Genomic DNA, 42591 nt, shown 5'->3' on the forward strand with positions numbered 1-42591 from the left:
TGTTGTCATTACCCCACATTACCCTACATTGTAATTCTTCTACTTTTCGGATAGGCTCTTAGAGTGGTTAAGTCATGCCCAGACCCGGATTTGAACCAGGGACATCTGCGTCTTCAGCGCAGCGCTCTCCCAGGCTGAGCTATCTGGGCATACAAGATGCTAATTGTTGACATAGTATATTTATCTTACGGGGTCAGGGGGTAAAGAAGACTTCGCTCGCAAGGGCGTGGTAGTTCACATTGGTACAACCTGAATACTTCTCACTGGTATCGTGAAGTAGAATGTCGAGCCTTTTCCAGGTTCAGATTCGGCCCATATCCTGCCACCGTGTCGCTCAACAATCCTCCTGCAGATCGCAAGACCTACACCTGTGCCAGGATATTTTGCTACATACTCTCGCTGGAATATCTTGAAAAGCTGCCCCATAAATTCAGGGGATATGCCTATCCCATTATCTTTTACCGAAAAAATCCATTCACTCTCCTGTTTCTTAGCCAGGACATGTATACGCGGCAGCTCTTCTCTTCTGAACTTTATGGCGTTGCTGATCAGGTTCTGGAACAACTCGATCATTTGCGAAGTATCGACTATAACAGTGGGCAGAGGATCGTGCGTAACTTCCGCTCTATTTTCCTCAATAGCCATCTTAAGATTAGCCACTGCCTGATAAAATACAGCCTCGCAGTTTGTAGGTTTGAATGGCTTACCGCTTGTGCCAACTCGTGAGTACGTTAGCAGATCCTCGATCATCTGCTGCATATGCCTGGCCCCGTCCACGACATATGTAATGAACTCATCAGCATCTTTATCTAACCTGCCTTTATAGTGCTTTGCGAGAAGCTGGGTGAAGATTGATATCATGCGCAGGGGTTCCTGGAGATCGTGGGCAGCGATATAGGCAAACTGCTCTAATTCAGCATTAGCGCGGGCTAAATCCTCAGTCCGCCGCCTCAGTTCCTCCTCAGCACGCCGCCGCTCTTTGATCTCAGCCTGCAGTGATTCGTTTGCCCTTGCCAGTTCTCTGGTTCGCTCCTGAACACGTAGTTCTAACTCATCTCTGGCTCTGTGAAGCGCTTCCTCAGCCTGCTTGCGTTCAGTGATATCGCGGACTATGCCAGTATAAAATATTCCTTCTTCTGTTTTCCAGGATGCAATTGAGAGCTCTAATGGAAACTCACCGCCATCTTTCCTCAGTCCATGAGATTCAAACGTTCTTCCAATAATTTTAGATTCTCTGGTTGATCTTGCTTGCTCCAGTTTTCTCAGATAGGCATCTCTGTATCTCTCAGGCATCAGGATAATGAGTGACTTTCCCAGCACTTCTTCTTCAGAATAGCCAAAGACGACCTGCGCACCTCTATTCCATGATATAATATTGCCACTGCTATCTGTTGAAATAATAGCATCACTTGCAGCCTGCACTACAGAGCGGAATCTCTTCTCTGATCTCTCAAGAGCCATGTTCAGGTCGCGCAATTTAGCAATGGATTCCTGAAAGCCCCGAAATGTCATCTCAAACGGCGCAATGCTCTCAGCAAAGAACTCTGCTGCTCTCTTTGTTATATGTGCGCTCTCCGGTGACGCATACTGTAGAAGCCCGGTCATGGCATCATGATGTACAGAGGCTATATCCAGGACACCCAGCCCCTCAGCGATTGCTTTGCGCCCGAGTTCATACGCATGCTCCAGAGCAGCCTCTCCCCCTCCTTCAAGATAATCCTGCAGTGTAGATGTATATTGTATTCTCAGCTCGTTTAAGGGATCATTCATGAAGTGAATTCAATAAAGTGTAATACTCTCATCCAAATCAGTTGCTGGTTCTATCTTTGTTGTCCTGTAACCCAGCAATTTATCTGCTGCTTCTATACCCCCCTGCAGGTCGCCTGCTGTGTCCATCTTGCTCAGGTCAACACCAAGGGTAACAAGCGTCTGGGCTATTTCAGGTGACACACCAGTGACAACTACCATAGCGCCCATGAGCTGTGAAGAGTCTATGGTCTGCACCAGATAGTTGGCAACATTGGAATCAATTGTCGGGACGCCTGTTATGTCCATGACAACTACCTTTGCACGATTATAGTGAATGGAACGCAGCAGATGATCGGTCAACTGGCGGGCACGGAAGGAGTCTATCATGCCGATTATCGGCAGGATGAGCATTTGCTCCCTGACCTGCAGCACTGGAGTTGAGAGCTCACGTATGGTCTTCTCCTGCCGCTGCCTGAGTTCTTCCTCCATCCGCCTTCGCTCGGTGATATCCCGCGCAATCGTTGAAGCGCCTATAATCCTTCCAGTTTTATCCTTAATTGGAGAAATAGTAAGAGATATATCGATTCGTTTGCCATCTTTCCTCACACGTGTGGTTTCGTAGTGCTCAATGCGCTCACCCTTCCCTATTCTTTCAAGAAGCTGAGGGATTTCATCCGGGTGATCTGGCGGGACCAGGATAGAGATATGTTTGCCTATGACCTCATCTGCTGAGTAGCCGTATATCTTCTCTGCGCCGGGGTTCCAGCTCAGAATGATACCATCCAGGGTCTTACCGGTAATGGCATCATCTGAAGACTCCACAATGGATGCCAAAAATAAGAGTTTTTCTTCTTCTATTCTCTCTGTCATCTTTATTATAACCTTTATGTGCTCTATTTCAGCTCTTTAAGTCTAAAAACTAACAACCCTTTATTTTATTTTTAGTTGGAGCTACACCCAATATGAGTTCCAACAATATATATCTTTCTTTATAACTAAAATCAGCGCACCTGTAGCATCAATAAGCCGTTGGATTTTGAATATTGTTAATCATCTTTTTCATTGTTATCTATTGCTGAAATATCTGGAAGATCAGTTGCTGGTTCTATCTTTGTTATCCTGTAGCCCAACAATTTATCTGCTGCTTCTATACCCCCCTGCAGGTCGCCTGCTGTGTTCATCTTGCTTGTGTCCACGCCAAGGGTAACAAGCGTCTGGGCTATTTCAGGTGACACACCAGTGACAACTACCGTAGCGCCCATGAGCCGCGAAGCGTCTATGGTCTGCACCAGATGGTTGGCAACCCTGGAGTCAACGGTCGGGACGCCTGTTATGTCCATGACAACCACTTTTGCGCTGTTATAGTAAATGGCATGCAGCAGCTGCTCGGTCAACTGGCGGGCACGGAAGGAATCGATCACGCCGATTATCGGTAGAATGAATATTTGCTCCCTGACCTGTAGCACTGGAGTTGAGAGTTCACGTATGGCCTCCTGATGCCGCCTGAGTCTTTCCTCCATCCGCTTTCGTTCGGTGATATCCCGCGCAACCGTTGATGCGGCTATAATTTTTCCAGTTGCATCCTTGATCGGGGAAATGGTTAAAGAGACATCAATATGTTTACCGTCCTTTCTCATGCGCACTGTTTCGAAATGTTCGATGTGCTCCCCCTTTCTTAATCTTTCAAGAAGTTGAGGCATCTCATCAGGGCGATCTGGCGGAACAAGGATAGAGACAGGTTTGCCCGTGATCTCATCGGCTGAGTAGCCGTACATCTTCTCTGCGCCGGGGTTCCAGCTCAGAATGATGCCATCCAGAGTCTTGCCTGTAATTGCATCATCTGATGATTCCACAATAGATGCCTGGAAAGAAAGTTTTTCCTCCATCCCCTTTCGTTCTGTGATGTCGCGGAAGAAAATATTTATGCCGTCCTTTGAAGGGAAGCCCCTGACATCGAACCATGTATCGAGAGGCGGGTAGAACTGCTCGTACTCGACAGTGGTATTCTCAGCCACAGCCCTGTGAAGCTCCCTGTAGCCTATCGTATCTACGGTATCAGGGAATACCTCCCAGTATATCTTGCCTATAAGTTCACTCCACCTCTTATGAAGGAGCTGCTCAGCCTTTTGATTCATGTAGATTACTCTCCACTGATTATCAAAAGACAGGAACGCATCTGTTATGCTCTTGAGGATCGTAGTGACACGTTCACGCGCAGCCTGAGCCTCACGGTACAGTCTGTCCCTCTCCTCCTCTGCCCGTTTGTAGTGCAGGAGAAGAATCACTGTTGTCCATAGCACTCCTGCTGCCAGGAAGCGGTTGGATAATGCTATCTCGGTCTGGATGCCCGGGGGAGAGTATACAAAGCCCAGTGCGATAAGTAATGTGAAGACCGCTGTAATAGCATAGATGTACTGTCGCTGCAACTCCCGATATATGATTGTAAGCGGGAGAATATATCCCAGCCATACTCCCGTGCCCAATGGCGTCAACAAATCAAGGATGAATATCCCCACGGTTATTACGATAGATAACGCATAAATCGTAATAGTTCTCTCTGTCGCTCTCATTCTAATCTTAATGTGCTCCATTTCAGTTCCAGTTCTTTAAGTGAACTAATAACCCTTTATCTTATTTTTTAGTTGGAGCTATACTCCTTATGTTCTTGATAGAGGTTCTAACCATATATATATTTTTTATAGCGAGACCGTTAAATTATGTGTTTATGTATTTTTTTTAACCTTTAGCCTTATATCTGTAGAAAGCATTCCATGAGGATATAATACAGATATCCAGGAGTGATTGGTTCTGTGGACAAGTGTTCTCTCCGACGAAGGGCGAAATATTGCAAAAAGGGCAGAAAGAGCCCAGGATGCAGAGGATTATATCCTTGCCAGAGAACTTTACCTTAAAGCTGTAGCAAAATTCAGGGAAGCATCTGAGATAAGTGAGAATTTTAATGAAATTAGTATCCTGAGGAGCCTTGCTGGTTATTATTATAACCGGGCGCTTAAACTTGAGAAAGAGTTACGCACAGAGACCTGTGGAGTATTACAGCCCAAAAAAAAAGAGACCCCTGCATTTGATATACCTGATCTGGTCAGAGGAACGGGAGTGCAGGAATCGGTTTTTGAAGAGGTACTCAACATTGCCATTGAGATCAGCCGCGAGGGAAGGGAAGGCCATGCTATAGGCACAGCCTTTATTGTCGGGGATGTAGCAAGCGTGAAGGCTAAATCCAGACAGCTTGTATTGAACCCTTTTGAGGGGCACAGCAGAGAAAAAAGGCTTATCACCGATCCTGAAACACGGGATAATATCAAGGAGTTCGCGCAATTGGACGGCGTTTTCATAGTCACTGCCGATGGTGCGGTTGAGGCTGCAGGGCGGTATATTACCATTGATACAGGAATGGTAAAACTACAAAGAGGACTTGGAACAAGACATTCCTCAGTTGCAGCCATTACCCTGGTTACACGTGCAATCGGTATAGTGGTTTCCCAGAGCGGTGGAGTAATAAGGATATTCAGGGACGGGAGGATAGCTGCAATAGTAAAACCCTAGAGCTGTTGTTCTGCATTCGAAACATTCATGTCCCTTATTGACCTTTGAGTACAAAATTTATTCAAATACGTTTCAGGATGCTAACAATGGTAGATATTCGACCTTTTAAAGCCACTGTGCTCAACCCGGAACTGGATATAGATAAGCTCATCTGTCCGGTTTACGACACTATAGATGCTACTAATTACCAGAGATTCGCACGGGAGAGAAATAACATCATCCATGTAACAACCAGGAGAAAAGACATGGACAGGGATGAGTTCATTGGTTATGCTAAAGAGAACCTTGACCGTCTCATAGATTCTAAAGTCCTTGTAGAGAGAGAAAAACCGGCCCTTTATATTTACGGGATCAAGTACACCGTGCAGCCCGAGATACTCATCCAGATTCCTGAGGAGGATAGAGAAAGCCAGTACTTTGCTCTCGGGCTTGTCTGTCTTGTCAGGGTAGAAGAGCTCGGGGCGAGAAACATAGCAGGACATGAGAACGTCTTTGAGATCAATACAAAGGAGCGCTACAGGTTGATGAAAGCCTGCATGATGAACTTCTCACCCATTGCTGTTGAGTATAGCATGTCAGATCATGGGTTGAATAACATTCTAAAAGAATACCTGGGATTTAAAAGATCAGCATCCGGTGCTCCAGATAAGCCTCCTCTGGTTGATGCAGCACTCAACGGCAGCCGCCACTTACTGTGGGAGATCGCAGATGAAAACCTGATTGAGAAAATAATGAATATGGTATCGGATTTAAAGATCCTCATCCTTGACGGGCACCACAGGTACACAGCTTCCTGTCTCATGAAAGAGACCGACGGCATTGAGTATACAGTGATGATGCTGATGGAGAGTGATGATAGGGCTCTTTTGCTTTTACCATGGCACAGAGCGATCAGAAATTTCAGTATCCAGAATCTTGAACATAAGATCAAAGAAAAGTTCTCAATCGAGTGGCAGAGCGAGGAATACAGTGAAGAGTTCTATGCACAACTGCGAGAACGCAAGAGCGAGTACGACATCAGAATAGGCATGTATGATGGAAAGAGATTCAGTGTTCTCAGAGCTGATGAAAAAGCAGTGCAGGAGCTCTTAAAACAACATCGCGAGGGTGTGGGTATTGACCTTATGGTTCTTCATAACTGGCTTATCAACCCGGTAATTAAAAAACCTGAAGAGGACGTATCGTTTAATGCAAGTCCGGCAGAAGCGATTTCCAGAGTGAGAAGCAGGGAATTTGATGTTGCTTTTTTTCTAAACCCGCTCTCTATCAGGGATGTTGAGAGGAAGGCATTTGTGGAGCGCAACAATTTTCCCCAGAAATCCACCCTTTTCCTGCCCAAGGTTGCGGAAGGGATTGTGATGAGAAGTATAAAGTGATTTCGAAAGGCTTATACATTATCAAAACATTTTAGGGCTAATAGTAACTTCAAATCTAAGCGGGAGTTTGAGTGGGAATGCCCTGAAACAAATCAATAGGGCTATACTTCCAACAATCAGGTTGCTAACACAGGGAGGAGAATATGAACATAATGCAAGGAGCAACTAAATTTAAAAGATTGAATTCAACAGAGGAGATGAACAGAAACAGCTTATATTTATTTTATATAAGTAATAGCCGTAAGGGTATGTTTGTTGATGTTGATTGCACTACATGATAAAATAATTGGTATGAAATTTTATCAAAAGACCGAGCCATCCGATAACGTTTTATAAACCTTAGTAGTAACTGAAAAGGTAAGAATATGGAAAGGCAGAAACAATTGAAAAGGCAAGACCATGGAAAATCAAGAAACTGTAAAAGAGCTTAAAGAAGTCTTATACCTTGGCGACGATGTGATCAGAATAGACCCTGATGAATTTGAACAAAAGGAAATGAGTCTGGACGATTTTCTAACGATGTTCGAGGAACATCCATCACTGGGCTTTAATGCGTTTCAACGGCTGTATGCTGCACTTAGAATGTTTGGAACAGAGGAATCCAGAAAACACTGGAAACACAGGAGATGGAGATTCTTAGATGACAGGATAGAGAGCCCTTGGAAAAGGGCTGGTGCAACAAATCCATTTGAGATATACCTCTATGGCGTAGAGGAGGCGGTAAATGAGATCATGCACCATCTTGAGGAAGCATGTATAAACAGGGATGCCCAGAGCAGGTTTTTTATCCTTATTGGTCCTCCAAGTTCGGCAAAGACAGATTTAATCAACCTTATGGCCTATACTTTAGACGGCTATACGACAAAACCTGAGGGTGAACTATACAGCATTAAATTCGAACTTGATGGTGCTTCGGAGTTCTTTGGCGGATTGACCGAAATCTACTGTCCAACGCATGAGAACCCGCTGAATTTTATTGATAGAAAAAAACTTAAGCCGATCCTGGAGGAACTCAATTCAAGGGTTCATCCAGATTCCAGATGGAGGGAGATCTATCCAGCATTTTCAAGATGTCCGACCTGTCAGCATGTGATCCAGGTGCTTAAGAACAACGGTATAGAGAACTGGAAAGAGAGAATCAAGGTAGTAAATCTGCTTCCGCAGACAGATGTGATGATGGAAGAATTCCGTCCGACTGCTGAGAAGGCCTACGACCCCTCCAAGATCTTTGGAGGCTCTGCGAACATGAAGAGGTTCTCGAAGATCCTGGATAAAGAGCACCCGCTGGTTCTTAATTACGGGATAGGTGGAGCTGTAGATGCCCCCTCTCCCCAGCATCATATAGTGCATTTCTCAGAGATGTACAAGGCGCATGAGGTCGGTCTTCTGGATGAGGTGCTTGACCTTATTACAAGCAGGAACCTGAAAGTCATTGGGAAATACGATGTCAGGATAGATTCAGTCATATTTGCTACAACCAACCTGGAGGAATACGGTAAGATAAGCTCTATACCAAGGCTGGGAGAGTATCTTAAAACAAGGTCAAATAAGATAGTGATGGGGCATCTGGTTGTAATGGACGATCTGGCAGAAGCCCTGAAGAGAAGGATATTTAAAAATTTACCAGAAAAAAGAGGCATCCATGTTCCACCGCATTATGTGGAGCGATTGTTAGCACCGATAGCGGTACTCTCGACCCTGGATGCACCGGACTCAGCGTTGAAGGTAACATTGCTTCAGAAGGCACTGGTCTACAATGGTGAGATCCCGCATGGTTTTGAGAGAAAATTAGAGGAAATGCATCAGGAATTAAAAGATGCTGCCCAGCTAAAACCTATGGAAGAACTGACCGAAGGGATAAAATACGGCATACCTTTCAGATTTTTCCAGGATCTTCCAGCAAGGCTGCTATTAGCCCTGGATAAGATCCCGCAGGAGAGTAAAGCTGAGATCATGGACTCAAATTATAAGGGCTGTCTGTCCATGGTAAACATACTGAGCTTTTATAATGAGGTTGTGAGGACCTATGACGGGATAAACCTGGAGACAAGAAGAAGAATTGTGGATATGAGAACGCCAGGCCAGAAGGGTGAACCAGCCGAGCTATCTCTCTTTGAGGCAAATGAGTTGTACCATCAATCGATTGTTAAGGATGTCAGTAAAGCCATTCTTGGTGAAGAGCGAATAAAGAATATAGCCTTAAGATACCTGTCACAGGTATACGAGGATGAGATTGGAAAACGGGAATATAAAGATAAAACAGGAAAGACACAGTACATAGATTACAGTTTCTTAGAAGCTATAGAAAAGGCTTCCGGGATAGCTAATCCAAAGGATTTCAGAAAAAATTTTGCCAATCACGTAAAGTACAGGCTGCATGATTTTACTTCGGAGAAATATCCAATGGAGAGGCTGACCCAGCAACTCCTGGTAGAGGATAGGACGTTCAGAAAAGCAATTGAAGATTATGCCATAAGGAATGTACTGCCAGGCATGGTTGATGATGTTTCCATAGTATACAGCCCTGCAAATGAACCTGTAATGCAAGAGCTGTACAAGGCAGGATACTGCAAATCATGTGCATCCATAGCACTTCAGATGGCTTCAAAGGTCAGGAAAGAGAAAAAATAGTGGTCTATGTGGTTTCCCATGGCTGAATTAAAAAGAGATATAGACAAATGTCAAAGAGAGATATAAACATATTACATGGCCAGATCCATTCTCCATTCACAGGAATATTATTCTCAGACTACCTGACTCTTATAGAAGAGAATCGTTCTGTTGCTGAAAAAAGTGCCCATAGAATCTACAGGATAATCTCAGCCAATTACAAAAGATCTGGCGAACTCAGGGAATATCCGTTTTTTAAGGAGGGGAAGTATAAGATAGAAGGTCTTTTTGAAGTTCTGGACAGATTTGCCAAGGGTATTTATATTGTATCAAAATCCTATGAGAGAGGATTACTGCCGCTGATCCTGCTCATAGGCCCTACAGGTAGTGGAAAGACGGAGATAGGTAAGATCCTGGATGCGGGACTGACAGAGGACCTGGAAAAAAACCCGAGGTTTACCTTCTATTTCATAGACGGAGAAAAAGAGATATACTGTCCATTCAACGAAGACCCTTTAAATCTTATCACCACTTCGCATTCTTTAATTCCAGAGGAATTGAGGGAGCGGTACTCAAAATATGGCGGAAGTAACCTGTGCCCTGCATGTTCAAAAGTTTATAAAAGGCTGATCAGAAAGGCAGCTAAAAAACACGAGGATGAGATGATCTATATCCTGGATGATATAGTCAGGGTAATAAGGCTTGAGCCTCAGATAGCTTCAGTAGAACTGGTGCATAAAGATTTTCCAGATATTTTTGAAGAGGTACTTAAAAAGGCCAACAGAGGTATACTCAATATAGAGATCGATGATAAGGCCATAAACACGATGCCTGATACAAACTACCAGCTCCTGTTAAGGCTGAGGGACCTGAAAATCTCACTTAAGGACGGTTCCATATTCTCTCCTGATATAGTTGTGTTGATGTACGCAAATACGGATATGAATGAGATAAACAAAGCCGCTCCTTTAAAAGATGCCATTTATCCAGTTTTTATGAGAAGAAATCTGTCCTACATAGCAGAGGAAAGCATACTTAAGAAGGGAGAGCTGCCGTTCAGACATATCTCTCCTGCAGCCCTGGCAGTCCTGGCAAAGTTCGCTGTAGGAAGTAGAATCGATGCAAGTTCTACTGCTGATTTGAAGAAGTATCTTGATATATATGAAAAATACGAGAGCAGTAAGAGACTTTCAGAAGAGGAACTTGAACTGATAAGGAAAAGGATTCCTGAAACATCCGAAAGCAAGGACGGCTGGAAAAAGGGAATCTCATCCAGAACGCTGCTCTTCGATCTGTTTAATATGGCAAAACCTGATGAATGCCTCACTCTGGAGCATATTGAGTGGTATCTTGAGAGGAAAAAGGAGGACCCTAACCTCAGACCAGCAGCGGAAGTCCCGCTTGAAACGCTGAGGAGTACTGCGCTCAGGGATGTTATACTTGCTTATACGGTAAATTCACTCGGGTTTGATAGTACTGTTAATGATACAGAGAAGTTGTTCTCTTACTACATCAGGTTGTTTAAGTCAAAAAAATTCGAAACTAAATCAAAAATACAGGTAGTTGGAGTTGGTGAGGTTTCTATACAGGAGGAGATGGATAGAGTGGCAAAGAAACTCAATATCTACAAAGATGGGGGAAAGGTACTGGATAGTGCGATCGATAAGTACTTCATTGAAAGCAAAGAACCGCCAACATTCTCCCAGCTTCTGGCATTAAGACCTGATATAATAGCAATTGATGAGGAGATGTTAGGCTTCATACCATGGAGGGAGCTTAAGCAGAGCGGGGAACTTAATCCAAAGGATGCCGATAGGCTGGGAAAGATTACCGTAATCTTGAAAAAAGAACTTGGGTACTGTGATGCCTGTGCTGAATCCGTGGTCAGGATGACATCAAAAACGGTGGTTAAATAATGACCGATCCTATAGGTTCTGCAAGAAAGAAATACAGAAAAAGGGTAGAAGAAGCAAAAAAGAAAGCAATCGGTCAGCTAAGATACATTGAACTTGGGACGCTAAAAAGGGGAGAAGTGATAAAGCTCAGGATACCCATTGTTCATCTACCGCATATAAAATACGGCCCCTGGACGCCTGGCATTGGCTCAGGTACAGGAAAGGAAGGTGATAAGGTATTCCCGGCTGGTGAGGGAGGAGCTGGAAGAAAATCAGGAAGAGGCGCGACTGAGGCAATATACGAGGATATCACAGTCAAGGATCTGGTCAACTGGATGAGGAGTGAGCTTGAACTGGAAATAATCAAACCTGCAAAAAGAAAGAAAGAGGTTGATAAAATAATCTATCCAGCAATCTCAAAGAGAGGTTCAGAATCACTTCTGGATCTGGATGAAACCCTGTATGCCATGGTGGATAGGCAGATAGTTTCGGGTGAATTTAAGTCCGGGGACAGCCTCAAGATAAAGATAGATGAAGAGGATCTCAGGTATAGATTTCCAAAGGTAAAATACAGACCATATAAGGATGCGCTTGTGATCTATATCCGCGATGTATCTGAATCGGTAACACATGCTGATCTTGAGGCATCGTATATACTGACTTTTTTGATCGATACTTGGTTGAGGGAATTCTATCCAAAGGTTGAGAGAGTATACATAGCACATAATGATTTTGCCTGGGAGGAGATGGAAGAGAATTATTATAGACTTAAATCAGGTGGCGGAACGAGTTATGGTCCGGCCTATGATATCCTGGATGCAATGATGAATGGCCGGGATTATGAGAGGAAAACACAGGTGAAAAGAAAGATCGATAAGGGCGATGTTGATATCTATGTGGTACAGATGACCGATGGGGAAAACTGGGATCATGAGGGAGCCCTAGTCAGACTCAGGAAACTGATGCCTGATCTGATGAGATTATGTTATCTTGAGACCCATTTCTACGAGGAACAGGATACCAAATACCTGACCGCATTGAAGAATGTGTATGCATCCGAGGTCAAAGAGGGAAAGGTCAGGTTATGCACAATCGATAGAAGGGATGACCTGTGGAAAGCTATGAAAGAATTTTTCGGAAAAAGGTGATATCATGAGAAAACCGGTAATAAAAGTCTGGGACGGGGGGATGGTAAACAACAGGCTGACTGAAATAGCAAATGAGATAGCAGAGTTCTGTGTAGAAAAGTACAGACTTGATCTGACCGATATAAATTTTAATATGGTTAATCTGGAAGAGCTGTGCAGTATTGCCGCAACCGGTGGATGGATAATGTTCCCACAGCACTGGAGCCTTGGCCAGCAGTATTTCATACAAAAGAAAGGACATGTACTGGGATTCTGGCAGATCTATGAGATTGTAGTCCCGAGTGAGGTCTGGGAGCAGGATAGAAAAGAGCCGGCTGAGGCCTATATCTACAGCGGCGACAGTCTTACCGATATTAAACTTGTTATGGCGCACGTATACGGCCATATACATGCATTTGAGAACAACTGGAAATTGAAGGAATTCAAACCTTCTTCACCGCTGGCATTCATGTCAGAACAAAAAGAGAGGACTGCGGAGATCGAAAAGGAAGTAGGTGAAGAGAATGTTGAAAGACTTATGGATATAGGGTATACCCTGTCTACACTTCTTGACCTGTACCCGATGAAAAAAATTGAGGAAGAGCTGTATAACGAACCGCTGCTTGAGAGGTTTGTTATCTCACCGGGAGAGAAGAAAGAAAGGCTGATGGAAGAGATAGAGAAAAAAGCAAAAAGAGAGGGTATTCCAGAGGAACGAGATTATGATGCGTTAAGATTCATAGCAGATAATGCTGATACGCTTGCTGATTGGGAAAAGGAGATCCTTGGGATGGTCAGGGAGCAATACCGATACCTTTCGTCATGGGGACTCTGCAGATATCTGAACGAGGGCTTTGCAGCACTGGTTGACTTAAAATACTGTCTTGATAGCAGGTTGCCTATAGGTGAGACTTTCAGATGGTTAAAACAGAGGACAAGCGGTGCCTATCAGCCAGGTCAGTGTGAGAATGAGGATCCGGAAAGTTGTAATGTAAGAACGGTACAGATCAATCCATACTGGCTGGGTATGAACATGCTCCTGGATGTTATTGAGAAATGGGATACGGGAAGATTTGGTCTCTCCTATGAGCAACTAAACGATGCCAGGGAGAGGGAAGAGTTAAATTTGAGGCTTGATAGAGGGTGGGATAAGGTTCTGGAGGTCGTTGCAACCAATACAGATTATACCTTCATCAACAGGTATTTTACAGAAGACTTCTTTAACAAAGTTGCAAGCGGTTTGTTTGTGTACACCGGTAAAGAGCCAGATAAGGGGAAGAGAGAGGAAGATACCTATACCATAATAAGCAGGAGATATCAGGATATAAAAAACATCCTGCTTTTTGAGACTTATAATAACGGTATGCCCAGGATAGCCGTAGAGAAGGGTGGAGGGAACTATAATAATAGAAAAGAGCTGTATCTGATTCAGGATTTCTCTGGCTATGATAGACTGGGTCTTTCTCCTAAAGAACTAACACTTCAGCCAGCCGAAACCAGCGAAGTACTGTTAAAAGCCCTGTATGAGGCATGGAGAAGACCGATACACCTGGAAACTGTTAACAGGGAAGGAAAACAGATCCTGCTCAGCACCTATGATGGGAAGGAGATAAAGGAAAATCGCCTGGATCTTAAGAGAGCAGATGCTCCCACGACTGCGGGATACTTATGAGCTACCTCACGCTGAAGCTGTGATGCTTCCTGACTCAACAACCAAACTTGGAACCAAATAAAAATAAATGGTATGGATAATTGGAGCATATTCGTACTTCCATATGCATCAAATTTTATAGGCACTAATACCCTTAAACATTAGGGAGTTTAATTTTTAAGTTCATACACCAGCATACATATACGACTTCGAAGATCAAAACTGCTACAATCGTAGACATGGTTATATTTATATATACACAATATGTAGAGAAGAATGGTGCTCATATTTCTAAATAGTTCAAACTAGCTGATAGAACCACATATAGGTAAAACTTGAGCTGAGAGAAAATATGATTAATTAGTAACTTTTACATTTAAGACTGCCCCTCGTGGTGTAGTGAAAGGGAGTAAATAAATGACAAAAATACTTGTGGTAGAAGACATCATCAATAAGAAGCATGTGTTGAGGTTGCTGACAATCGTGGTGTCAATATTCCTTATAGGATATTTTCTTGAAGGAGCAGTAGATATATTAGCAACGGATATCAAAAATTCACTAGAAAATTATCTTGAAATTTCTGCTGAGCTTTTGTCTGTTTTCGTTTCTTTTTCCATCTTCGCGATGACATGGTATGCATATGGTAAAAGCAGAGATAACCATTCTCTTTTCCTAGGCTGTGCGTTTCTCATTATTGGGTTTTTAAGTCTGTTCCATACGTTTTCTTATCCCTTCATGCCTGATTTCGTCACACCCAACTCTTCCAATAAGTCAGCATTTTTCTTTATCGAATCAAGGCTCATTTTAACCCTATTATTTCTTGCAAGCGCGTATATCTATAAAGATACGCTCCCTAATTTGATTAACAAACCGGTTCTTCTTTCTTTTGCAATTTTTTTATCTGTTATTACCCTCTCCTTTCCGCTCCTTTATAACGATTATCTGTTTGCAAGGCATAACTTTAGCACCTTCTCTGATGCAACGGTATTTTTGTTCTCAATAATTACGGCCTTTAGTTTATATGCAAGCTACTTGTATGCAAGAAGAATCAAAGAAACGAGACAGAAGGATCTAATCTTATTAACGTACGGTATTATCATCGTAGTTTTCAGCAATCTGGTATATTTCTCTTTTGAACTTTCAGGACATCTCCTTATAATCGCGGGTTTCTTCTTCATATATCATGCCCTGTATAAGTCTTCTGTAGAATTGCCATATGAAAAGCTAGCTTTGACTGAGGAAAAGCTTCGCCAGGCAGCCGAAGGTAGGTACAAGAACCTGTTTGATAATGCAAATGATGCAATAATTACAGTAGACACTGAAGGTAGAATTACCTCATGGAATAAAGGCGCTGAGCGCCTATATGGCTGGACAGAAGAGAACATCATAGGCAAAAATGCCAATGAGCTTCTGTATAAAGATAAAGAAGAATCACTTCTGCTCGTCGACTCTCAGAAGAGCTTGCTCGAAAAGGGACAGTGGTTGGGCGAGCTGTGCCATGTAACGAAAGAAGGTAAGAAAATCATTGTCGAAAGCCGCTGGACTCTAATGCACGATAGCGAAGGAAAACCAAAATCAATACTTGTCATAAATACTGACATTACTGAGAAAAAGAAGCTCGAAGCTCAGTTCCTCAGAGCTCAAAGAATGGAGAGCATAGGCACGCTTGCCAGCGGCATAGCACATGACATCAATAATGTTCTAACGCCGATAATGCTATCGTTACAACTATTAAAGGAAAAATTCATGGATGATGGAAGCCAGAAATTGATTAACACTCTTGAACGAAGCGCCCAACGAGGAGCCAGCTTGATAAAGCAAGTTCAATCATTTGCGCGTGGCGTGGAATGTGAACGCGTAACTCTTCAAGTGACACACCTTATATCCGAAATAAAGCAAATAGCAAAACAGACATTTCCAAGATCGATCGAAATCAGAACTAATACACCCAAAGACCTCTGGACAATATCTGGAGATGCCACACAACTGCACCAGGTTCTTATGAACCTCTGTGTTAATGCGCGCGATGCGATGCCGGATGGCGGTATCCTGAGCATCTCTGCTGAAAATCTTTTCATCGATGAAGACTTCGCTCGTATTAATATTGAAGCCAGAATTGGTCATCATATTGTAATTTCTATCACGGATACTGGAACCGGTATTCATCCTGAAATCCTGGATAGAATCTTTGAACCGTTTTTTACGACAAAAGAACCTGGAAAAGGCACTGGTCTTGGCCTTTCGACAGCTCTTGCAATTGTGAAAAGTCATGGTGGATTTATAAATGTGTGTAGTGAGGTTGAAAAAGGAACGGTATTTAAGGTCTATTTGCCTACGACTACCATAACTGAAATACAGAAAGCAGACAAGCAACTGCATGAACTCCCCAGAGGACATGGAGAATCAATCCTCGTTGTTGATGACGAATCTCAAATTCGTGAGATCACTAGTTCTATATTGGAAAGATCTGGATATAGAGTGCTCACAGCTAATGACGGGGCTGAGGCAATAGCATTGTACACACAAACCAGAGAAGAAATCAAACTTGTTCTTATGGATATGATGATGCCAGTTATGGATGGGCAAGCATGCATTCGAGAGTTACATAAAGCTAACCCAGAAGTCAAAATCATTGCAGTCAGTGGACTAACTGAGAAGGACAACCTTGAGAGTGTTGCAGATGCTCGTGTAGTGGCTTTTTTGCCAAAGCCTTACACTGCTGATAAACTGTTGAATACCATACACGAGGTTCTAAGCGCGAAATAGTGAAATCCACGCTTGGGAGCATAAGTTGAGTTCATACACGTGTGCAAGTTGTATGAACTGAAAAGGCAAACTCACTGATATCAATAGATTGCATCTTTGCTGGCTTCATGGAGGCTGCAGGGCAAGAGTGGGTTTGAAGAACAGGTCTGCTCAGAAAAGAGTTATGCCTGAGCTAAACAAATACTCAGGAGATTATGCCATGATATGGGGTTAGCACTCGGTGCAGGCGCACATATGCAGGAGTTGCGCCGCACAAAGAGCGGTCCTTTTCGCGAGGATGAAATGATGGTCACACTTCAAGACCTCAAAGACACATATGTTGAGTGGAAGGCAAAAGAATAAGGTAACAAACAAATGAAATTAAAGGGATTAAACATGGAAAATGCAGAATTTAAACATTTGAATTTGTCAAAAGAAATTGAAATGGCGATTACTGATATGGGTTTTGAAGAGGCCACCCCGATCCAGATCCAGTCCATTCCCTATATGTTAGAAGGAAGAGATGTGATCGGACAGGCGCGAACAGGTACAGGGAAGACTGCAGCTTTCGGAATTGCAACTTTAGAGAGTATAGATCCGGAGAATAAGGGATTACAGGCTGTAATTTTATGTCCCACAAGAGAGCTGGCGATTCAGGTAGCAGCAGAAATAAAAAGTATTTCAAAATATAAAAAGGGCATTGAGATTTTACCCATTTACGGTGGACAGCCTATAGAGCGCCAGATTAAGGCGTTAAAAAAAGGTGTACAGATTATTATTGGCACTCCTGGCCGCGTCATGGATCATCTGGACCGCCGTACTTTGAAAATGGATGGCGTAAAAATAATCATACTGGATGAAGCGGATGAAATGCTGGACATGGGATTTAGAGAAGATATTGAAACTATCCTGAGGAAAATCCCAAAGCAAAGACAAACCCTTCTCTTCTCTGCAACTATGCCCAGGGCTATTTTAGATCTGACGAAAAAGTACCAGGATAACCCGCAATTGATAAAACTGGTACATAAGGAGATGACTGTTCCCGAAGTTGAACAATTTTATTTTGAAGTCAAACAGTCGGCAAAACCAGAGGCCCTGTCCCGTTTGATTGATCTTTACAATCTGAAATCATCGCTGGTGTTCTGCAATACAAAAAGACGTGTGGATGAACTGGTAGAAAACCTCAAGACAAGAGGATATCTGGCTGATGGACTGCATGGGGATATGGCGCAGAAGCAAAGAGAAAGCGTCATGTCCAGATTCAGAAGAAGGGAGATTGAAGTTCTAGTGGCGACCGATGTGGCAGCCAGGGGGCTCGATATAGGAGATATAGAGGCTGTGTTCAACTATGATATACCTGTGGATGATGAATATTATGTACACAGGATCGGAAGAACAGCCAGGGCAGGAAAAGCCGGGCGTGCATTTGCATTTGTGACAGGTAAGGAGGTATACAGGATAAGGCAGATACAGCAATTCACAAAGACCAAGATCATAGCCCAGAAAGTTCCTTCTATCAGTGACGTCGAAGAGATCAGGACAAACCTGCTTTTAGAAAAAATTAAAGGGACTGTTGATGCCGGGCACCTGGGAGAATACAGTAACCTGGTTGAAAAACTTATCCAGGAAGATTATACTTATATAGATGTGGCTGCTGCTCTGCTAAAGATGGTGATTGGTGAAGAAGGCAGGGAAGAGGTCAGGCAAAGAAAAGAGTGATATCTTCTTCTGGTTATAGTAACTAACAATAAATTGTAGTCTATACTACAAGTTCAGATTCCAGTAATCTTTTGTAGGGCGTCCATTAATTTATCAACACCGCAAAGCACGCAAAGTTGGCTATGAACTGGTTCATAGATAACAATAAAAAAGACGATCAACAACGAACTCAAAACGAACTTAAACGAACTCATCAGCACGAGTTCGTATCGAGTTCGTACCAGTTCGGTGTTTATATTAGCTGAACCACATCCGAGTCTAAGATTCGATATATATTGAACTTTTTCATACCAGAGCGCAAAGCGAGAGGCGATAATGTTCTTTGCGAACTTTGCGTCCTCTACGGTGAGATATCTATATTACACAAGCGGGTCGTTGGATAATGATTTTAGAACAAAATCTATAGGAGCGAGGGTGATTCTCTCGAAAACTACTTAAGTTCTGTATACATAAATGAATTTAGAATGACAAATGAAGTAGCAGGTGCAAAAGAACGATTTAATATTCCTAAGGAAGTAGGTAATAATTTGGTCATGGTCGATAGAAATTTATTGGAGAGTTTAATTGAGGAAATAGAAGATAAACTAGATGAATTAGAAGCAATTACAGATCCTGAATTCATGAAAGAGGTCAGCATGAGACTCAGTGATATCGAGAGTGGAAAGATCGCAGGGCTGGATGAGGATAAGATTATTAAACTTCTCAAAGGATGAATATGGTATGGGTATTAAAAGCTCATCCACGTTTTGAGAAAAATTTAGAGAAGTTAGGCAAAATCGATAAAGATCACCTGTCTGAACTGATTTTAAGAATAAAAGAGGACCCATATAGATTTAAACCTCTGAGAGGTTTGCCAGGATGTTTTCGTGTAAGATTCAGCAGCTTCAGGCTTGTCTATGCGCTCAAGGACGAAACGATATGGCTCTTAATCGTGGATAAACGCAAACGAGTCTATAGAGAACTGAGAAAAAGACTGAAATAGCTACATAGCTGCCTATTTCATGATATAATCATGAAGCTGAGGCTGATTCTTCCGGTATCAAACTCTTTGGCGAGGGATTCGAGGAGGGGGATTATTTCGATGAGGTTAATGGGTATTTGTTGGCGGCGGGTTTATCCAAGGGTTGGTTTTTAATAAAATATTAGAAAAGTTCATCTATATCAAAAGAAATATACAAGGGTTGTTAAAGCATAAGAGCCGAAATCAGTATATAAAAATTGTAAAAAGCCCACGCTGATTGATTGTATATATCAAAGATATGATATTCAAAAAGGTGTTTGGTGGTTACAAAACAGATGTACATAAAAACAGGTGTATGGTAACATGTTCATCAACCGTACAGATATAGTAATGAAACTTCCAAAAGAAGTGTTAAACTTTAATCAATACAAAGAAGTTTTTGAAACTATCAGAGCGCTAATAGGAAAAGGTGGTGATTCAGAGGAATTCTTGAGGCGCTTACGCATACTCCAATATTTTGAAGAGGGTCATTATGAGCAGAGGTATCATACAAAAAGACAAGTGGCTGAGGCCTTAGGCATCGATGAGATTCACCTAAGAGAGGCGTTTACTGATTTCCAGCATCATGATATACTTGTTACCAACTCAAGCGGTAGCGCTTATAGATTGCATGATAAAACAGCTATGTACCTTATGTACTTGAAAGGATTTTTTGTTGAGCAGAGAGCATCATCCTCTCCTAAAATACAATTTATCAGATTGGATAAGTTGGCCGATACCATTGGAATTCACGATAGTAGTCGAAAACTCCTTTATAGAGTATACTTTGATGCTTTAGACTCTATTCGAGAATTTAACGAAAAAACTCAAACAAAGGCTATTATAAAGAAGAAGGATGAACGCCTGGATTTCTTCTTAGAATTGCAGCCAAGAGTTCATGAAAAGTTGGCCGAGGATTTCGGTTATCACCAAGCAAACATTTTTTTCTTAAACCATATCGCCCTGGACAGTGCAACAGCTATATTAAAAAGCGGAATTGAAACTGCTAAACGCAGCGATTCAAGCAGTATTAAAAGAAATCTTGATCCATTGATAGTTGAAGATTATATAAAGCGTGTACCTTCAGATCTCATACTTGCCCTAGCTCGATTCCCCAATGAACCTGTTGGGATATCATCTGGTAAAGAGCAAGGAGCTGTTAATGCTTACTTACGGTTGTTCCAGGAGATCTCAGAGAAAACTGAACTAGAGGAGCTGCCACCTGCTAGAAGCGAAGAGATAGCCCTTTTGATAGGGGCAAAACCTCCACCGATACCTCCTAATGTTGAAGAGTTAGCTCTTGCTTTTTATAACAGCATTCAAAAATATCTTCCTACTAGTTTATTGTCCCTTATATCAGCATCGAGCTTAGAGGATGCATTATCGAAATGGTATTTCCTTGCTATTCTAGCAAAGAAAAATATGATCACTTTTAAGTCTGGAACTATAAAAGAGATTAAAGGAGAGCCTTATGCCTTTATTGAAGATATGGAGGTGGTACCATTATCGACCTAACTGATGCTGAGCGCGAAATAGTTTATCAAATGCTAACAACACCGCATCACAGTGCGAAAGCTTTGGATTTCAGGCGTAAAGGTCTTGACTTTGATATAAATAAAATAAGAATTGAGGAATTTTTTGGTGAATTGGGTTTTGATGTTAAAACAAGAACCTGGGGAGGCTCAGCAGATCATAGTATCACTGTAGTTCAAAGGCGAAGAGAGGGTAATGAAGCAACAGATTTTGGATTTACAGATCTTGAAAAAGTAATTTATGTAGTTTGTGTTATTTTGAAGGAGCAACAGGGAAGCCCCATCACAGAAGACTTAATTATAGAACATATAGCTCGAAAGAAAGATGAAGTTCATCGCCTTGTTATTAAAAATAAGGATATTGGCCCAACGTTAATCTGTTTAGAAGATCGCGGCATTCTCATAAAAACAGGAGATAGAGAGTATGATAAGGGATGGAACTGGGATGTTTTCTTTGAACCTAATATGATATTAGGTCTTTTGGAAAAATCTATTGAATACGACCAAAAATATCGACCTCAGATACAATCTAAGATATCAGAGTCAAACGAGGAGAATAATACTAATGAAACTATCAAGAGTTGAGATCGATAATTTTTATTCATATCGGTCTTATATAGTTAAAGTTCGTGATGGTCTATTCAATATATGGGGATTAAATGGTCAAGGTAAAACAAGTCTTCAATTAGCTATGAGATTAGGTCTTGGTTGGTCTCCAGCAACCAGTTCAGAGGGACCATTAGAAAATGCGATACATGAAGACGGAGAGCAATCTCGTATTACTCTCGTTTTCGATAACTCAGATAATGCCCTTAGGGGATACCCTGGAGAAGTTATTGTAGAAAGACGTATCATTCGAGGAGAATCAAAACCTCGAATGAAAATATCTAATATGAAGGGCGAATTGATTGCTATAAGACAATCAGAGATTCAAGAAAAATTTTCAAAATTTGGTTATGATCCAGATGATTCAGGCATTTTTATAGAGCAAGGGGATCTACGTTCATTTTATACAATACCCTTTTCTTCACTATTAGAAAGGTGCATAGGGCTAGCAGGTCTTAGAGAAGTTAATGAAAATGTAAAATTGACCGGAAGAGCTTTTAACCAAATTGAAAACACCAAAAAAGAGGGACAACAAAACATTTCAAATATGAAGAGTGAACTTGAACAATATAGGCGGGGTCATGATGTTCATTCGGAGTTCTGCAAGTTTGATGAAGAGTTAAAAAAGATTGAGTTAGAGAATAGAGCTATTCGATATCATAAAAAACGAGTTGAAAGCTTGTTGGCTCAAGAAGATCTGCAAAATAAAAAAGAAATCCTTGAGATACATAAGAACGACTTGGAATTAAGCAAAAAAATAGTTAATGATGCTCAAAATAAGATAGAAGAATTCACAAGAGAACTAAATAAACTTGAAGAACAAAAAAAGAATATACTGAATATATTAAATCCGATATCTTATAAAAATTATCAGAAAGAAGGGAAAGTAAAGGAATTAGAAGATCTAATTCCCCGACTTAAGGATCAAAATATTCCATCTACCGAAAAGGCCAAGGCACAATTTGATAAGACTAAACAAGAATTATTAGTGGTTTATTCAAATCTTAAAAAGAAACAAGAAGAACTTCAATTAATAAAAACTCAATTAGACGATATAGAATCTGGTCTTACTTTGCATATTGTACCACACAACCAAAAGATTTTAAAGCAACGGCTGGTTAATGCCGGAATTCAAACAGAGTTTCTAGTTGATTGTTTGGAGATTAAAAGAGGAACTGAAGAATTTAGAGAGAAGTTAGAAGTTCTCCTCGATCCTTTTAAGTTTTATCTGGTTATTGAAAAAAAGGATCTGCAAAAAGCGATAGAAATTCTTAAGGATGAAGCAGAAGTTAGCGTAATTGTACCTGATGACTGGAATTCCTCAGATAATACTGGTGAATCCGCTAAAGACTATTTAGTAATTAAGGAAGGGGCTCCAAAAAAACTTAGAGATTTTCTAACTTATTTTATTTTGAACCATGATAGCGGATATGGCCCTAAAGATAGAGCTTTTCTTGAGACTTCAATTAGGTTTCATCGCATTCATTTAAATATCAATCCTAAAAATAAGAATCCAAGCATTGGAAAAGAAGGACAAAGAGCCTCTCGCGAATTAGCAGAGAAGCAAAAAAATAATTTGGAAATTAATATAAATAATTTTAACACACAGATTAAGCAACTAGAGCGAGAATTAGAGAATGCTAAAGAAATTATTGACTTGGCGGAAAAGAAGCCCTTTATAGATAATTATGAGAAGGATTTAGAGATTCTTAAAAAAGAAATCCACGACTTAAGTAGAGAACAAGAGAATATATTTTCGAATAATGAAGCTCTTAGAGAAAGAATTATTGAGTTAAACCTGAAGATACGGCAAGAAAACCAACGAATAATTGAGAAAGATTTGCCCACTGCTGAATCTAGGGTCATCAATTGTGAAAGGCATTATCAGGACGCAAAAATAAGATTTGATGATTTGAAGAGAGAAACTGAATTTCTTCAAAAAGACTGTGAACCAGAATATATAGAAAGCTTTGATGGGTTTAATGACGATAGATTAACCAAAGAATTAAGGAAGAAAGATACTCGAACAAAAGAGATAAAGAATTCTATAGAGAGGTTAGAAAAAGAATTTACTAGGGAACGAGCAGAGGCAGATTTTCGTTTATTTGAAAACCTGATATCTCTAATTGAAGAGAAAAGAATTGCCTTAATGAAGCAACAGGAACAGGCTAACCAGCTAAGGGCTGAGTGGGTTAAGGCCCAAGAATCATATAAAGCAATGACAACCCATATTTTCAATCAGGCAAATCTAATCTTTCATGAGCTTTATAAAAAACAAGATAAAGATCTAGATGGAAATATAACCCCAAACTTTAATGTAACGCCTCCCGAGCTTGATGTCAGAATAAAAACTGGGAAAAGAAAAATAATGGTTCCTATTAACGAAAAAATAGGTGGACCAAGTGGAGGAGAACGGTTGGCGGCTATTGTAAATCTGATAGTTAGTATTCTCAAAGCCAGAAATCAACTTGCTAAGAGAGAGCCAGATCTTTATCAACCTCAACCTTTTATTTGCATAGATGAACCACAACAGGACATGGATGATCCTGCATTTAGAAATGCAATATTAAACTTTAAAGAGGTAATGGAAGATACTCAAATCCTAATTTTGACCCATAAACCCTTACCAGATCCAGAGCTTTGGCAGTTATGGGTTTTTCTTGATCCTGAGAGGGGTACAATTGGTAAATCACATCGAGGAGAAATCCATAAATTAGTTGATAGAAATGTCTCGTAAATATATATGTTCATGCGGCGCACCTCAAATTCTAGATAAACCGCTCACTTTACCTCGTTCTGAAAACAAAATAGGATTAAGACATGAATTTGAAGAGGTATTTAATGTCTGGAAATGCGAGTTTTGTGGAAAAAAAGAGAATATCCTGATCAGGGCTACTCGTCAGAGTAGAGGGATTAACCCACCCCCAAAATCTATCGTGAACCAATACGCACCAGCCTTAGTAAAAATACCAAAAAACCATGACCATATCAGGGCCAGAACTTTTATCAAAATCTTGGAGAAACATTTTCCAGAAAGACCTTCAAATGAGATACTGGAAGATATGCTTCTTGAAGGTGTTATTCAAGTTGATTACACTATGAGGAATGCAAATCGAGACTCATTTACTCCTATGCGTGTTCGCCTTGATCCAATATTTGAGAATGAGATTCAAGAGATTCTTGATAAGTACAGAGGGATAGAATCTGTTGATGAAAAAGTAAAACGAGTTAAAGGGATACTTTCAACCGTTGATTATGAGCAGATCAATAATCCTCAGAGCGAGAGAATTCTATCAATACTCAAAATACAAGAGAATATCCTATTGAAAGGAGAAATACCATATTTTGATTGCGGATCTAAAAAATGTATAGTTAAAAAAGATAACGACCGATACGAGATACTTCTAAAAATATTGCTAGCACTACTAGAAAGCGTTAGAAAGGAAGCCATTACAGTCTCATCGGATTTTTATCACTCACTAAACTTAGATGGTACTAATATATCAGATTATAGATCAGATATAGAATCTATTTTAGGTGCAAAATTAATCTTTTTTGGTATATTGAGGAATATTGAACCGCTCTATATCCCTCCTAGTAAAATTCCTACCGAAGTATATACACAAATTGAGCGCTTTGAGATAGATTTACGCAGTTTTATTAAACTCGATTTAATAAATTATTATTCCTCTATTGAAGTGATAGTTTTTAAAGCACTAAAAACCATTTTTTACGATAATGAATGGAAACAAATTAGCAAAAAAATGATAAAAAGTCTAGAATCTGATTATGATAGATCTAAAAATCCCATCATCAAAAATGCTATAGACATTGCAACAAAGTCTCAGCAATATGATCAATTTCTATTTGATAGATTTTTTGAGGCAATGGTAATGAAAGACCTTATTAAGATAATTGAGCAGGAATGGGATATTATTTTCTCGAAATCTTTTAATTATATACATAGGGATGATATTTTAGCAAAATTAAAGATAATAAAAGAGGATAGAAACATCAAATCTCATCCACAAAGCCGAATACCAACTACCTTTAAAACATTAACTTATATCTTTGAACTTAAAGACTTCATATATATGGGCGCGCCAACATACAATGGAAAGATTTAGCTTGCTCTCCACAATATTAATACTGCTAACAGGATGGCCCGGAATTATCACATCGTTAGCCATCTCTGTCGCAGGAATCCGCAGGAAAAATCCGGCCTGGTTAATAGCAGGTGCCATACTCGCCGTACCTTTCTCCTGGTATCTCAGCCAGACTCCGCTCTTTAAGCACGTAGGGCTTCTCCTGCCGTTGTTTCAACTTGGGGCTGCGGTGGCGGTGCATAAGCGTGTTACGTGGCTGGCATGGCTGCTACTGATGCCCTTCGCAGGCATTGCCGGATGGTTGGGGATGGTTGTACTCATGCAATAGGCAAAATGTATTTAATATGTGAAACAAAAGAATGGTAAGAGCTAATGGATCACGACATTATAAAGTACCTGAGAGATCATAATCCCACTGTAAGGCTTTTAAGACTGGATAACGCGCCTCTTATCATTAGTTTTTTATTTCAGGAATTTAAAAAGAATAACAGAATTGTCATTTCAAATACCCAGCTTATAACAGGCCTTTCAGACTATTTATATAATTTAAAACAAAGTTATGGAGAAGATGCTTACCCTGGTACAGCACAGAATTATCTTGACAAATGGTCAAATGATGGGTTTTTGAGAAAATATTATACCCCTAATAGTGATGAGCCGGTATTTGAACTCACACCTGCAACAGAGAAAGCTTTAGACTGGATAAAAGATCTAGATAAAAAAGAATTCGTAGGCACAGAATCGAGATTGCTTAAAATCTTTGATATCCTCAAAGAAATTGTTTACAAAAGCTCTGATGATCCTGATATAAGGCTGGAGGAACTGGAGAGGCAAAAACAGGACATCGAAAGAGAGATTGAAAAAATTCAATCTGGTAATATTGATAGACTAAATGAGACACAGATTAAAGAGCGTTTCTTTGATTTCCATGATACTGCGCGCAAGTTGCTATCTGATTTCAGGCAAATTGAATACAATTTCCGTGAGCTTGACAGGTCTGTCAGGGAAAAACAGGTAAACAGTAACCTGAAAAAAGGAAAATTATTAGAAGATATTTTTAAAGTTCAGGATTTGATCTGGGATACTGATCAGGGACGAAGTTTCAAAGCTTTCTGGGAGTTTTTGATGTCCCGCCATAAACAGGATGAACTGAGTGAACTGATTGAAGCAGTGGTTAATTTGCCTGAGATCCAAAAGGTAAAACAGGATGATTTTATAGAACGAATTAAAGTAAATTTAATAGATGCAGGAGACAAGGTAAACAAAACCAACCATCACCTGATTGAGCAGCTTAGAAAATATTTAGATGATAGAACTTATCTTGAAAATAAACGCATTGTAGAGATCATTGTGGGAATTAAATCGCTTGCAATTCAAGTAAAAGACAATCCTCCAAAGAATAGGGATTTCTTGTTACTTGATGATCGTCCCGGGATTGAACTCATAATGGAACGCCCTCTGTTCAATGTTCGTAAGAATACCGAGATTAAGAATATAGAATTTGAAGAAGGCTATGCTGGTTCTATTGATACAGATGCACTGTATAAACAACTCTATATTGATCAGGAAGAATTAAAAATTAAAATACGAGAAATGCTTAAATTCAATTCCCAGGTAACATTGAAGCAGATAACAGAAATTTATCCCGTAGAAAAAGGTTTATCTGAAATTATTACTTATTTAAATATCGCTTCTAAAGATAAAAAATCCTTTATTGATGATACGGTTATAGAAAAAATAACTATATCAAATAAAGAAACAAACAAATATTTTGAAATACAAGTACCTCAAGTTATATTTTGCAAATGACAGAGAATAATATGATACCTCCCTATGCTCCTGTAATCATAAAACTCCTGCAGGGAGTAATATATAATGATGATAAAGAACCCTGGGATAATCTGGTCAGCTATCAGGTGCAGATAAAAGAATATTTTGAACTGATCGGGATCGATGTTCATATATATGAATCAGAAGGGTTTGCTTTTTTGAAACAGAAACAATTTGATGAGGGACAGGAGATTAACTTACCCAATCTTATTGAGAAACGGCAATTGAGCTACCCTGTAACCCTGCTCTGTGTCCTGCTGGTTGAAAAATTAGTCGAATTTGATGTTACAGGAGGAGATTCTACAAGATTGATAGTTGATAAAGAAGAGCTCAAAGAAATGCTGAGGATATTTCTGCCTGAGCGGACAAATGAAGCAAAGCTCTTTGACAACATTGATGCGCACATTAATAAATTAGTGGATTACGGGTTTTTGAGGAAACTCAATAATGCTGAGAGCAAATACGAAGTGAAACGGATTTTAAAAGCCAAAATTCCGGCAGATACACTCCAGGAGATAAAAAACAGATTGGAGGAATATGCAAAATCTATTGCTTGATCTCGCAGCCGATAATACCCGGACCGGATTTCGCCTGCAGCGCCTGGAAGTGTTGAACTGGGGAACTTTTAACCAGAAGATATGGAGAATTGAGCCCTGCGGTTACAACTCTTTGCTTACAGGCGACATCGGCTCAGGAAAATCAACATTAGTGGACGCTATTATTACTCTGTTAGTTCCCTATCAAAAAATTGTTTACAACAAAGCTGCAGGAGCGGAAAGTAAAGAAAGAACACTTCTCTCATATGTTCGGGGCGAGTATAAAAATCAAAAAAATGAATTGGACAATTCCTCCAAACCTGTTTTTTTAAGGGATGAAAGTGATTATTCAGTTCTACTGGCCTGTTTTTATAATGAAGGATACGGTCAAAAAATTACATTAGCACAGGTTTTCTGGAACAGAAATGAAAAAATAGAGAAGTTTTTTGTATTATCAGGGCAGGATTTAAATATTATAGAGCATTTCAAAATTAAAAATCAAGAAAAAGATATTTTTCCACTTAAAAAGCGGTTAAAGAATTTTCCTGATACTGAAGTTTTTGAAAATTTCAGCGATTACAGTTCTAAATTTCGCAATATTTTTGGTATCAAATCTGAAAAGGCACTTGAATTGTTTTATCAAACGGTCTCAATGAAATCGGTCGGTAACCTGACCGAGTTCGTGCAAAACCACATGCTTGAAAAATCCGATGTAAAAGAAAAAATAGATGAATTAAAAAGAAACTACGAAAATCTCAGAAAATCATACGAAGCAGTCCAAAAAGCCAGAAGGCAGTTGCAGCAACTGCAACCTTTAGTACAGGAAATAGATGAATTTGAAAAAACAAGCATTGAGATTCAGGAATTACAGAATTGTTTGGGTTCGCTGCCAGTATACTTTGCTATTCAAAAAGCCAGACTTTTACAAAACGAGATTAAATCTCTCAATGAAGAACTGGGAATAATTAACAATCAGATCGAAGAGATCAGAATTGATCTTCTGCGATTGAGAAATAAGGAATCAGAAGTAAAAGTATCTATTGATAATAATAAAGAAGGTCAGCGGCTAAAAGAAATTGAAGACGAGATCAAAAGATTTGAAGAGATCAAGCAGGCCAAATTAAATAAGGAGAATCAATACTCGAAACTATCAGAATTATTAGGATTTCCAAAAGCAACAGATGATAGAGTATTCTATCAATCATTTCATAAGGCAATCAATATCCAGGAAGAAATAAAGGGTGAAGTATCAGAGCTGATTGAAAACAGAGATAATTTAAAAATCCATCTGAATAAGATCAATGAAACTTACAACTCTGATAGAGTAGAATTAGAATCATTAAAGCAAAGAGAGACCCAGATCCCTGAAACAAATCTAAAAATTCGTGAATTGATTCTACGAGACCTGGTACTGGATGAGGATGAATTACCTTTTATTGGTGAACTCCTGAAAGTAAAAGATAAAGAAAAATTGTGGGAAGGTGCTATTGAAAGGGTTCTGCATAATTTCGGATTAAGTGTGCTTGTAGCTGAGGAGCATTACAGGCGAGTAAGTAGTTATGTAGATAAAACAAATCTAAAAGGACGATTAGTATATTTCAAGGTTCCTGAATCTATCAAATATCGTACACAAAAAGAAATTTTAGAAAATTCCCTGCTCAACAAAATCGAGATTAAATCAGATACGCCATTTTACGACTGGCTTGAGAATGAATTAACAGAAGGCTTTGATTATAATTGCTGTGAGACCATTGAACAATTTCAAAGGGAATCAAAAGCTATTACCCGGAATGGACAGATCAAGGGCGGGAAAGCCAGACATGAAAAAGATGACCGCAGGAGTATTTTTGATCGGAAACATTACATTCTGGGCTGGAGCAACCATGAAAAAATAAAGGCAATTGAAAAAGAGGTATTAAATCTTGAAAACCAAATAAAAGATGTTAAGACAAAAATAAAATCAATTGAAAGTCAGCAAAAACAACTGCAGACGAAAGGATTTAACCTGCACGATTTCATAAAATTTAAAGATTATGCTGAAATAAACTGGCAAAAAGAAGCTGTTGAGATTGAAAGACTAAAAAAGGAAAAAGAAGAATTAGAAAAAAGCTCAGATCAACTGCAGTCCTTAAAAAAGCAACTGGAAACGACTCAAAAAGAAATTAATGATAAGGATAACCAGCAGGGCTTAAAGCAAAGGGATAAGGGGAAAATTGAAACCACTATTACGAACTATGAGGAACAGTTAAAAGATTGTAATCAGATCTCAGATAAATTATCAATCGAGGAACAAGAAACTTTCTTCCCAGGAATTCAAGATTTCTTGCAGGAAAAAGATTTTAAAATTAAAACAATAGACAAATTACAGAATGAAACAAGGAAAAGTATTGAAGATATAAAGGAAGATAAAAACAAAACAGAGAAAAGATTGCGTGATGGCATTATTTCCAAAATGCAAAAATACAAAAATGAGTATATAGAAGAGACCGTTGAAGTAGATGCATCCATAGAGGCTATCCCTGAGTTTCGGCAGTTTCTGAGAAAAATAGAAGAAGAAGACCTGCCCAGGCACGAGAAAAAATTTAAGAATTTACTCAATGAAGGCACCATCAACGACATTGCTATTTTCAAGAATCAGTTAGAGAGTTTTGCAAAAGATATTATAGATAAAATAAAACAAATTAATAAATCACTGATAGAAATAGAATATAATCCTGGAACATATATTGAATTACTGGCAGATAAAGTTCAGGATATAGATATTAGAGAATTTCAGATCCAGTTGCGTAATTGCCTGGAAAATACCTTTGGTGAAACAAACCTTTATAATGAAGAAAAATTCAACCAGGTAAAATTAATTCTGGATAGATTCAATAGCGGTAGTCATGTTGATATTAACTGGACTAATAAAGTGACAGATGTTAGGAACTGGTTTACTTTTACTGCAAGTGAAAAATGGTTAGAGGATAAATCAGAAAAAGAATTTTATAGTGATTCATCAGGTAAATCAGGAGGGCAAAAAGAAAAATTAGCTTATACGATTTTAGCCTCTGCGCTGGCTTATCAGTTCGGTTTAGAATGGAACCGGACAAAATCAAGGTCTTTTCGGTTTGTGGTCATTGATGAGGCTTTTGGTCGGGGCTCTGATGAGAGCACCCGTTATGGCCTTGAGCTTTTCAAGAAATTAAATCTGCAGTTACTTATCATAACTCCCTTGCAAAAAATCAATATAATAGAGAACTACATCCGTTCAGTTCATTTTGTTTTAAATGAGAACGGTAATAATTCACTTGTTAAGAACTTGACCATTCAAGAATATCAGAGAGATAAGGAAAAATACATGAACCGAACTGAATCTCAACAATGATAACGCCTGAAGAAATAAAAAAGCAAGCTGAACGCTGGTACAAAGATTTTTTGATTGCTTCCATTAATGGGGAAAGTTTTTTCCCGAAAGAGATTCGATTTGGCAGGATCAGATCATCTGAGACGCTTGAAAGTTTTTCAAAGATCAATCAGGAGATTCAAAATTTAAAAAAAAAATCGAAGGAACAATCAGGCTATGGCTATCTTATAGAGTTTATCAAAAGAAAAGACCAGAAAATCGGTGAGCAGTTGTTCCCCGACAGGATTTATTTTGAAGATGAAAGTGATTACCTTAAATTTATCAAAAAAGAAAAGGAATACCAGGAATTTAAACGTGCCGTAGATCAGATCACTAACACTGTTCCAGAGCTTCATGAATGGATTTTGCTAAACCCTTTAAAAATTATTGATCATCTTGGAAAATGGACAGATTTGATAAAAGTATGCAAATTCTTCATAACCAACCCACGGCCCAATCTCTATATCAGAGAACTACCGTTAGAACTTCATACTAAATTTATAGAAGAAAATAAAGCCATAATAAGGCATCTTTTAGATTTTCTTATTGACGAATATATCAACAAAGAAGAAGTTGAATTTGAGAGAAGATTTAACCTAAAATACAGTGAGCCTTTAATAAGGTTAAGGATTTTAGATGAAGAGATTGCGAAAGAGTATTTTAGCGGATTGACCGATTTAAGCATTCTTCAATCTGATTTTAATATCCTTAATATTAGCTGTAAGAAGATTTTTATTCTTGAAAATAAGACCAATTTCTCAAATATTTTTAACTTTCTTACGTTGCCCCTCTTAAAAGATTCCATGGCTATTTTTGGAAAAGGATTCCAGCTCAATTTGTTAAAAGAAGCAAGATGGCTGAGTGATAAACAGATAATCTACTGGGGCGATATAGATACCCATGGTTTTCAGATTCTCTCACAACTTCGATCATATTTTCCAAAAACTCAGTCTTTGATGATGGATTTTGAAACGTTTAATGAGTTTAAACAATTCGCTGTAACTGGAACTGAAACAAATATCAATCAACTTATAAATTTAACAGCAGAAGAAAATCAGCTTTTTGAATACCTGCTAGATCTAAAGGAAAAAAATCGTTTAGAGCAGGAAAAAATCAATCATTCATTTGCTTTGAGAAAAATAGAGAAACTGATAGTTTCAAGATCTGGTCTCTAAATATGCAGTATCACATGGCGTATTTGTTCTTCCACTGTTCTTTGAGTACACCCACTTCATTAAAGGCATTATGGCCTTCCGCAGCGCTTCCCCATCCTCTGTTAGCGAGTATTCGACCCTGGGTGGTATCTCTGCATAGGCTTCCCTTTTAATCAGCCCGGCCTCTTCAAGCTCCTTCAGCCTATCCGAAAGTACCTTGGAGTTGATCTCTCCCAGAGTATCTCTTATCTCACTGTATCTTATTCTCTGGTAGTTTCCAACGGCGTTAATTATAAGCAGCGCCCATTTTTTGCTGATGATATCCATCACTCATATGCCTTGTCAGAGCAAATGAATACGGTATCAAGACCACGCCAACAATCGTAGTGGACGGCAAAATCGCAATAGAAGGTAAGCCGACCCTTGAGGAAGTTAAAAAGGTTCTGGGCCTGTAGATCCATGGCCCGCCTGTTTATTACGCCAGGTAAGTTCTCAGAGTACGAAATACCTATCTGCATTAAAACTAATTAATATTAAGATGATATCAGGTATAGAGAAGTTCTACTGCAAATCAAGGCTCCATGCATACATCTGGAAATGGATGGCAAATAAGATCTTCTCTGATTTCGTACCGTATTTTCCGCTATCACCTTTAATACTTGAGATAGGTACAGGTCAGGGACTCGGGGCTATTTTTCTGGCCGAGAGATTGAAAGATTCAAGTTTTATCGCCATCGATAATGAGCATGACATGGTCAAGGCAGCGATCCAGAATGTTAAAAAAAAGGATCTTCAGGAGAGGATAAGAGTAGAGTGGGGTGATGCTCTTGCTCTGAATTTCCCTGATAAAAGTTTTGATGCTGTAGTCTCAATAACCGTACTCCATCACGTACCGCACTATGAAAAGGCGCTCATTGAGGCTGCCCGTGTATTAAAGCCTGAGGGAGTATTCATGATAGTAGATTTTGATTTTAAAGCAAGCATTTTTCCACGGTTTGAGATTCTAATCGGACGCCCTGCAAGTATATTTACATGGAATGAGATGTCCGGGGCTTTACAAAAAGCCGGGTTTGAGACACAGAAGGTAAATTTCTACGGCATGGGTATGTTCGCTTCAGCCTCTTTGAAGTCCTTGCGGTGATGCACTCCTGTCATTATGCAAACATCCCTTTTGGTGGCTCAGATCTCTTTCCTTTCGTTTCCTCAAGTGCCTGTTCAATATGGTCTTCTGTTACCTTGCTGCCTGAAAGTATGGCTTTATGAAGTGCGTTCTTAAGCAGTTTTTCAACCAGATCGCGTCCAGAGAAACCTGATGTATGTTTGGCGATTGTATCAAGGTTAACATCTTTTTCAAGTTTTACCGGGAACTTGCGTGTATAAGATTTCAATATCTCATACCGCTCCTGCACTGTCGGAAGGGTAAATTCAATTTCTTCCTCAAAACGGCTGCGTACTGCCGGATCAAGGGCATAGAGCATATTCGTTGCTGCAATAGTGCATATTCCATCGCGCTCATCTATCCCATCCATCTCGGTCAGGAGCGCATTGACGATCTCAGCCACATCGCCCCTTATCTCCTGGTAGCTGCGGTTAAGTGCGATAGCATCAAATTCATCAATGAAGATTATGCACGGAGAGAGCTCTTCTGCTTTCTCATAGAGCTGGTGTATCTGGCGTGCCCCGTCACCCACGAATTCCCCGATGAGTTTCGTGGCTTTTATTGCCAGCAGCGGGACATCTACCGAATTTGCAAGTGCTTTTGCTATCATTGTTTTTCCTGTTCCTGCCGGCCCATAGAATAGAATATTCTTGGGTGCCCAGCCTCCAAATTTGAGGGGATTGGAGAGGAACCGCTCTATAATTCTACATTTCTGTTTGGCCTTGTCCTGTCCTATGACCTGTTTAAAGGTGACCGTACTTTTTATTTCAGGAACAAAGAAATCTGCATCATAATCCTCGACCACGAATCTGGTATCCTTCCCTATCTCGGAGTTCTCAGGATCAACATCTATAACCTTAAAGGCAAAATCCGGGAACATTCTGCGGTCAAACAGGTAATCGCCCTTTTTAACTATAAACCCGCTCCACTGCTCCCGTGCATAGAACTCAAAAACATCCAGCTCTGCAGGTTCAGGATACTCATGGAACATACCTTTTAATGGGTATCCAGCAGGCTTTACCACTACTGTTTTTGCCCCATTTTCTTTTGCTCCGGGACTGTATTTATTACCTTTCTTACTGCTCACTCTCTGTTTTGATCTCATTAAACCAATTAACGTTAACTATCTATTAAATCTTATCCTTGATTCCTGTTTTTTAAAAATTCTTTTATACCTGTACCTGTATTCATAAGAAGTTTAAATGCCATCTCCTGCGTGGGCCATGAACCAAGCCCGCAGTCAGGACCTGCATACTTTATCCGCTCACCAAAGGTATCATAGATCTTATCAAGTCTAATCGCTATGGTTTTTGGTGTCTCCATAACTGTTACTATCTCTTCAAGCTTTGTGGGTTCTTTCCAGACATTAGTGCCGTACTTTTCGTTCAGCGCAGCAGCCATGTTGAAGATATCAGTACGAGAAACCCCGACTCTCAGGAATTTATCGTAGTCCTCAAGATCTTTTTTATCAATAAGATCAAGATACGATGGGTTTGCAGCAGATTCAACGCCAATTATACTGATAGAAGGAACCCTGCATATGAGTTTATAATGAAGCGGTGAATGGAGATGGATCTCGGTGTCTATGTTATGAGAAGCTGCTGTCTTTGCTGCCTTCTCCAGGGCTTCTATCAGATCGCTATCACTGAACATGAGCTGTGGATTTATCCCTATGCTTGGCTCATCGATCGATACAGTGGCTATCTGAAGATGCCTTGCACTGTCTATTGAGTTTCTGATAAAGCGGTCTATGCTGGTTGCAAAAGCGTTCAGGATATCCTTGTATGCTGTGCCCCCGAACTGCTTCAGGTACAGTTCCACAGGCCCGGTGACGCATACCCTTATATTTAATTTCCTGCCGTTTTTCTTATAATACTCTGCTCCGATCTCTTCTATAGCCTCAAGCTCCATTATTCTTGCTTTTTCTTTGCGGACAAGCAGAGGCTCTTCTGTGTTTGCCTCGTCATTGATTATCCCCAGGAACTGCTGGTTCATATCCTGGAACTGGGGATACGTTGGTATATCCACTCCTGCTTCAATCTTCTGACGCATTGCATCCCTGAGAATCTTAGTTATCCGGGGATCATTACTTTTTATAGCAAAAGATATCTGATCTCTGCTTATATCCTCTGGCAGCGGGTAACTCCCGATATCATCGAACAATATCATGTTGCTCTTGATTATTCTATGCGGGCTTATACCTATTGAAACATAATGGGATAGCGCGGATTCGAACCGCGGTCTAAGCGTCCCAAACGCTCAAGGATGGACCAGGCTACCCTACTATCCCGTGGGCGTCCTAATAATAGCCTTATAAGATAAAATCTTTACTATTGTGTCAAGTCAACTTTTGCACGAAAGAACTTCCATCTCTTACTCTGTTCTTTGTATCTATTCAGTTTGTGCTTCCTGAGGATTTGCCTCTTAGGAAACAATTATTAAACAAAAAGACATTTGAGCCCAAAATCCGGGATTACAATGATACAGATAAAACCTCACGGCGGAAAGTTAATCAGTAGGACATTAACAGAACAGAAACAAAAAAATATCATCGAGCAGGCTTCTGAATATCAGAGCGTTCCAATAAGTGCTGATCTGATGAAGGATGTCGAGAACATCGCAAGCGGCCTGTTCAGCCCTCTTGAAGGTTTTAACTGCCAGGAGGACTATGAGAGTATTCTCTACAATAAACGCCTCTCGGATGGTCTTCCATGGACTATCCCGATTGTGCTCGATGTTGAGAATAACGATATAAAAGAAGGGGACGACATTCTCCTTAGAAACAATGACCATCTTGTGGCAGTGATGCATGTCGAAGAAAGATACGGTTTTGATAAGAGGGCTCATGCCGAGCAGGTATTCGGGACAAACGACGACGCACATCCAGGCGTTGCAAAGACATACTCAATGAAGGACACACTGCTTGGCGGAAAGATAGACCTCATTAATGAATCAAAAACCCCTTATTATAAGTATGCCCTGAAACCAGAAGAGACAAGGAGCCTGTTCAAAGAGAAAGGATGGGAAAGAGTCGTCGGGTTCCAGACAAGGAATGTTGCACACCTTGGCCATGAGTATCTGCAAAAATCCGCACTCTCAGTGGTGGATGGACTTTTCATAAACCCTGTTATAGGCAAGAAAAAGAGGGGCGACTTCAGGGACGAGGTGATCCTTGAGAGCTACGAGGTGCTTATCGATAATTACTATCCCAGGGACAGGGTTGTGCTTGGCATCTTCCAGACCGAGATGCGCTATGCAGGCCCGAGGGAAGCGATATTCCATGCGATCGTGAGAAAGAACTACGGATGCACACATTTTATTATTGGAAGAGACCATGCGGGCGTAGGGACATTTTATCATCCATTTGCTGCGCAGGAGATATTCAAGGAATTCCCTGATATAGGAATCGAGCCCATGTTCTTCATGTCGTTTTTCCACTGCAACAAATGCGGCGGGATAACCAATGACAAGGTATGCCCGCATAACGACAGGATCGATTTCAGCGGCACAAAGATGAGGCAGATGATTGAGAGCGGAAAGCGGCCGCCAGCGGATTCGATGCGTCCTGAGGTTGCTGATGTGATACTCAAGTCAGGCAAGCCCTTTGTGGAATAGGGCGCTGGTATTAATACCCTGAATCCCATTGTTACTTAATGGGGATCATATATGCAGAGGTTTGTACAGAGGCTTCCGCCGCACCAGCGTATAGCAAAGGATTTTCCTGTCCTTCATTACGGGCGGGTGCCTGAATTCGATAGGAGAACATGGGATTTTAGGGTTGAAGGGCTGGTTGAAAAACCTATCCGGCTGACATACGATGAGTTCCTGGCACTGGATCGAACGGCAGTAACGAGCGATCTTCACTGCGTCACAGGATGGAGCAAGCTTGATCTAGGATGGGAAGGGGTGCTTTTCAGGGATCTGGCAAAGATAGTAAAACCCAGAAGCAGCGCAAAATTTGTTACAATAGAGGCTGAGAACGAATATACCACAAGCCTGCCTCTTTCAGATCTTATGGAGCCTGATGTGATTTTTGCCTATAATCTTGATGGAAAGCCGCTTGAGCCCGTTCACGGCGGGCCGCTTCGTATTGTCGTTCCGAAAAAATACGGTTATAAGAGCGCAAAATGGGTAAGAGGGGTAATATTCACAGAAGAGCAGGAACTTGGTTTCTGGGAAAAGAAAGGGTACAGCTACAGTGCAGACCCGTGGAAGGAGGAGCGGTATTCGTACTGACAGTAGCACTCCAAATCAGATAGCAGTAAGATAGGCGTGCTTTGTCTCAGGAGCAGAGAAATGGAACAGAAGTCAATAATTATAATTGGAGCTGGAATAGCCGGTCTTTCTTCGGGCTGCTATGGCGAGATGAACGGCTACCGAACTAAAATATTTGAGCTCCACAATAAACCCGGCGGAGTATGCACCGCATGGAAGCGCAAGGGCTATATTTTTGATTTCTGCATACATAATTTGGGTGGCTCTGGAAAAAGCTCAAGGTTCCACCGCATCTGGGAAGAACTGGGCCCCGCGCACGATCTGCCCATGATGCATTACGAAGAGTTCGTACGGATTGAGCGGTCTGATGGCAGGGCATTCAATGTTTTCACGGATATTGATAGGTTAGAACAGCACATGAAAGAACTCGCTCCCGGCGATGCCTCTGTAATAAATAAGTTTACACGGGCAGTGCGTTTGTTCACCCATTTCGATATGTGGGAACTCCAAATGGGTGGGATCAGGGCAGCCATCAGGATGCTTCCCATGGTCTGGGCCCTGTTCAGGTGGCGTGGAATCACATTGCAGGACTTTGCCGCTCGCTTCTCTGACCCCTTTCTGCGCCAGGCGTTCCCCTTCATTCATTACGACAGTCCTGAGATTCCAGTGATTTTGACATTCTACTTTCTGGCAGGGATGCACAAACATGACCTGGGATGGCCCCGCGGCGGCTCGTTAGCGTTCTCGCGAGCTATAGAAAAGCGTTACCTTGATCTGGGTGGGGAGATTTACTATAAATCGCGCGTGGAGAAGATCCTGGTTGAGAATAACAGGGCCGTGGGCATCCGTCTGGCAGACGGAACAGAGCATCGTGCCGACATTGTCGTCTCATCTGCTGATGGACACACGACAATCTTCGACATGCTGGAAGGCAAATATGTGAATGATCAGATTCTCAGTTACTACTCTGCTGCGCCCGCCAGCCAGCCATTTGCTCTCCATGTTTTCCTGGGAGTCGCTCGCGACTTCTCCCGAGAACCTCATGCCATTGTCCTCCTGCTTGACCAGTCAGTAACCATTGCCGGGAAAGTTCGGGAGAGGCTTGATGTGGAACTTTTTAACTTTGACCCGAGCATGGCTCCGGATGGCAAATCTGTGATCAAGGTACCGTTTGATTCAAGTTATGCATTTTGGAAGGGCCTCTATGATAGATACGAAGATTATCAGGCTGAAAAAGACCGTGTTGCTAGCGCAGTGATAAACTTGCTGGAGAAGCGTTTCCCTGGCATAAAGGAACAAATCGAGGTAGTCGACGTAGCCACACCCGTGACGATAGAGCGCTATATGGGAACCTGGCAAGGACTCCAGGTCTGGTGGCCAACTGAGAAAGCGGGAGCGGTGATGCGCAAGGGATTGAGCAGAACACTCCCTGGACTGGGGAACTTTTACATGGCCGGACAATGGGCTGAGGCAATGGTCGGTTTGTCATCAGCCGCTGAATCGGGCCGTAACCTGATTAAAACCCTCTGCAAGAGGGATAAGAAGCCGTTTTTAACAAAGATTCCAGGAACATAATTTTATATGTCTCTTATAATGCCCGTCCAGGTGATTCTGCCTTAATTCTCGATCCGCCCGGAGGCAGGAACATGGCTATCTTATCAGGTGATGCAATCGACTTAATAAGCTTTTTATCCTCGAATCTGTCGCTCAGAATTCTATAGATCTTCTTTGAGAGATCGTTCTGGTTAAACTCTCCTGGCTCTATCTCGATAACAGATTGTGTCCTGCTCCTGACCGCGCTCACAGGCCCGCCTATCAGTCTTTTATCCTCATTGAGCTCAAGACCCAGCGCTACTTCCAGCATAACATCCTTGTAATAGTTGCGTTTTCCCCTGATCATGAATGCCCCTTTTGCCAGGTATTCACCCGGCTCCGGTGTATTTGAGACCTGCTCAGGGAACACCCGGTAGCAGTCCCCGCTCACCTGTCCTGATTTCCATATACCTGAATAAGATACTGTGAACTGTGCCGCCTCCAGGAGCGTGGTCTCAGGGACTTCATTACCTTCCGTCTTTATTATAACAGCAGGAGAACCTGATACATGGGTATGGAAGAATATATCCCTCTTCTCAAGATATTTCTTCACAATATCCTCGTTGCTCTGGGCATCCCGGCCGCCGATGACAAGGAACCCATCTGATGAGATAAACCACCTGAACTGCTCATACCATCTCTGCCTGGGTTTCTGTTTCTGTATCTTTTTACCTATCTCTGGAGCCCCTTCTTTTTCAGATAGTTTCTTTGTCTCCTCTATTGCAATAAGTGCACCTTTTATCTTTGAGGATAATTTTTTTGCTTTATCGTAGTATACCTGTGAGTTCTGGTGTACTGAGAGCTTTATATCCAGTTCGACATTTTCATTATCAAGGTTTACAGTTATGGTCCCATTGCTCGCATTAATGGATCTTATTGCCCTGGCCTCAGGCATATCAGACTCTTTTAATATGTTCCTGATATCATCCCATGAATAGTCCCGATCTCTTGCACTATTAATTGCTTTTAATATCCCCTCACACATCTGGTAGTGCGCATATATCAACTCGCCCTTCTCAATGAGTCGCTTCTCATCATCCTGGAACTTCTTTAGTGCTTGTATCTGTTTTTGTAAGCGGTATTCAAACGGTCCGAGCCTCTCATCCTTTTTTCCTTCTCCTTCTTTTGCTTCCTCGCCCTTTTTTTCAGCGGTCTTCTTGCCAAAATATTCATCCAGCGCCTCATTAAAAGTATCAAAATACTTTTTCTCATCGCTCTCATACTGTGAGAGCGGAAACGGCAGGACGTCTGTGGCTTTCCCGTCTTTTAATACTGTATGAGGTCTAAGACCGTCGTTCAATGGCACAAAGACCTCCTGTATGGCACCCATGATCGAGGTCACATCAACATCGCTCAACCGGGCTGCAGGGGTATTCTTATCAATACCAGCATGAAGGCAGATCTCCTCAGCATACTGTCCCCCTATGTTCATGCGTGTTGCCAGGGTTCTGACAATATCGGTCTGGGACTGTGAGAACATATCTTTTAGCTCATCCAGCGTGACTGTGACAGGACTGATCTGCGCCTGTGGAAGCTCGTATACCTCACCCCGTATCACCTTCCTGTCCTTGAAACTGATGGATTTTAGCGGAAGGATTATTCGCCTCCGGGCATCCAGCAGGATAATATTGCCTTTTGAAAATAGCTCGATAAGAAGGATTGTCTTATCCTCACCGCGCTGCATATTGATCTCGATGATGCGGTCAAAATCATACTGTGATATATCGGTAATACGACCGCCACTTAAGTATTTCCGAAGCAGCATGGGAAAAGACTGGGGGAACTTTGGGGCAGTCCTTGGATATTTTGTCAGGTGCAGCCGCCTGCCTGCCTCGATAACAAGATTTGTCCTGCCTTCTTTGAAGATCTGGAGCCCTATCCTGATCTCATCGGGTGAGTGCTGGTATATCTTTGCAATTTTTGCATCGTAAAGGCGCGGATGGAGTTCCTTGATGATTGCGGCAACATCCACGCTTGATATTTCTTGTTTCATAGAATTAAATATGCCCTATCAAACGTTCTTAAATAACTTAAGACTTGGCATCCTCCTGCAGTAAGACCAGGGGCAAATGTAATATTAATCTCTCTTGGAGAAGTAGCGGAAATTAGTAAGCTCCTGAGGGAGTGATCTTTTATGGGCGCAAGTTTCCAGCATGCTGTACCACTCATATACGAACAATACAAGACCGATAAGCGCCAGCATTTCAAGGGTTTTAAGATATACACCAGGTATGGTTACTTCATCGGGAAACCCATGGATAATGAAAAATATACTGAAAGAGAACACATAAATACAATTTCTTGTGAAAAAAGAATCACTAAAAAAGGGTTTTATTTTCAATTCGTTCTTATCAATATCTTTCCACAGGAACCATATCTGGATGCATAGGAAAATGAGAATTAGATAGAGAGCAAATATAAGTGATTCCATATAAATACTAAACGTATTTATATAATTGTAGTTAATATATTCGTCCAATTTCTCAGTTCTCCTATCCGTTCTGAAGCTTATCTAATAAGCTCTTCTTTAATAAGTCTTTCGACATATAAATTAACTCTGGAAATGAGTATATTTTCATCCCATACATAACTGGTTATGAGGCAGACGATAGGACACGGATTGCACGGATGACACGTATGACACGGATACGTTATGAGGAGGAGGCGCTGGTGTAGCTTGTAAAGAATGAAGTTGGGGAGAGTAGGTGCCAGAAAGGATTAAAATATACGAAATCATCAGGTTGCAGTTTAGCCTGAATTAATCATGAAGCTACCAGTAGTCTCAGGCAAAGAGACTATAAAAGCATTGACAAAAGCTGGTTTTGTTGTTATCAGGCAACGGGGAAGTCATGTGAGATTAGAAAAAATATCGGATGACGATATTATAAAGGTCACGGTTCCATTGCATAGTCCTCTAAAGAGTGGAACACTTATCAGAATAATTAAAGATGCTGGTTTAAGCATCGAACAATTTGTTGAGGATTTTGATTAACTTTGTTTTCTCACCCAGATAAATGCAATGATGGCATTTTTTCTGAC

At 40.8% G+C, this 42591-nt stretch carries 33 protein-coding genes, 2 tRNA genes and 1 pseudogene; 26 read left to right on the top strand and 10 right to left on the bottom strand.

The window, feature by feature from the left end:
* Positions 1 to 75: 75 nt before the first annotated feature.
* The 4 genes from ANME2D_RS06760 to ANME2D_RS17315 all read right to left on the bottom strand — a co-directional run bounded on the left by ANME2D_RS06760 (position 76) and on the right by ANME2D_RS17315 (position 4340).
* Positions 76 to 149 (bottom strand) — tRNA-Phe (locus ANME2D_RS06760).
* Positions 150 to 234: 85 nt separating this feature from the next.
* Positions 235 to 1770 (bottom strand): sensor histidine kinase, encoded by a 1536-nt coding sequence (locus ANME2D_RS06765; RefSeq protein ID WP_052368628.1) that lies wholly within the window; start codon positions 1768 to 1770, stop codon positions 235 to 237.
* A gap of 9 nt (positions 1771 to 1779) precedes the next feature.
* Positions 1780 to 2619 (bottom strand): PAS domain S-box protein, encoded by an 840-nt coding sequence (locus ANME2D_RS16805; protein WP_052368630.1) that lies wholly within the window; start codon positions 2617 to 2619, stop codon positions 1780 to 1782.
* 176 nt (positions 2620 to 2795) lie between these two features.
* Positions 2796 to 4340: a PAS domain S-box protein gene (locus ANME2D_RS17315; protein ID WP_081810179.1), complete on the bottom strand. Its 1545-nt coding sequence runs from the start codon at positions 4338 to 4340 to the stop codon at positions 2796 to 2798.
* 211 nt (positions 4341 to 4551) lie between these two features.
* On the opposite strand from ANME2D_RS17315, the gene ANME2D_RS16810 reads away from it, so the two are divergent.
* The 20 genes and pseudogenes from ANME2D_RS16810 to ANME2D_RS06870 all read left to right on the top strand — a co-directional run bounded on the left by ANME2D_RS16810 (position 4552) and on the right by ANME2D_RS06870 (position 32606).
* Complete coding sequence (locus tag ANME2D_RS16810) at positions 4552 to 5313, top strand: DNA integrity scanning protein DisA nucleotide-binding domain protein (RefSeq protein ID WP_052368632.1); 762 nt, start codon at positions 4552 to 4554, stop codon at positions 5311 to 5313.
* An 86-nt stretch (positions 5314 to 5399) separates the two neighbouring features.
* On the top strand, positions 5400 to 6689 hold the full coding sequence (locus ANME2D_RS06785) for a DUF1015 family protein (RefSeq protein WP_048090040.1): 1290 nt from the start codon (positions 5400 to 5402) through the stop codon (positions 6687 to 6689).
* Positions 6690 to 7088: 399 nt separating this feature from the next.
* Positions 7089 to 9320 carry a hypothetical protein gene (locus tag ANME2D_RS06790; protein WP_048090041.1) on the top strand — a complete coding sequence of 744 codons (2232 nt, stop codon included), beginning with the start codon at positions 7089 to 7091 and terminating at the stop codon, positions 9318 to 9320.
* Between the two features lie 47 nt (positions 9321 to 9367).
* Complete coding sequence (locus ANME2D_RS06795; RefSeq protein WP_048090042.1) at positions 9368 to 11215, top strand: P-loop NTPase family protein; 1848 nt, start codon at positions 9368 to 9370, stop codon at positions 11213 to 11215.
* Positions 11215 to 12342 (top strand): DUF444 family protein, encoded by a 1128-nt coding sequence (locus tag ANME2D_RS06800; RefSeq protein ID WP_048090043.1) that lies wholly within the window; start codon positions 11215 to 11217, stop codon positions 12340 to 12342. The genes ANME2D_RS06795 and ANME2D_RS06800 overlap by 1 nt, the downstream gene beginning before the upstream one ends.
* A 4-nt stretch (positions 12343 to 12346) precedes the next feature.
* The gene (locus ANME2D_RS06805) at positions 12347 to 13993 is read left to right on the top strand and encodes a SpoVR family protein (RefSeq protein ID WP_048090044.1); all 1647 of its coding nucleotides are present in this window, start codon (positions 12347 to 12349) and stop codon (positions 13991 to 13993) included.
* A gap of 396 nt (positions 13994 to 14389) precedes the next feature.
* The gene (locus tag ANME2D_RS06810) at positions 14390 to 16738 is read left to right on the top strand and encodes an MASE3 domain-containing protein (protein ID WP_052368635.1); all 2349 of its coding nucleotides are present in this window, start codon (positions 14390 to 14392) and stop codon (positions 16736 to 16738) included.
* A 183-nt stretch (positions 16739 to 16921) separates the two neighbouring features.
* Positions 16922 to 17068 (top strand): annotated as a pseudogene (locus ANME2D_RS17320) (RNA-guided pseudouridylation complex pseudouridine synthase subunit Cbf5); the annotation flags it as partial.
* A gap of 93 nt (positions 17069 to 17161) precedes the next feature.
* Positions 17162 to 18436, top strand: a complete 1275-nt coding sequence (locus ANME2D_RS06815; protein ID WP_241763325.1) for a DEAD/DEAH box helicase — start codon at positions 17162 to 17164, stop codon at positions 18434 to 18436.
* Positions 18437 to 18900: 464 nt separating this feature from the next.
* Positions 18901 to 19149: a hypothetical protein gene (locus ANME2D_RS06820; protein ID WP_048090045.1), complete on the top strand. Its 249-nt coding sequence runs from the start codon at positions 18901 to 18903 to the stop codon at positions 19147 to 19149.
* A 2-nt stretch (positions 19150 to 19151) separates the two neighbouring features.
* Positions 19152 to 19418, top strand: coding sequence for a type II toxin-antitoxin system RelE family toxin (locus tag ANME2D_RS06825; RefSeq protein WP_157833998.1), 267 nt, complete (start codon positions 19152 to 19154; stop codon positions 19416 to 19418).
* 369 nt (positions 19419 to 19787) lie between these two features.
* On the top strand, positions 19788 to 20951 hold the full coding sequence (locus tag ANME2D_RS06830) for a hypothetical protein (RefSeq protein ID WP_157833999.1): 1164 nt from the start codon (positions 19788 to 19790) through the stop codon (positions 20949 to 20951).
* A gap of 29 nt (positions 20952 to 20980) precedes the next feature.
* Positions 20981 to 21553, top strand: a complete 573-nt coding sequence (locus ANME2D_RS06835; RefSeq protein WP_048090048.1) for a hypothetical protein — start codon at positions 20981 to 20983, stop codon at positions 21551 to 21553.
* Positions 21534 to 24311, top strand: coding sequence for an AAA family ATPase (locus ANME2D_RS06840; protein ID WP_048090049.1), 2778 nt, complete (start codon positions 21534 to 21536; stop codon positions 24309 to 24311). Before ANME2D_RS06835 ends, ANME2D_RS06840 begins: the two co-directional genes overlap by 20 nt.
* Positions 24292 to 25701 (top strand): hypothetical protein, encoded by a 1410-nt coding sequence (locus tag ANME2D_RS06845; RefSeq protein WP_157834000.1) that lies wholly within the window; start codon positions 24292 to 24294, stop codon positions 25699 to 25701. The genes ANME2D_RS06840 and ANME2D_RS06845 overlap by 20 nt, the downstream gene beginning before the upstream one ends.
* Entirely contained in the window at positions 25688 to 26008 is a 321-nt protein-coding gene (locus ANME2D_RS06850; RefSeq protein WP_048090051.1) for a hypothetical protein, read from the top strand. Before ANME2D_RS06845 ends, ANME2D_RS06850 begins: the two co-directional genes overlap by 14 nt.
* A 44-nt stretch (positions 26009 to 26052) precedes the next feature.
* Complete coding sequence (locus ANME2D_RS06855; RefSeq protein ID WP_048090052.1) at positions 26053 to 27489, top strand: DUF3375 domain-containing protein; 1437 nt, start codon at positions 26053 to 26055, stop codon at positions 27487 to 27489.
* On the top strand, positions 27486 to 28067 hold the full coding sequence (locus ANME2D_RS06860; protein ID WP_048090053.1) for a DUF4194 domain-containing protein: 582 nt from the start codon (positions 27486 to 27488) through the stop codon (positions 28065 to 28067). The genes ANME2D_RS06855 and ANME2D_RS06860 overlap by 4 nt, the downstream gene beginning before the upstream one ends.
* Positions 28048 to 31413, top strand: a complete 3366-nt coding sequence (locus ANME2D_RS06865; RefSeq protein WP_048090054.1) for an ATP-binding protein — start codon at positions 28048 to 28050, stop codon at positions 31411 to 31413. Before ANME2D_RS06860 ends, ANME2D_RS06865 begins: the two co-directional genes overlap by 20 nt.
* Complete coding sequence (locus ANME2D_RS06870; RefSeq protein WP_048090055.1) at positions 31410 to 32606, top strand: Wadjet anti-phage system protein JetD domain-containing protein; 1197 nt, start codon at positions 31410 to 31412, stop codon at positions 32604 to 32606. Before ANME2D_RS06865 ends, ANME2D_RS06870 begins: the two co-directional genes overlap by 4 nt.
* Here the strand turns inward: ANME2D_RS06870 and ANME2D_RS06875 are convergent.
* Positions 32589 to 32912 carry a winged helix-turn-helix transcriptional regulator gene (locus tag ANME2D_RS06875; protein ID WP_048090056.1) on the bottom strand — a complete coding sequence of 108 codons (324 nt, stop codon included), beginning with the start codon at positions 32910 to 32912 and terminating at the stop codon, positions 32589 to 32591. The two genes, ANME2D_RS06870 and ANME2D_RS06875, sit on opposite strands and share 18 nt — an antisense overlap.
* Positions 32913 to 32947: 35 nt before the next feature.
* On the opposite strand from ANME2D_RS06875, the gene ANME2D_RS19000 reads away from it, so the two are divergent.
* Together ANME2D_RS19000 and ANME2D_RS16815 are read left to right on the top strand one after the other, a co-directional pair.
* Positions 32948 to 33040: a hypothetical protein gene (locus ANME2D_RS19000; protein WP_394295697.1), complete on the top strand. Its 93-nt coding sequence runs from the start codon at positions 32948 to 32950 to the stop codon at positions 33038 to 33040.
* 83 nt (positions 33041 to 33123) lie between these two features.
* A complete protein-coding gene (locus ANME2D_RS16815; RefSeq protein WP_052368636.1) occupies positions 33124 to 33726 on the top strand; it encodes a class I SAM-dependent methyltransferase in 603 nt (200 codons plus the stop codon).
* A gap of 13 nt (positions 33727 to 33739) precedes the next feature.
* On the opposite strand, the gene ANME2D_RS06885 is transcribed toward ANME2D_RS16815, so the two are convergent.
* The 3 genes from ANME2D_RS06885 to ANME2D_RS06895 form a co-directional block, all read right to left on the bottom strand.
* A complete protein-coding gene (locus tag ANME2D_RS06885; protein WP_048090057.1) occupies positions 33740 to 34849 on the bottom strand; it encodes an AAA family ATPase in 1110 nt (369 codons plus the stop codon).
* 32 nt (positions 34850 to 34881) lie between these two features.
* Complete coding sequence (locus tag ANME2D_RS06890) at positions 34882 to 35913, bottom strand: methionine synthase (RefSeq protein WP_048090533.1); 1032 nt, start codon at positions 35911 to 35913, stop codon at positions 34882 to 34884.
* 46 nt (positions 35914 to 35959) lie between these two features.
* Positions 35960 to 36034, bottom strand: a tRNA-Pro gene (locus ANME2D_RS06895).
* A 188-nt stretch (positions 36035 to 36222) separates the two neighbouring features.
* Between ANME2D_RS06895 and sat the strand changes: the two genes are divergently transcribed.
* Genes sat through ANME2D_RS06910 form a run of 3 tightly spaced genes read left to right on the top strand, consistent with a single transcriptional unit; the run spans position 36223 to position 39534 of the window.
* Positions 36223 to 37359, top strand: coding sequence for a sulfate adenylyltransferase (sat, locus tag ANME2D_RS06900; protein ID WP_048090058.1), 1137 nt, complete (start codon positions 36223 to 36225; stop codon positions 37357 to 37359).
* A gap of 51 nt (positions 37360 to 37410) precedes the next feature.
* The gene (locus tag ANME2D_RS06905; protein ID WP_048090059.1) at positions 37411 to 37980 is read left to right on the top strand and encodes a sulfite oxidase-like oxidoreductase; all 570 of its coding nucleotides are present in this window, start codon (positions 37411 to 37413) and stop codon (positions 37978 to 37980) included.
* Positions 37981 to 38040: 60 nt separating this feature from the next.
* Positions 38041 to 39534 carry a phytoene desaturase family protein gene (locus ANME2D_RS06910; RefSeq protein ID WP_048090060.1) on the top strand — a complete coding sequence of 498 codons (1494 nt, stop codon included), beginning with the start codon at positions 38041 to 38043 and terminating at the stop codon, positions 39532 to 39534.
* 13 nt (positions 39535 to 39547) lie between these two features.
* Here the strand turns inward: ANME2D_RS06910 and rqcH are convergent, their stop codons facing one another.
* Positions 39548 to 41545, bottom strand: a complete 1998-nt coding sequence (gene rqcH / locus ANME2D_RS06915) for a ribosome rescue protein RqcH (protein WP_048090061.1) — start codon at positions 41543 to 41545, stop codon at positions 39548 to 39550.
* An 84-nt stretch (positions 41546 to 41629) separates the two neighbouring features.
* Complete coding sequence (locus ANME2D_RS06920; RefSeq protein WP_157834001.1) at positions 41630 to 41983, bottom strand: hypothetical protein; 354 nt, start codon at positions 41981 to 41983, stop codon at positions 41630 to 41632.
* Between the two features lie 333 nt (positions 41984 to 42316).
* On the opposite strand from ANME2D_RS06920, the gene ANME2D_RS06925 reads away from it, so the two are divergent.
* Complete coding sequence (locus tag ANME2D_RS06925; RefSeq protein WP_241763326.1) at positions 42317 to 42544, top strand: type II toxin-antitoxin system HicA family toxin; 228 nt, start codon at positions 42317 to 42319, stop codon at positions 42542 to 42544.
* The last annotated feature ends 47 nt before the right edge of the window (positions 42545 to 42591 follow it).

This window comes from Candidatus Methanoperedens nitratireducens, from assembly GCF_000685155.1.
GTDB lineage: Archaea > Halobacteriota > Methanosarcinia > Methanosarcinales > Methanoperedenaceae > Methanoperedens > Methanoperedens nitratireducens.

Excerpts from the sequence above, each read along its gene's own strand:
- rqcH (WP_048090061.1), bottom strand. The coding sequence starts at position 41,545 with ATGAAACAAGAAATATCAAGCGTGGATGTTGCCGCAATCATCAAGGAA.
- ANME2D_RS06905 (WP_048090059.1), top strand. The coding sequence starts at position 37,411 with ATGCAGAGGTTTGTACAGAGGCTTCCGCCGCACCAGCGTATAGCAAAG.
- ANME2D_RS06815 (WP_241763325.1), top strand. The coding sequence starts at position 17,162 with ATGGCGATTACTGATATGGGTTTTGAAGAGGCCACCCCGATCCAGATC.
- ANME2D_RS17315 (WP_081810179.1), bottom strand. The coding sequence starts at position 4,340 with ATGGAGCACATTAAGATTAGAATGAGAGCGACAGAGAGAACTATTACG.
- ANME2D_RS06885 (WP_048090057.1), bottom strand. The coding sequence starts at position 34,849 with ATGAGATCAAAACAGAGAGTGAGCAGTAAGAAAGGTAATAAATACAGT.
- ANME2D_RS06785 (WP_048090040.1), top strand. The coding sequence starts at position 5,400 with ATGGTAGATATTCGACCTTTTAAAGCCACTGTGCTCAACCCGGAACTG.
- ANME2D_RS06810 (WP_052368635.1), top strand. The coding sequence starts at position 14,390 with ATGACAAAAATACTTGTGGTAGAAGACATCATCAATAAGAAGCATGTG.
- ANME2D_RS06850 (WP_048090051.1), top strand. The coding sequence starts at position 25,688 with ATGGAAAGATTTAGCTTGCTCTCCACAATATTAATACTGCTAACAGGA.
- ANME2D_RS06870 (WP_048090055.1), top strand. The coding sequence starts at position 31,410 with ATGATAACGCCTGAAGAAATAAAAAAGCAAGCTGAACGCTGGTACAAA.
- ANME2D_RS06840 (WP_048090049.1), top strand. The coding sequence starts at position 21,534 with ATGAAACTATCAAGAGTTGAGATCGATAATTTTTATTCATATCGGTCT.
- ANME2D_RS06830 (WP_157833999.1), top strand. The coding sequence starts at position 19,788 with ATGAAACTTCCAAAAGAAGTGTTAAACTTTAATCAATACAAAGAAGTT.
- ANME2D_RS06820 (WP_048090045.1), top strand. The coding sequence starts at position 18,901 with ATGACAAATGAAGTAGCAGGTGCAAAAGAACGATTTAATATTCCTAAG.
- ANME2D_RS06795 (WP_048090042.1), top strand. The coding sequence starts at position 9,368 with ATGTCAAAGAGAGATATAAACATATTACATGGCCAGATCCATTCTCCA.
- sat (WP_048090058.1), top strand. The coding sequence starts at position 36,223 with ATGATACAGATAAAACCTCACGGCGGAAAGTTAATCAGTAGGACATTA.
- ANME2D_RS06890 (WP_048090533.1), bottom strand. The coding sequence starts at position 35,913 with ATGATATTGTTCGATGATATCGGGAGTTACCCGCTGCCAGAGGATATA.
- ANME2D_RS06865 (WP_048090054.1), top strand. The coding sequence starts at position 28,048 with ATGCAAAATCTATTGCTTGATCTCGCAGCCGATAATACCCGGACCGGA.
- ANME2D_RS06805 (WP_048090044.1), top strand. The coding sequence starts at position 12,347 with ATGAGAAAACCGGTAATAAAAGTCTGGGACGGGGGGATGGTAAACAAC.
- ANME2D_RS06800 (WP_048090043.1), top strand. The coding sequence starts at position 11,215 with ATGACCGATCCTATAGGTTCTGCAAGAAAGAAATACAGAAAAAGGGTA.
- ANME2D_RS06790 (WP_048090041.1), top strand. The coding sequence starts at position 7,089 with ATGGAAAATCAAGAAACTGTAAAAGAGCTTAAAGAAGTCTTATACCTT.
- ANME2D_RS16805 (WP_052368630.1), bottom strand. The coding sequence starts at position 2,619 with ATGACAGAGAGAATAGAAGAAGAAAAACTCTTATTTTTGGCATCCATT.
- ANME2D_RS06860 (WP_048090053.1), top strand. The coding sequence starts at position 27,486 with ATGACAGAGAATAATATGATACCTCCCTATGCTCCTGTAATCATAAAA.
- ANME2D_RS06920 (WP_157834001.1), bottom strand. The coding sequence starts at position 41,983 with ATGGAATCACTTATATTTGCTCTCTATCTAATTCTCATTTTCCTATGC.
- ANME2D_RS16815 (WP_052368636.1), top strand. The coding sequence starts at position 33,124 with ATGATATCAGGTATAGAGAAGTTCTACTGCAAATCAAGGCTCCATGCA.
- ANME2D_RS06825 (WP_157833998.1), top strand. The coding sequence starts at position 19,152 with ATGGTATGGGTATTAAAAGCTCATCCACGTTTTGAGAAAAATTTAGAG.
- ANME2D_RS06765 (WP_052368628.1), bottom strand. The coding sequence starts at position 1,770 with ATGAATGATCCCTTAAACGAGCTGAGAATACAATATACATCTACACTG.
- ANME2D_RS06835 (WP_048090048.1), top strand. The coding sequence starts at position 20,981 with ATGCTAACAACACCGCATCACAGTGCGAAAGCTTTGGATTTCAGGCGT.
- ANME2D_RS06875 (WP_048090056.1), bottom strand. The coding sequence starts at position 32,912 with ATGGATATCATCAGCAAAAAATGGGCGCTGCTTATAATTAACGCCGTT.
- ANME2D_RS06855 (WP_048090052.1), top strand. The coding sequence starts at position 26,053 with ATGGATCACGACATTATAAAGTACCTGAGAGATCATAATCCCACTGTA.
- ANME2D_RS06910 (WP_048090060.1), top strand. The coding sequence starts at position 38,041 with ATGGAACAGAAGTCAATAATTATAATTGGAGCTGGAATAGCCGGTCTT.
- ANME2D_RS06925 (WP_241763326.1), top strand. The coding sequence starts at position 42,317 with ATGAAGCTACCAGTAGTCTCAGGCAAAGAGACTATAAAAGCATTGACA.